We start from the raw sequence: 57,671 nt of genomic DNA on the forward strand, positions 1-57,671 counted from the left end.
GCAGTCGCCCGTAGAGGTCGTCGAGGGCGCGTTCGGCCCGACCGATGCGGGTCTCCACCAGGCGCAGGGCGGCGGCGGCCTCGACCGCGGCGTTGCCCGAGTCGATCAACAGCCTCACCCGGGCCTCGGCCGCGAGCACGGCGCGGTCCGCCTCGAGCAACTCCAGCCGTCGCGACACTCGGTCGGCCAGCTCCAGGCAGGTGGCCGGATCGGGGTTGACCAGGGCGTCGGTGCGCGCGATGTCGTGCTGGCCGAGGAAATGCTCGACGGTCAGCTCGAGCTTGTCGTCGTCGCGCATCAGCTTGGCGACCTCATCGAGGGTCGCCTGGGCCTCTGCGCCCAGAATGGTCAGGCCGGCGGGGAAGGTCACCTCGCGCACCACCGGCTCGCGGTCGGGCTCGCTCCCGCCCAGGCCCAACATCCCGGTCAGGGTGCCGGTGACCCGCAGCGGCGCGCTGGCCACGGCGTCGGCGATGACCCGCGCCAGGGTCGCGGTGGCCTTGGCGGCGAGGACGCTCGTGCTGATGCCGTCGTCCTCGACGGTGAAGTTGAGCGGCAGGCTGATCTCACCGCTGTCATCGCGCAGGAGGAAGATCACCGAGTCGAGCGGCGCCGGGAGCTTGAGCCACTTGGAGATCGGTCCACCGGCGGGCTCGGAGAGGGAGAGGTCGTCGAAGACCACCTTCGAGTCCGTGCGCACGCGCCCGTCGTCGGTGAAGCGCAGGCGCGTGCGGAAGTCGAGCACACCGGCGCCGATCTCGATGCCCGAGCGGCGCGCCCAACCGCGCAGGCCCAGGAGCTCGAAGCCGACGATGTTCATCCGCGCCCAACCGGTGGGGACCGGCGCGAGGGTGATTTGCCCGCTGGCGCCGACTTCTTGGAACAGGGGGCGCATCTCGGTGCGCCGCTCCTCCTTGTTGCCGGTGACCACCGAGGCCAGACCGCTGGCGAGCCCACCCAGCACGCCACCGCGACTGCGGACCGGCGCCGGCAGCTCGACCTCACCGCAACCCAGGTACGCACTGAAGCGGATCGGACGCGGCTCGGTCAGGGCCAGGGTCGTGAACTGATCGACCTCCACGTCGAGCGAGCGCAGCGGGATCACCGCAGGCGGATCGACGGTGCTGTCGAGTAGCTCGGCGTCGAGTCCCGTCAGCAGCAACTGGTCGATGCGAAGCTCGAACGGCGGCTTGACCGCTGCCGGTTTCGCCTCGGCCTCGGAGTTCTGTGCCCCGGAGTCTCGCGTCGCCGAGTCCTGGGCCGCGTCGGCTGCGGCAACGGTCTCGTCGCTCGGCGCGCGCACGGTCTCCTGCGCGTCGACTTCCGCGACGGCCCCTTGTTCGGCTGCGGACCGGTCGTCGCCGGTCTGCGCGCCCGCGACCTGCTCGCCTGCCTGTCGCTCTGGAGCCGTCTGCTCGGTCGAGTCCTGCTGGGCCGTGCTCTGCCCGTCGGCTACGCGTCGATCCGCGCCCTGGTCTGCCACGCCCTGATCGGATGCGACTGCGGCCTCGGCGTTGTCGGTCTCGCTCGCCTCGGACTCGGCGGCTTCGGCGGCCTGCTCGAGCTCCGCCAGGTCGGGCGCCTCGGGAGTCTTGAAGCGCAGGCCCAGCAGCTCGAGGTACTCCGGGGCCAGCTCCGCTCGCACGAACGGCTTGACCACTTCGATCAGACCCACGTGCACGAGCCCGGCCGAAGGCTGCACGCGCTTGAGCTCGACTCGAAGTGCGTCGAGACCCAGGAAACGCTGGTCCGCAACCGTGTCCCGCCAATCGAGGTCGTCCAGGGTCAGCTCGCCGGCGAAGCCGTCGCTCAAGTCGAAGGACAGCACGCTCGCGCGGCGCAGGTCGAGCTCGCCGGAGAGCTGCGCGGTCAGACGACCCTCGCCCAACAGCTCGGTGTCGATGCGCTCGGCGAGGGCCGGGGCGAGGGCGCGCAGGCGCTCGCCTCGGATACCCGTGACCCGCAGCTGCGCTTCGACGCCCGGGCTGACGTTGAAGGGCTCGAGCGAGGTGTCGATCGCGACCTCGGCCTGGTCGACCTGCAAGCGGGCCTCGAGCTGGATCGGCGGCAGGTCCTCGGGAATCGGGCCACACAGTTCGAGCGCACCGGGGCTGCGGACGCTGCCGGTGACCACCAGCGGCTCGGCCCCCTCGCCCAGGGCGGCGCCGCGGTAGGTGACTTGCCCGAGGTTCAGATCGAGGCGCTCCAGTCGAACCGTCGGGAAGACCGTGCCGATCTCGCGCGCGACCGCATCGGCGGCGGGCGGCGACGCTGGCTGCGCGGCGACCTCGACCCCGCCGCCGGTCGCGGCGACTTCGGTGGGCGCGGTCGCGAGCCGGATCCCCGCGACCTCGGTGGCGCCGTCGAGGTCGGTCGCGATGTCGATGTCCACGCCGCCGACGACCAGCTCGTCGAACAGGTAGACCCCGGCCGCGGGATCCACGCGCGAGGCCACGAGGGAGGCCGAACGACTGCCCGCCAGCGGAGCGTCGTCGTCACCGCGTAGCTCGAAGAGGATCAGTTCGGCGCGCAGGGCGAGGCCGCCGTCGTCGGCGCTGGTGATGCCCGCCTGGGCTTGCAGGTCGAGGTCGTAGTGGCTCTGGAGCGTCTCGACGCCAGGCGGGAGGTAGAGGCCGATGCCCGTCGAGTCCAGGCCTCGGCCCTGCAGGTCGAGCTGGACCCTGGTGTCGGTCGGGTCGAGCTCGGCGTCGAGGGCGAGCTCGATACCGGTCAACAGTCCCGGGGCCGCGGCACTCAACCGCGCCTCGAGTGCCGATCCGCCGGGACCGGAGGTGAAGGGCGCGACGGTGGCCTCGAAGCTGAGTTCACCCGGCGCGCCGCCCACGAACTCGTCGACCCAGGTCAAGGCGCCGCCCTCGACCTTCAACCCGTCGAACTTCAGAGTCGGAATCGGCACGGAGTCGAAGGCCCCACCCGGTGTCGCCGTGGCTCGGGTTGCAGCCTCAGTCGTCGTCGCTGAAGCCTCGCCCGCAGGCGAAGCCTGGGCCGCAGCCGCGGGGGAGGTCGCAGTCGAGCTCGAACTGGAGGGCGTTGACGACGGCGATGAGGCCAGCGACGACGACGGTGCCGACTTGGGCGCTGACGACGGAGCGGACGACTGCGACGACTGTGACTGCGACGACGCCGCCACCACGGATGTCGGCAGCGCGGTCGATGGCGCAGACGTCGAGCCCGGCGCAGGCGACGCGACTCCAGCCGGAACTGTGGCGACGGCCGGAGTCTGCTCGATCGCGACCGCGCTGTCCGAGTCCGCGCTGCTCGCGCTGGCCGTTCCATCGCCGCCCGTCGCGGTCGCCGCGGCGCTGCCGACCGCTGCCGGCGGGGCGAAGCGCAGGCCCAGAGCGTGGACGGCGCCCGCTGCGTCTCGACGCACGGTGAGGCGCGGGCCCTGCAGGGCGATCGCGCCGATGTGCGGCACGTCGCCGGTGAAGTCGAGTTGGCCGAACTCGAGGCGGTCGAGGCCCAGGTAGGTCTGCTCGTCGCGTCCGAAGCGCAGGCCGGTGACAGACCCCTGGGCGCGGCCCTGGGCGTCGAGATCCAACTCCACGTGGGCCACGGCGCCGGCGCCGTCGAGTTCGCAGGTGAGGCCCGATTCGGCCAGCAGCGGACCGAGGATGCGCGAATCGACCCCCGCTGCTTCGAGGTCGAAGGAGAGGCCCGTCGCGCCGCCTTCGAGGCGCGCCTGGCCCTTGGCGCCGAGCTGGCTGACCACGCCGTCGACGCCGCCGCTGACGTCGATGACCAGGGTGCGCCGCGGGCCGTCGATGCGGTCGCCGACGGTCAATCGGTCGAGGCGCAGGGACGATCGCAGGACCTGGGTCTCCATCGCGCCCGGAGCGACGATGCCGGCCACGGTCCAGCCGCCGTCGGGGCGCCGCTCGAAGGGCAGGCTGAGATCGGAGACGGAGAGCTGCCCCAGGTGGGCGGGGCCGTCCGCGGGCAGGGTCAGCTCCTCCAGGGTCGCGCTGCGCCATTGGAACAGCGGGCGCTCGCCATCGGCGAAGCGGGCGCCCTCCATCTGCGCGGCGACGATCGTGTCGTCGCCCTGCCAATCGACCGCGGCGGTCAGCGTCAGGGCGCCGTAGCCCGACTCGAGGGTCGAGGACAGCCCGGCGGCGGTCAGGTAGGGCTCCACGGCGACCAGGTCGAGGCCCTCGCCGCCCAGCTCCAGTCGCAGGTCGAAGCCGTCGGGGCGGGGCACCAGGTCACCGGTGGCCGTCGCCTGACCCTGGCCTTCGCGGGCCTCGACCAGGAGTTCCAGCTCGAGCGCCTCGGCCTCGGGGCCGAGGGGCAGGTGCAGTCCACGCAGGCCGAAGCGACGCAGGACGATGCCGAGGTCCACCGGCCTGTCACCGCCGGCGGCTTCGTCGCGCCAGGCGAGGGTCACGTCCTCGATCGCGACGGCCGCATCGACCAGGGCGGGCGGGGGAGCGGAGCCGCCCTCGGTCGAGGGCTCGGGTGTGGTCGGCGCCGCTTCGGTCGCGCCGGCTCCGAGGGCCAGACCGCACACAACCATGCGACCTCGCGCGTCGCGGGCGGCGCGCGCGCTCGCGCCGCGCAGGGTCAGGGTCGGTTGTTCGAGGGCGGCCTGGGACCAGCTCGGGCAGACGAACGAGAGGAGCTCGACCTCGACCTCGGGCTCGAGGTCGGCGCGCACGCGCAGTCCCTCGAGTGCGGCCGAGAGGGCGAGGGGCCCGTCGGGGCCGTCGCCCAGGGGTTCGAGCGACAGGGACAGGTGCGCCTCGGCGTCGATCTGCTCGACCAGGGGCTCGATGCCGGCCAGGGCCATCAGGCGCGCGAGCTGCGCGGGGTGCAGACCCGCGAGGGCCAGGGTCCCGTCGGCGACGGTGTCGCCGGACGCGCCGCGCTCGGCCTTGGCGTCCAGGCGCAAGAGGTCGAGCCAGCCGGGACCGTGGCCGTGCAACGCGATGCTCGTGGGCTGTTCGGGGTCGCCGACGGCAGTGGCGCGCAGGTTCAGGCGCAGCTCGCGATCGATGGTCTCGCCCTCGAACTCGTCGTGCACGCGCAGCACGACGCCCTGGGCCATGAGGGCATCGACGACGACCGGGAGCCGCAGAGGGAAGGGCGCCTTGTTCGGGTCCAGGACGTCCTCGGAGCCGGCGTCGGCGGGCTCGGCAGCCTGCGGATCGGTTTCGGATCTGGTCGCGGCCGGCTCGGGCAGGTTCCAGCGGCCCTCGGCGTCGCGGCGCAGCTCGACGACCAGGCCGTCGACCTCGAGGCGGTGCACGTGCAGGTCGCCTCCGAAGAGCGCCGAGAGGTCGGCGTCGAAGCGCAGTTGGTCCAGTCGCAAGAGCGGCGGCTCGTCGGCGGAGCCGGTCACCCGCAGCTCGAGGCCGCGCAGCTCGAGGGCGCCGTCCGTCAGATCCAGGTCGAGGTCCGCGAGGGCCAGGTCGAAGCCGGCGGTGCGGGCTCCCGCGCGCAGAGCCGGCGACAGGCCCACGGCCAGGACCAGGCGCAGGGCCACGAGAATCAGCGCGAAGATGACCGCGCGGCGCAACCAACGCCTGGGCGCGGGCGGCTTGTCGACGATCTTGGCGCTCACGGCTGTTCCCCCGCCGTCCGGCGCTCGAGGTCCTGCGCCAGGGCCGCGCGCCGCGCATCGCGGTCGGCCAGGGGCTCGAAGCCCTCGGGCGCGCGACCGCGCAGCGACAGCCAACGCATGGCGCGCATGCGGGCGGCGGGATCGGGATCCTCGAGCAGCAGTCGGTTCTCCGACACGAGGCGCTCCCGCAGCCCCGCGATCGTCGTGCTGGCGCGCAGGACTTCAGTCAGCGCGGAGGGCAGGTGTCCCATCTCGCCGGCGTGGCGCAGGAGCAGTGCCTCGAGGGAATCGTCGAGCCCCTCGGCCGACTGGGCGCTGGCCAAGGCCGAGAGCGTGGCGCGCTCGAGCGCCAGCGCCAAGCGCTCACCATCCAACGGCCCGGATCCGACCGTGCCGGCCTCGATCGCGCCGCCGTTCATCGGGCCGGTGGCCTCTTCCCTGGCCGCTGTGCCAATGGCACCGAGCAGCTCGTCGTCGCCGATCAACGCGAGATCGGCCGTCGCGGGCGCGTCGACGGTCTCGGTCAACAGTGCCAGGGCCGAGCGGGTGCTCTCACCGCCGAGCAACCCGACCAGGCTGCCCAGTTCGAGCTCGCTGCGTTGCCGCACGGAGACCTGCGTCGTTCCCAGGGCGCCGTGATCGACGGTCACGGATCCGGACTGCGGCGTGTGGAGCAGCGTCTCGATCACGACCGTGCCGAAGGTCGAACCCTGCGGCATGGGGGCGAAGATCAGCGCGGGGTGGTCCTCGTCGGTGGGTGCGTCGGCGAAGTGCAGGCGATCCTCGGCCGCGCTGGCGTTGGGCGCGAAGAGGGCCCAGGTGGGGGGCTGGCCCTCGGCCACCGAGTACTCGATGCCGGCGAGCACCAGCCCCGATTCCGCGCAGGAGAGCGTCAGGGTCGAGGTGGTGGAGGGCAGCAGCGCGCCCTCGAGCGATCCCAACCAGACGACGTCGGCCAGGATTCCGTCGGTCGCCGCCGGATCGACCTCGGTGTCGCCCATGGTGCTGCCGAGCCGCGCGGCCGCGAGGCCCTGGGGCACGCCGCGGATCGGCTGGGCCAGGCCCGAATCGGTGACCAGGTTGGCCTCGGAAGCCAGGGGCGGGAGCTGGGCCGGCGGCGAACCGGCCAGGAGACCGAAGCGCACGCTCGCGATCCAACTCGCCTGGTCCTGCTCCGGATCCGCGTTCGCGCGCTCCGCTTCGGCCGCGCGCGGTCCGCTGATCGGGGTCCCCAGGTGGCGGTCCAGCGTGATCCGCATCGGTCCGGGCGTCGCCGGACGCGCGAAGGGCGAGGCGCAGCCCACGAGTGCGAGACCCAGCGCCAAGCAAGCGGGGTTCGCGCGCACCCGGGTCGGGGCGCCAGGTTGGGGCTGCATCGTCATGGGGGGGCGGTTGATCGGGCCAGGCTACGGCGCGGACCCTCGAACATGGCGCGGGCGAGGATCGGCTGCGAGATGTGGCGGGGCACGGCGCCGCGCGGCGGGCCACGCTCGGCCGGTCAGCGGCAGCTCAACCTGGGAGGGGTTCCGAGCGCGGCCGATTGCTGCCGTGCAGCATCGCCACTCGGCCTGGTCAATACACCTGACAGGCGCGCAGATTCTCGAGCACGCCGCGGTCCTCGAGTGTGGTGGTGTCCTGGTGCCCGTCGATACCGGCGGCCACGTCGCGCAGCAGTCGCCGCATGATCTTGCCCGAGCGGGTCTTGGGCAACCCGTCGGCGAAGCGCAGGGCATCGGGTTTCGCGAAGGGACCGATCTCCTTGGCGACGTGGGCGCGCAGGGCGTCCGTCACGGCCTTGGGGTCCGCGTCGAACTTCGCCGCCCAGTGGGGCTCGAGGGTGCAGAAGGCGGCGATGCCGGTGCCCTTGATCTCGTGCGGCATGCCCACCACGGCGGCCTCGACCACGGCCGGGTGGCCGACCAGGGCCGACTCGACCTCCATCGTGCCGATGCGGTGGCCGCTCACGTTGATCACGTCGTCGACGCGACCCATGATCCAGAAGAAGCCGTCCTCGTCCTGGCGCGCGCCGTCGCCGGCCACGTAGTAGCCGCGATCGTTGTGCCAATAGGTGTCGACGAAGCGTTGGCGGTCGCCGTGGATGCCACGCAGCATCCCGGGCCAGGGCCGGCGGATCACGAGCAGGCCGCCGCCGCCGGGCTCGACCTCACGGAAGGTGCCCGCGTCGACGATGGCCGCGTCCACGCCGATCATGGGCGTGGTGCAGGAGCCCGGCTTGGTGGCGGTGACGCCCGGCAGGGGCGTGAGCATGTGGCCGCCGGTCTCGGTCTGCCACCAGGTGTCGACGATCGGGCAGCGCTCGCGGCCGATCACGCGGTGGTACCAGGCCCAGGCCTCGGGGTTGATCGGCTCGCCCACGGTGCCGAGCACCTTCAGGCTGGAGAGGTCCTTGCCGGTGACGTGCTTGTCACCCCACTTCATGAAAGCGCGGATGGCCGTGGGCGCGGTGTAGAAGTGCGTGACCTTGTGGCGCTCGATGATCTCCCAGAAGCGCCCCTCGTCGGGCGCGTTGGGCGCGCCCTCGTACATGATCGTCGGGACGCGGTTGGGGAGCAGGCCGTAGAGGATGTAGCTGTGACCGGTGATCCAGCCGATGTCCGCCGTGCACCAGTACACCTGGCCCTCGTCGGGCAGCAGGTTGAAGGTGGCGCGGGCGGTGAAATAGGTCCACACCATGTAGCCGCCGGTGGTGTGGACGATGCCCTTGGGCTTGCCGGTGGAACCGCTGGTGTAGAGCAGGAAGAGCATGTCCTCGGCCGCCATCGGCTCGGGCGCGCGGTCGGGGGCCTGGTCTGCGACCAGGTCGGACCATTCCTTGTCGCGACCCGCGTGCCAGTCGACGTCGTTGCCCACGCGGCGCACGACGACCACGTCGCGCACGGGGTGCCCCTTCGCCTCGAGGGTGGCGCAGGCCTGGTCGACGTTGGCCTTCAGCGGCACCACGCCGCCGCGTCGCCAGGAGCCGTCGCAGGTGACGATCACTTGGCTCGAGGCGTCCTGCACGCGGTCGACGATGGCCTGGGCGCTGAAGCCGCCGAAGATCACCGAATGGGGGGCGCCGATGCGCGCGCAGGCCAGGACCGCGATCGCGAGCTCGGGCACCATGCCCATGTAGATCGTGACCACGTCGCCCTTCTTCACGCCCAGGGCGTCGAGGGCGCGCGCGAAGCGGCAGACCTCCGCGTGGAGCTCGCGGTAGGTGAAGCGCAGCACCTCGGGCTGGCCGCCGGGGGTCGGCTCGCCCTCCCAGATGAGCGCTACCTCGTCGCCGTGTCCCGCTGCGATCTGGCGATCGAGGGCGTTGTGGCAGACGTTGGTGACGCCCCCGTCGAACCACTTCGCGTCGGGGGCTTTCCAGTCGAGCACCCGACTGAACGGCTCGAACCAATCCAGTTCCGAGGCCACCGCGCCCCAGAACCGCTCGGGATCCTCGATCGCGCGCCGGTGCTGCTCGCGGTAGTCCTCCCGGCCGTCCACCACCCAGTGCGACATACCCAGCTCGGCGGCCGGTCGCGGGGGGAAGACGCGGGTCTCGTGGAGGGAGGACTCGATGTTCTGGCGCTCGGGATCGGTCATGGCGGTCGGTGGGGCGGTCGCGGGCGGGAGTCGAGGTCGGTGCGGGGCCGTCTCGGCGCGGGGCGCCGATGTTAGCGGGGCGCAACGTCGCGGTGGGCCCGAGCGGACCCCGCCGCGAGGCGCGCGAGGTCCCGGACCTCGGATCGCAGGGCGTCGCGCTCGATCTGGAGCGCGCGGGCGCCGGCGGGGTCGACGGCCGCGCGCCAATGGGCGGCCCAGCGGGCGCGCCAGGACCACAGTCGAGCCGCGATCGGGGCGCTGGCGAGCAGCCAGAGCCCGGCACAGGCCGCGGCCAGCGGGCCGGCGACGAACCAGGTCGTGGCGGTGACCGCTGCCAACCAGGCCGGGAAGGAGAAGGAAGAGATCAGCAGCAGGGCAGTGACGAACTTGTCGACAGTCGGGCGCTTGGCGTGGGCCAGGACGCGGCTGATGGCCGCCGGCGGGAGCCAGGGCGTGAGGGTCAGCGCGGCCAGCAGGCCGGCGGCGAGGGCGATCGAAGCGCTGACGGGGCGGCTGGTCCGGGGTTGCCAATCCGGCGCTGGGCCGAGGGCGCCCAGGCGAGCGGTGAGCCGCGCGGCGTCGTCCGGCCGGTCGCGGCGCAGGCGGGCCAGGCCCGCGGCCAGCACCTGCAGGCGCTCGGGGAGGCTGCGGTCCTCGGCCGGCAGCAGTTCCTCGGCGATGCCGAGCACCACACGGTCTTCCAGGTCGGCGAGCCCGAGGGTCACGTCGCGCAGGGCACGGTCGATCTGCGCGGTGAGCTCGAGCACGGCTCGTCGCTCGTCGTGGGCGTAGGTCTCGAGGTGCTGCTCGACGCCGAAGGGCTCTCCGACCCACAGGTCCACGCGGCTGCGCCAGTGGTCGCGGCGCTGGTAGACCAGCCCGACCGGCAGGATTCGCACGCCGATCGGTCCGTCTCCGTCGCGCTCCGCACCCAGGGCCATGCGGGCGGCCCCCGTCTTGAGCGGGCGGAGGCTGCCGACCGTCTCGCTCGATCCCTCGGGGAAGATGGAGATCACCTCACCCCGGCGCAGGGTGGCGTGGATCGCCCGGAAGGCGTCCACGTTGCGGGTCATGTCCACCTGGTCCTTCTGGCGATAGACCGGCACGGCGCCGACCCAGCGGGCCAGGCTGCCCACGAAGGGCATCTCGAAGATCGAGTACTTGGCGAGCAGCCGCAGGGGCCGGTCGGTGAGCAGCAGCAACAGGGCCGCGTCCGCCAGGCCGTTGGTGTGGTTCGTCACCAGGATCAGAGGCCCCCGGTCGGGGATCTGACCACCGGCGATCGAAGGACGGTAGAAGCCCCGTGCCAGGGCGCGGGCGTAGGTGGCGGCGAGGCGATACAAGCGAAGGCAGCTGGAGGTGGGCGGCGGCTCGGCGCGGGAGGGTAGCCGGGGTGCCGGGGCGGGGATTATGCGCGCCGGCGGTGTCCCGTGCCGGGGCCCGATCGACGACAGAGCCGGGGGGAGGTCCTCAAGTCGACCCCCGCTCCTCCCGATCCTCATGGGGCGGCCGCACGCCGTCACCCCTCAATCCCGGAGCTCCCCCCGTGTCAAACCCCGAACGATCGCCCAGCAACGGGGCCTCACCTCCGCTCGCCCTGGCGCTCGGCGTCGCCGACGACGATCAGACGGACCTCCGCCGCACCCTCGAGCAGGCCGGCTTCCGGTGGCAGACAACCCCGGAGACGGCTCTGAACCTGGAGCTGGTGCGCGACTGCAGTCCCAAGGTGCTGGTGCTCGGGGACCAGGTCGACGGGGCTAGCTCGCTCCAAGCTCTCCTGCAGGCTGCCGGTGGCTTGGCCGACGAGGTGCGCGACCTGGCGGAGATCGAGCAGCTGGAGCGCCTGGCCCAGGTCGGCCGCTGGCGCTTCGACGCGAACACGGGGCGCCTGGACTGCACGTCCGAGGGTGCGCGACTGCTGGACGGGGCCGAGGACCTGGCCAGCCTGCTCGAGTGCGTGGAGCCCGCCCAGCAGGGGGCGCTCCAGGACTGGTTCTCGCCCGGGCTCGAGTCGGGTGACGTGGTCGAGTTCGCCCTGCACGCCCACAACGGGGCGGTGCGACGGCTGAGACTGGTGCACTACGGAACCTGCCGCATGCACCAAGCGAGCGGCTTCGTCCAAGCCCTCGCGAACCAGCCCACCGGGCCGGACATCGGCGCCGAGTTCCACGATTCGAGGGGCCTGCAGGTCCAGTCCGACTTCGTCGATCAGGTCCATCGCGGGATCGCGCGAGCGAACCGCGGCAAGCGCTCGCTGGCGGTGCTCTTCCTGCACGTGGAGCAGTTGGCGCGCGCGACCCAGACTTGGCTGCCCGCGGATGTACGCGCCCTGCGATCGATCCTGGCCGAGCGACTGCGCAACGCCCTGCGCTCGTCGGACCTGTTCGCCCGGCCCGAGGACGCCGGCGACCTGGCCTCTGCCGGCGACGACGCATTTCTGCTCGCGATCGAAGTCGACCGTGACCAGGACGCAGCGAACGTCGCGCGCCGCCTGTTGGAGGTGACCGAGGGGCGCTTCAGCGTCGGCGAGCACCATGCCCAGCTCCAGTTGGGGATCGGTGTCGCCTTGCACCCCAGCGACTCGTCCTCGCCTCCCCGACTGATCGAGCTCGCCTGCGGCGCCGCCCTCGAGGCCCGCGAGAAGGGCCAGAGCGGCCTCAGCTTCCACGACGCCGCGAAGAACGCCGAAGTCTTTCAGAAGCTCAGCCTCGAGGCCCACCTGCGCCGCGCCGTCGAGCTCGAGCAGTTCGAGGTCTTCTACCAGCCCAAGGTCAACGTCGCCACGGACACGATCGTCGGCATGGAGGCGCTCGTGCGCTGGCGCCACCCCGAGATGGGGCTGGTCTCGCCGCTCGAGTTCATCCCCCTGGCCGAGGAGACGGGCCTGATCCTGCCGATCGGCGAGACCGTCCTGCGACAGGCCTGCATGGTCGCCAAGCGCTGGCAGGACGAGGGCCTCCCGCCGATCCGCATGGCGGTCAACCTGTCGTCGGCTCAGTTCGAACAGCCCGACTTGTACGAAATGGTGCTGCAGGTTCTGGACGAGACAGGCCTCGCGCCCGAGTGGCTCGAGCTGGAGTTGACGGAGTCGATGCTGATGGGCGACGCCGAGGCGGCGGTCGTGATCCTGCGCCGCTTCAAGCGCGCCGGCATCCACATCTCGATCGACGACTTCGGAACGGGCTACTCGTCGTTGAGCTACCTGCGCCGCTTCCCGATCGACTCGCTCAAGATCGACCGCTCGTTCATCCGCGACGTCAACGTCAACGCCGACGACGCCGCCATCGCCACCTCGATCATCCTGATGGGCCGCAGCCTCAAGCTCCGCGTCGTCGCCGAGGGCGTCGAGACGAAGAACCAACTCGCCTTCCTGAAGGTCATGCAGTGCGACGAGGCACAGGGCTACCTCTACAGCCGCCCAGTCCCCGCCGACGAGGCCCGCAAGCTGCTGGACAGAAACTGAGGATCGACGGCTGGGCGCTGGCGGGCCAGAGCTCGTGTGTCGAAGGCCAACGGCGGACAGCCCGCGGCCGAAAACCGAAAGCCGGCGATCGACGGCTGTCGGATGGCGGTGAACGGCTGACCACCGCGAGTTGCAACGCGACTGTTGCCGGGAGACGGGCGGCGGTCCCTTCGGTCGGCGCACGCGCCGCCGTCCAGGCGTCTCGATTGCTTGAAGAACGCCGCAGTGCGGTTCGCAGTCGGGGCTCGAGCTGCCGCTCCGATACGAGCCGTCGATCCTTCCGACGCCCCCGGTCCGTGGGCCGTGCAAGGTGAGCGTTGCTCGATACACCGCTGACCCCGCCCGTGCAGCCCCGCGACCCCCGAGCGAAGACCACCAGCACGCCTCCATGCCAGCGCGACTGCCTGGCGCTCGCGTCCGCATCCGCCCACGAACGAGCCCGCCTGGCGCCGAGTGCACCGACAATCGCACCTCTGCGGCGCCCGCACTTCCTCGCCTCGAGCACAGCCCGAATCGCCGTGGAGGGGTCGTTCGTTCGTAGCGAATAGCCCTGAACGTCGACAGCGCCGATTCTGTTGCGCTAAATCCGCACCTGCGCTGTGCCCCTTGCGCTATGGCGCGCACGGCATCAAGCTCTCGACGAGTTCGCGCTCTTCCCTGCTAGCTCGTCCATGCCGCTCGCCAACGACCTAAACGACCCCCTGGCCCTCGCGCCACTACTCGCTTCCTGGACGACTGGCGACGTGGCCGCTGGGACGGCCGCGATCGACGCCGCTCGCCCTTGGCTCCATCGGCGCCTCGAACGGCTCGGTGCTCGAGCCGGATCACGAACGATCGACGTCGACGATCTCCTACAGGAAAGCTGCGTCGCTGCCCACCGCGGCCTTTCCGGAGCGACCTTCCGAGGGCCCGCCGAGTTCCTGGCCTGGCTCTCGACGATCGCGGTCAACAAGTACCGCGACCGCATGCGTGCGCGCTCCCGCGAACCCATTGACGAGGTTTCTGCCGAGGACGTTCTCGCGATAGGCCCGGAGGGCGAGCGCGTGGCGACGCACGCTGTCGAGTCGCATCTCGAGGCCTGGCGTCGACTTTGTCAGCGGACCGAGGACGTTCCGGATGGGCCCCGGCGTGTGTTGGTGATGCGACGGGGCTTGGGGGTGGAGTGGGATGTGACATCGTTCGTGTCGGGGAGGATGGTGGCGGCGACTCGATCGCTCTACTACCGCAGCAGGTCCACCCTCGGATACTGACCCCCTTCGCTGTGCCAAACTCGTCGGCGCATCTTTGGCACGCCGGCTGCCAGCCCCACTAGGCAAGGCCCGCCAACTCTTCGAAGCGACCGTGAAAGCCGAGTAGCTGATCGATCGAGAGGGGCGCATCGGCGAAGGTGGACGCCATCGCTGCAGTCGTCCTTCGCGAGCCGACGACACGTTCGCGGCACCAGTTGCGCCAGGCGATCCAGATCCAGAGATGGAGCCGCAACCGCCCTCGTCGCTTCGAGTGCGCCCAAGACCGACGGACGAGCCTCGAGACGCCGTCGCGAAGCATGGCCAGGGTCAGATTCGCCGGGAAGAGCGGGTTGCGATTGGTCCGAGGGGATGTCGAGCGTACCCGGACGTGTTTCACCAGGTGATCCCCGAATGCACTTCGCAAGGCACAGGGGTACGTCGCCTTCATGTCAGATACAGCGGTTACCGAAGTCGCCGTACTGAGCCAGTCGGCGGTACGACGCAACGCAGCGCGCACGGTTCGCCGCGATCCGCAACGGCGCGGTTGGCCCTCGGCTGCGCCGTCGCCAGGAACTTGGCTATCGGACGGCAGCTTGCGGCGAGAGCGAGCGCTGGGCCGGCTTGCGAGCGGTCCCACCTCGGTCTCGTGGATGAAGAGGGTCTTCGCGTCGACGACCACGGCTACGGTCACCGGCTGCTCCAGCCGGTCCACCTCGAACGTCTCCAGCTCGTCGAATGCGATCCGGACGGTCTTGGGCCCTCGACCCAGGTCCCGGGCCCTTCGCAGCAGTGCTTGCTGCAGCGCGCGGCAGTGCTCGCCGAGGAGACGCTGATGGCGGGCAACCGTGTCGAGCTTCGACCCAGTCAGTCGAGTCGACTGGCGCATCGTCACCTTGGAGATGAAGTGCTCGAAGTGACGCCACAAGCGATCTGGCCGCTTCAATCGATAGTCGACCCTGAACGTCTGCGCCGAGAATCCGTGGTTGCAGATGGAGCAGTGGAAGCGCGGGACTCGGCGCCCGTCGCAGGCTCGGTCGAAGTAGCCCTTGGAGCGAAACCGGAAGTCGATTGCGCCGGTTTGGCTGGGACAATCCGACCAGGGGCATTGCTGGGGGACGAAGTTCTCGAGAGTCCGGGCGGATTGGTGCGGCTGGGGGTCGAGGCTCAGGGGTTCCATACCCCCAGGACGATCGAGCCCCCTACCGGTTACCTGTCTGCCCGAAACTTGGCACAGCGAACGGGGTCAGAAGCGGGGTCAGGCGGCGGCCTTGGAGGGCCACAGGTCCCCCCGCAACTCACCACTCCCCGGCCCCGGATCCACCCGCAGCACGACCCGCGTCGTCCCATCGAGCCGTCCATCCAGCTCCAACGAAGCACTCAACTCCTTCGCTGCCAACTGTGCCAAGGGCAGGGCGAGCACACGATCGGGGTGCACTTCGTCGTTGCGGAAGGGCATGAATAGCAGCTCACGCTGCTCCTCGTTCAGGGGTGAGCCGTGCAGCTCCACCTCGATGCACAGTTCCGGCGCACCGAAGCTCGGGCTGGTCATCGAGAGGGTCGCGGCGACGCCCCGAGCGTCGGCGCGCTCGATGGACCAAGACAGGATGCACTGCAGGGCGCGCGTGAGCAGGTCGCCGTCCAGCTTGGCGTGGATCGGGATCGGGGAGGCCTGCGTCAGCCGGAGGGGGATCTGGCGCTCCAGGCAATGTGCCCTTGCGCCCTCGGCGATGCCGAGGAGCAGACCCGAGAGGTCGCAGTCCTCGAGGCGAGCACGGCGGTGTCCGGTCTCCAGGGCGGCGAGGTCGGCCAGGTGGTGGAGGCCCTGGGAGATGTTCCGCGCCAGGATGAAGGCCTCGTCGAAGCCGCCGCCGTCCTTCGTCAGGCTCTCGAGGGTTCGCATCAGGGCGTCGGCGGGCACGCCGAAGGCGCGGCCCGCGCCGAGTACGAACTCGGACTGGGATTGGGCGAAGGACTCGGCCACCCGCTTGTCGGCGTCGAGGGCGAGGTTGACCGTTTCGAGCGACTTGGCGTAGGCCTCGATCTGGTCGAGGTGGTCGCGGATGTCGCGCCGCAACTGCCACTTGTTGGTCAGGGTGCTGGCGAGCTGTTGGACCTCGATCGAGTCGAAGGGCTTCTTGAGGATCAGGAAGCGGTCGCTACTGCCCAGTCGATCGACGATCTCGTCGTAGCTGTAGTCGGCGTAGGCCGTGCAGACCACGCCCTGCAGCTCGGGGTCGACCTCCCAGAGCCGCTTGAGTGTATCCACGCCGTCCCAGCCGGGGGGCATGCGGACATCCATGAAGACCATCGCGAAGGGCTTGCCCTCGTCGCCCGCGGCCTGCACCTGGGCCAGGGCGTCTTTGCCCTGCAGCGCGTGGGACAGCTCGTAGGTCGGCTGCAGTCGAGGCGCGATCGAGGCGCTCTCTTGGTCACCCAGGATGCTGGCAGCCAGATCGTCCAACTCGGCCGATGCAGCGGCTGCCTCCCGGCACGGCATCAGGATCTTGGTGAAGTCGTCGTGGATCGCCTGGTTGTCGTCGACGACCAGGATGCGACGGTTTTCGTTGGAGTTGCTCATGATCCCGGGCGCCTCAGGCGGCCTTGGCCCTCTGCAGGGGGAACTCGAGGACGAACTCGGCACCGCAGCCGAGCCCATCGCTGGTCACGGAGAGGTGTCCACCGAGCTCCGTGGCGCTGTTGGCAGCGGAGTGCAGTCCGAACCCGTGCCCATTCTTCTTGGTCGTGAATCCGTGACTGAAGATGCGCTCGACGTGATCCGGCGCGATACCGAGTCCGTTGTCACGCACGGCGAGGCGCAAGGTGCCGGAATCCGTGGTCTTGACCGAGACGGTCAGGCGCGGCGCGTCGACCCCCGCCTCGGCCACGGACTGGCGGGCGTTCTGGATCAGGTTGACGAGGATCTCGAGCAGCTTGTGCCGGTCGACCGAGACGATGGGCAGGTCGTCGTAGTCACGGACGATCTCGAGGTCCCGGGCCACCGCTCCGGACGCCTGGGCCGTGAGCTCGACGGCCTTGTCGATCTGCTGGCCCAAGTCCAAGGACTCGTCCAGGCGGGACTGTCCGGCGTAGGCCTGCTGAGACGCGACCAACTCGCGGATGTGGTCGACCCCCTCGCGGACGTTGACGAGCTCGCCGGCCACGTTCGAGCGCTCGCTCTCCAGCTCCCGCACCAGGGCCTGAAGGAATGGCAGCAGCTTCTGGCCGCGTGGATCGTCGGCGATGAACGTCGCCAGCTGATCGCCCTGACTCTCGAGCAGCACGACGAGCTTGCTGAGCTGGGGCAGCTTGGATCGCCGCAGGCGGTCGTCCGCCAGCTCCACCCCGAGCACCACGGAATTCAACACGTTGCCGACGTTGTGGAGGATGCCCGTCGCGATCTCGGACATGCCCGCCGACCGCGCGGCGGTCACCACTGCCTCGCGCGAAGCCGCCAACTTCTCGAGCATCGAATCGAACTCGCGGGCCAGGGTGCCGATCTCGTCGTCCCGCTCCATGCCGACGCGGGCATGGGCGTCGTCGGACTTGCCGATCGCGACCGCGTGCTGGGTCAGCGTCGCCAGGGGCTCCAGGACCATCCGACCCAGCAAGCGCTGCAGGACCAGCAGCGTGCCCAGGCCGATCGCCACCGCCGAGAGCAGGGCGTACTGGATGGCGTTGCGGCCCCGAGCCGAGATGGTGCGCGGGAGCTTGGCGCGCAGCAGCATCGCGGGGCGATGCTGGATGTCGTCGAGGGTAGCGAAGGCCTCGAGGTGGTCGTTGTCGATGGCGCGCAGGACCGTGCCGGCGGCCGCGGTGACGTCGTCGCGGATTGCCAGCATCTCCGGGGGAAGCTCGGGCGAATCGAGAGCCCAGACGTCGAGTTGGAGTCCGGTGGAGGTGCCGATCGCCTCCATCCGGGCGCCTGGCAGCAGGCTACCCATCAACAATCGACCCAGCAGCTTGGAGTGGCCAGGCTCGAGGACCGGTCGGGAGCTGACTACCATCGGACCGCGCTCCGTCGACATCAGCCCACTGATCGGCTCGAGGTCGCCGCGCGCCGAGGCCAGCAACGGGTGACTTGCGGCGAGACGTCCCCGGGGGAAGCCCCGCAGGCGGCCCTCCATGCCGGGCGCTTCCGGTCGAATGTCGCTCCACAGCACGCCACCCTCACTGTCGATCACGAAGAGCAGGTCGACCCGCTGCGCGTCGAGAGTGCCCTCGTGCAGCAGGACCCGCTCGTAGGTGTCGTCACTGCGGGCGATGTAGTCGTCCAGGGCGGGGTTGCTGGCCAGACCCGCCGCGAGGCGGTTCAGGTTCTGGACCTCGTTCTCGATCGCGACGACCGTGCGCTTCAAGTCGCGCTCGGCGTGCTCGTGCTCGAGGTCCTCGAAGCTGGGGGTGAGGATCATCCTCTGCACGCCGTGGTCGGCCGCCGCATAGAGGGCGACGAGCACGAGCAAGGTGCGGATGATCTTGAGGCGCAGGGACATCGGGCGGCGTGGGGGGGAGAGCGCGATCCGCGCCCCGCGCCTCGCCGGGTGGCTCGCCGCTGGGGTCGCATCGCGTCAGTTGCCGGAGCCCGCGTCGGGGGCTCGATGGGAAGATCGATTGGAGAGGTGGTTCGCCTTGAGCGAAAGGGGCCGGATGGAGAGCGGGCTCGATGCGGTAGGCGCAGGAGGTGTGGGCAGATAGGCGCCGCCGTGGGAGCGCCTGGGGCTGCGCGGACGGATCAGGCCGCTACGCTTTCCTCGGTGACCGACGATTCGGTCGCGAGAGGCTCCGCCTCGCCCTCACGCAGGGGGCGTGTGGCCTCGTTGACCAGCTTGCAGAGCGTCTGCAGCTCGTCGCCCTGGCGCAGAGCGCAGTCGGCGGGTTTCTCGCCGCGGGCGACCTGCTCCAGGTAACGCTCCAAGCGGTAGACGGGGCCGGCGATGCGGAAGGTGACGAGCACGCCGACCGAGAATGTCAGTGGCAGCAGCACCAGTACCGAGAAGGCCAGCACGCCCATCAGCTCACCCCGCATCTCGCTCAGGACCAGCAAGGCGTCGTTGGGCAGGCGCATGGCGAGGTCGCTGTACATCTGCATGAAGAGCAGGAACTGCAGCAGCAAGCTGGTGAGAGCGACGCCGCCGAAGATGGCGGTCAGCCGGAGCTGGAGTTTGGGCTGGATCAGCTTGATCCGGCGCTTGTGTCGGGTTGTCGACATGGGTGGGTGCGGGTCAGGGCTCGAGGGCGGTCATTGACAGTGCGGTGCGCCAGGCCTCGATGTCCGCAGGCAAGTCGAGGCTCGTGATGTGGCGCAGTGCCTCGAGGGCGCGGGTGCGGACGAGTTCGCGATCGTCGAGCAGCAGCTCGATCAAGCTCTCGCGGGCAATGGGTGAATCCAGAGCCGTCAAGGCCAGGCAGGAGTAGCCCAGCAAGACGTCGTCGTCGCTGCGCCGCAGGACGTGGAGCACCTCCTGCGCCAAGTCGTGACGGCGGTAGCGACGGCCCGCGATCTCGCGCAGGGCTTCGCAGGTCTCGCTGCGACCTCCACCGCGCAGGGCAGCGCGGATCGCAGGCCACTCTTCGGCCCACCAACGCTCGTTGGCGCGCAGCCAGGTGAGCCAACGGAAGTAGTCGTCCTCGAGGGGCAGGCCGCTGACGTGCTGGAGGCTCCAGTGCACGTTGCCACGAACGGCCGCGGACGGCGACTCGAGCAGGTGTACCAGGGTGTCGAGGGCCAGCGGATCCTCGAGGCGACCCGCTGTCAGGGCCGCTTCGCCGAGGCGCCTGTCGTCGTGCTCCAGGTCGAGGAGACGGCGAACCTGACTGCGTACGCGCTCGGAGATCTCGAGCGGATCGAGCGAGCCGATGCGGCCGATGGACGAGAGGATCAGCGGGTCGAGCTCGGGCGCCAGATCCAGGAGGTCCGCCAGGACCTCGACCGAATCGAGCCGGGCCACCGCCGAGATGCCACGCACCAGCGCCTCCCGCAGGGGCATCGAGGCCCGCAGGTAGGTCGAGGCGATGCCCCGCAGGGACGAGGCGCTGCGACGGTGCATGCGCTCCGCGCAGGCCTGGACCGCGCGCGTGACCGGACCGGCGCGTTCGCAGGGCCCCGCCAGCGCGATCAGCAGGTTGACCTCCGCCGACAGCCCGAAGCGCGAGAGGGCGCCGATGCGCGCGCATCGCGCGGTGCCGGTGATCTCGGGCTCGGGCTCGAGCGCCCGGTGGACGTCGGGTCGCGGGAGTTCGGCCAGGACCTCGCTCAAGAGCTCGAACTCGGCGCCTTCGGGCTGCCCCGAGACAGGGTTCGAGGCCAGCCTGTCCAGTCGCGCCAGCACCGTGGGCAGGATCGACTTGCCGAGGGCCACCAGCTCCCGGTGGGCGTCGTCGGTGGCCGAGGCCGTGGTTTGCAGGGCTCGGTCGATGAGCTCGTCGGCCGACTTGGATTGAGCTGCACTGGGCAGGGCAAGGGCGATGAGGGCCAAGAGCGTGCCGGCTGCGGCGCGAGCCATGGCCCTGCCGGTCCGATCCACGGTCGGTCCGCGGAGCGCATCCAAACCGAAGCTCGATGCGAGTGCGAGCAACCTGGAGTGCCCCGAGTCGTGCCTGGCGACTCGCCTTGATCTGGACTGCCGCATCAGTCTCAAAGTCCGAGCGCCCTTGCGGCCTTCTTGACCGCGCTTCTTTCAAGGGCAACCGACGCGGCTGTGGCGTCGTCGAAGGTCTCGACGACCGTGTCAACCAGGCTCCAGTCGAAGGCCGCTTGGTCGCCGTAGTACTTCTTCACCTTGCCCTTGGTGTCGACGTAGACGATGCCCCAGTTGGCGTCCTGGCGCGCCTCGGTCGGCGTCGGCAAGGGCGCGCCATAGGCAGCTTCGCGGTCGCGCATGACGTCCGCGCCGAAAGCCGTCCGGATCGTCTCGGGTGCCTCGACCAGGTGCCAAGCGATGCCGTGCAGCTCCGCTTCGCCCTCACGCAGCAAGGCGTTGTCGAACAGCACCGATGCGTCCTGCCCGACGGTGAGCTGATTGGCCGCGACGGCGCCTGTGTACTGGGCCTGGTTCGCGATCCGCAGGTCGGCCTCGGGTGCGTAGAGTTGCCCGAAGAAGCTGCTGACCGAGTCCAGGTCCAGGGCGCGGTCGAGGGCGCCGTCCCCGTCGAGGTCCACCTGCCCGTCGCCCAGGTAGATGATCGAGAGGCCGGTGGGGTCCTGGGTCAGGTTCTCGAGGGTGGTGCCGGCGCCGACCAGCAGGGTGTCACGGACCCAGATCTCCACGGGGCCTTCGGAGGAGTCGATCTCGAGGCGCGCCCCGTCCTCGAGGACCAGGCTGTCCACGACAAGCCGTGTTCCCGCGGCGAGGGTCAGAACACCGCTCTCGCCGAGCAGCAGGCTGGCGATCGAGCCGCTCTCGCCCGACAGCGTCCTGTGCTCGGTTCCCATCACTTCCAGGTCGCCCAAGGACGCGAGCTCCGGCACGACGAGCGCCGGTCGAAGCATGGGTGTGACCCTCGGAGCGGTCGATCCGCTGACCTCGACCCCCGTCCCGATCTCCACGTTCGAGTCCACGCCCGGAGTCACGTCGCCGGTGATGACCGTGGTGTCCGGCAGGGCCGATTGGAGGTAGACCGGGCCGTTGCTGCCCAGGGTCAGTTCGAGTTCGACCGGCGTGGACGCCGCGACCGAGTTGCTGGTGGCGGCGTTGCCGTTGCTGTTGCTGTTGCCGTTGCCGTTGCCGTTGCCGTTGCCGTTCCCGTTCCCCCTTCCATTCGAGGTCAACGACGAGAGCGGGTCGAGGATCGTCGTGATCACCTCGGTACCCGGGTCTAGGTCGAGCAGGGCGGCCGGAACCTCGGAGTCGTAGGCCCCGATCGAAGCCCCGCTCTCGACGATCAGCGTGCTGTGCCCGAAGATCCCGAGCGCGGCGATCGACGTCGCTTCGGCCTTGATGGCCTGGGCCACGCAGGCCCTCGCCCGCCCGGACAGACCGACGCTGGTCAACTGCCCCAGCCCCGACTCGTCGAACTCGCAGGTGACGAAGAAGCCCCCGTCGCCGAAGGCCGCGGGCACCTTGTCGCTACCGATGTTGCCGGTGCCGCCCTCGCGCAGGAAGCGCAGCCCCTCGGCCAGGCCGGCCTCGGCGATGTAGAAGGCGCGCTGGTGGTCGACGGTGGCGGAGCGCTCCTTCATCGAGTTGACGCTGCCCTGGACCAGCGCCATGCAGAGGGCCGAGATGACCATCGTGATGGCCAGTACGGCTACCAGCGCAGACCCTCGGCGTGAGCAGGGGGATTCGGTGCGGCGTCGAATGCGGGTCTGCGTCATGGCTCAGTTCCTGAATGCGACGCGGGTCTCGTTGTAGACCTCGAAGCGCTTCCCGACACTGTTGACCCGCGCCAGGCTGAGCTGGATCAGGACGCTGCGATTGTCGTCGGCGAGGTGAAAGGCCAGTCCGTACTCGTCGATCAGGCCGTTGTCGTTGTCATCCTCGACGTTCTCGAGGGTCTCGCCGATGGCGGCCTCGGCGACGTACTTGCCCCACACCACCCGTGTCTCGCCCTCCTCCTCCGGGTTGCGGTACCAGAGCACCTGGAAGCCCTCGGCGTCCAGGGCGATGCGCTCGGGGTCGCCCCAAACGGGCTCGCCGTCCTCGACCCCGGTTGCGACCACGAAGTTGATCGTGGGGCTGTGCATCGGCGCCGGGTTCATGGGGTTCATGAGCGCCTGGTCGGCGCCCATCAGCGCCAGGGAGATGCGTTCCAGGGTCTGGTTCGCGATCAGCGCGAGTTGGGCCCGGTCGTCGCTCCGCTGCCGACCGTTCTGGCTGGTGCGCACGAGCATCGATGCATTGACGGCCACGATGGCGAACAGGCTCAACGCCAACATCAGCTCGAGCAGACTGAAGCCGCCCCGGGATCGGCTGTGGTGCCTCACTGCGACACCATCGCGGTCTGGAACCGCAGCTGCCGATTGCCGACGCTGCCGTTCCACTGGATCACGAGCTCGATCGGCAGGATGGTGTAGTTGTCGGAGTGGTCGGCGCTGTCGACGACTCCGTCGCCGTCGAGGTCGCGGGGCAGTCCCAGGCGGGTGTATTGGCAGTCTTCGGCGAGGCGGCCGTCCTGCTCCGGGAAGTGGATCCGACCGACGAAGCCGTCGGCGTCGCCCTCTTGGGGATCGAGCCCGGCCACGGCGAAGCTCGCACCCGGCGCCGTACCGTTCCCACCCGGGTCGTCGGTCGGGTCGCTGTTGTAGGTGGCGAAGATCGCCTCGAAGTCGACTGTCCGAATGGTCTCGAACTGAAAGCGCGCCGCCTCGGCGGCCAGGGCCTCTTCGCTGAGCATCGGGCCCACGCGCGAGGTCGAGCTCATCGTGCTGGACAGGAGGCCCACGGCGACGGTCAGGATGACCATGACGACGGTGACCTCGAGCAGGCTGAAGCCTGATCGACGATGGGGGCCGGGATCTGGGTGCGAGCGGAGCATGGGGGGGCGCTCGAGGCGTGATGGCAATGGTCTGAGGCGCGACGTTCCAGCGGCTTCGACAGCAACGTCCCCGGGCCTTGAGGCCAATGGCTCGAAGGGTTGCTTCGCGCATTGGCTGGAACTTCTTTCCTGGTTTGCAGCCGCTACATTGGGCCGCGACGCGCGTGACGCCTGTGCGACCTCGGCCACAACCGGACCCAACTTCGATGAGCGACAGGATCGACGACTCCCAATCCCCCGGCCGCGGCGCTGGAGACTCCACTGGCACGGGGGGAGCAGGCCGGCGACGGCTGCTCCAACTCGGCCTGGCCGGCGGCGCGGCGGCACTGTCGGGCTGCGGTGGCGGCGGGGGCACGGGACCGGCGGTCCACACGTCCCAGCGCGTGCGCTGGCGCCTGGCCTCGAGCTTTCCCAGCTCCCTGGACGCCATGTTCGGCTCGGCCGAGCTGCTCGCGCGGCGTGTGGCGGCCATGTCGGGCGGCAACTTCGAGCTGCGCTGCTACGAGGCCGGCGAGATCGTCCCGGCGCTCAACGTGCTCGACGCGGTGCAGTCCGGCTCGGTGCAGGTAGGCCAGACCGCGAGCTACTACTACATCGGCAAGAACCCGGCCCTGGCCTTCGACACCTGCGTGCCCTTCGGGCTCACGCCCCGCCAGCAGCAGGCTTGGCTGCGCCAGGCCGGCGGGCTCGAGCTGACGCGAGAGCTCTACGCCGACTTCGGCGCGGTCAACTTCCCGGCCGGCAGCACCGGCGTGCAGATGGGGGGCTGGTTCCGCGAGCCCGTGGGCGGCCCGGAGGACCTGCGCGGCCTGAAGATGCGGATCCCCGGCCTGGGGGGTGAGGTGATGAACGCCCTCGGCGTGCTGGTCCAGAACATCGGCGGCGCCGAGATCTACTCCGCCCTCGAGAACAAGACCATCGACGCCACCGAGTGGGTCGGCCCCTACGACGACGAGAAGTTGGGCTTCTATCAGGTGGCCAAGAACTACCTCTACCCGGGTTGGTGGGAGCCGGGCCCGGAGTTGTCCTTCGTCGTCAATGCCAAGGCCTGGGCGGCCCTGCCGGCGGAGTACCGCGAGATGTTCGAAGTCGCGACGAACGAGGCCGCGATCGCGATGACGGTCAAGTACGACGCCGAGAACCCCGCGGCGCTCGAGCGGCTGATCGGCCATGGCGTCCAGGTCGAGCCCTTCGAGGATTCGCTGATGCAGGCGGCGCGCGCGGCCTCGGAGGACCTCTTGTCGAGCGCCGCGGCGTCGGATGCGGGCTACGCGCGGATCCTCGAGCACTGGCGCGCCTTCCGCACCTCGGCCTTCCGTTGGTTCGGCACCGCCGAGTTCGCCTACGCGCGGACCGCCTTCGGCGGCGGCCGTTGAGCATGGCCAGCTACGCGACCTGGCTCGAGTCCTCGATCGACGGCACGCGCCTGGAACTCGATCGTCTGCAGTCCATGCACGCGGGGCGGCCGCTGCTCGTGCGCTACGACCTCGAGCGCGCGCGGCGCGAGGTCCGGCGTGAGGTCCTGGCGGGGCGCGAACGCGACCTGTGGCGTTACGGGGAGCTGCTGCCCGTGCAGCGGCGGGAGAACATCGTCTCCCTCGGCGAGCAGGCCACGCCGCTCTTGGCCTGTCCGCGCCTGGGGGCGCAGCTCGGCCTCGAGCACCTGACGATCAAGGACGAGTCGCACCTGCCCACGGGCTCCTTCAAGAGCCGCGGCATGGCCCTGGCGGTCAGTCGCGCGAAGGAACTCGGGGTCACCCGTCTGGCCCTGCCCACCGCGGGCAACGCCGGTGGTGCGGCCGCGGCCTACGCGGCGCGCGCCGGGCTCGAGTGCTACGTGTTCATGCCGAAGGACACGCCCCTGGTGAACCGCCTCGAGGCCGGGCTGCATGGCGCCAAGGCCTTCCTGGTGGACGGCTTGATCGACGACTGCGGCAAGGTCGTGCGCGAGGGCGCCGAAGCCATGGGTTGGTTCGACCTGTCGACCCTCAAGGAGCCCTACCGCCTCGAGGGCAAGAAGACCATGGGGCTGGAGCTGTGCGAACAGCTCGACTGGACCCTGCCCGACGTGATCCTTTACCCGACCGGCGGCGGCACCGGCCTGGTCGGCATGTGGAAGGCCTTCGACGAGCTGGCCCGGCTCGGCTGGCTCGAGGGCGAGTGGGCCGACGGCCGCCGCCCGCGCCTGTTCGCCTGCCAGTCCGCCGGCTGCGCGCCTATCGTGCGCGCCTTCGACGCCGGCGAGCGCCACGCGCTGCGCTTCGAGAACGCCGCCACGGTCGCCAGTGGCCTGCGCGTCCCCGCTGCCGTGGGGGACTTCCTGATCCTCGACGCCGTGCGCGCGAGTGGCGGGCAGGCCCGCGCCGTGGCCGAGGAGCGCCTGTTGCCCTGGATGTTCCGCGCCAGCTCCGCCGAGGGCCTGGGCATCTGCCCCGAGACCGCCGCGTGCTTCGCGGTGCTCGAGGACCTCGTGAACGAGGGAGTCGTCAGCCCCGAATCGCGGGTCGTCGTGTGGAATACCGGGGCCGCCCAGAAATACGTCGAAGCCCTCGAGGCGCCCCTGCCCGAGCTGCCGGCGCTGGGCGACATCGATTGGGCTGCCCTCTGACAGTCGGGCCCTCGGCGCCCTTCTGCACCTGCCGACCCATGCTCGCCCTCACCCTGTTGACCGCCCTGGTCCCCCTCGCCCAAGCAACTCCCGCCGCCCGCGAGCTGCCGGAAATTCGGGGCCTGACGACCGTGCGCGGCGGCGTCGCGTTCCACCGCCCTCCCGCCGCACGACTTCCCGAGGGCTCCATCGGCGGTCGACCCCAGGAAGAGCTGGTCCTTTACTGGCCCTGCCACCAGCTCCTGGTCGAGGCCGACTTGGGCGTCCCCGAGCAGGCCCGCGCCGTCGATCGCTTGGTGGGCAAGGTGGCGCGCCTCGACCTGCGCGTGAGGGTGTTGGTGGTGGACCTGGGCGAGCGCTCCCTGGACGAGCTGGACTGGCTCGTCTGGCGCGAGGGCTGGTTGACCGAGCCCCTGGCCTTCACCACCGGTCTGGAGCCCGGCTTCGTGGCCGGCACCCCGGGCTGGCGGCTGTTCTCGGGGATCGAACCGGACTTGGGCAACGCGTTCGCGACGACCGTCGCGCCCGGCTGGGAGGAGCCCGCGCCCGCCCTGGAGGGCTTCTCCCTGGAGGATGCCGCGGCGATCCCGCGATTGGTGGAGGACCACCTCGAGGTGCTCGACGACGGCTACGAGGGGCGCCTGGGACGCAAGCTGGCCCGGGCCCTGGCGAAATTGGAGGTCGCCGACTTCATGGACGAGGTGAAGGCGGAGACCGATCGACTCCAGCGGGATGTCGACGGGGGAGACCTCGGCGCCGCGCTCCACGGTGCCGCGCGATCGCTGGCCACGACGGCCCTCAGGACCGGACTGGTCACGGTCCTCACGGAGAAGCTGCTCGAGATCGAGCTGCTGCTCCGCATGGGTCAGCCGGAGGATGGCTTCGAGGTGCTGGAGTGGACCAAGCGCTCCTTCGGCGATTTGGCCGAGGGCCTCGAGCCCTCGAAGGACATGGCCGAGGCCTACTCCGGCGCAGGCCGCAAGCACGGCAAGACCCTCGAACGCGTCCTGCGTCTCGGCGCCAGGACCGACCCGGCCGAGGTGCGCCAGGAGCTGGTCGAGCTCCTGTCCCAGGCGGACCTACCCCCGCCCGTCGCCGCCCGCGCGCAGCACTACGTGGACCTGATCGACCGCTTTGCAGCGTCCCCCGGGCCGGCGACCGGTGGGGGCGAGGGAAGCGACTGACGGCGGCGGATCCTCGCAGCTCGCATTGCGGCGCAGCCGACTACGGCAACACCGCCGGCGCCCGCTCGATGCGGATCGCCGCGCCGTCGCGCAGCTCGCCGCCCTCGAGGATCGCGGCGCGCACGCCGCCGCGGCGACGCAGGAGGGTCAGGCTGTCCAGCTCCAGGAGGCGGTCGAGATGGGCGCAGGGCGGGCAGGTGCCCGTGACGCGCACGAGCACCGTGCCGATGCGCAGGTGGGCGCCGACCAGGGCGCGCAGGTAGAGGCCGCTGACCACCAGGTTGCGCCGCAGGTCGCCGGGCGCGAGGTCGCGACCGCTCGCCGCGCGTAGGTGCTCGACGGCCTCGGCCGTGACGAGGGTCAAGTCGCGTCCGTTCGGGTTCGGCACCGGGGTGAAGGTGCCGGCCCCGTTCGCATAGCGATCGCCCTCGAGTCCGCGGCCGGGGATGGCTCGCGCGATCTCGACTTGCCGAGGCTGTGCGGTCGCGCGGGCCGCGATCCAGATCGACTCGAGGCGCGCGCCCATGGCCTTCTCACTCACCCCCCGAGATCAGCGCGGTGACCAGCTCGGGGAAGGCGATCACCAGACCCAAGGCCACCAACTGGATGGCGATGAACGGCACCGCACCGCGGTAGATGGCCGAGGTGGGGATCTCCTTGGGCGCCACGCCACGCAGGTAGAACAGGGAGAAGCCGAAGGGCGGGGTCAGGAACGAGGTCTGCAGGTTCATGGCGATCATCACGCCGAACCACACCATCTGATCGTCCTCGATCCCCAGGGCCCGCGCGGCGGGCGCGATCAGGGGCAGGATGATGAAGGCGATCTCGAAGAAGTCGATGAAGAAGCCGAGTAGGAAGATCGCCACGTTGGCGACGATCAACAGTCCCACCACGCCACCCGGCAGGCCGGTCAACAGGTCCTCGATCCACACGTCGCCGTAGACGCCGCGGAAGACCAGCGAGAAGGCCGTCGAGCCGATCAACAGGAACACGACCATGGTCGTGAGCCGCATGGTCTCGCGCGCCGTTCCGCGCAGGGCGGCGAGGGTGAAGCGGCCGCTGACCGCCGCCAGGAGGCACGCGCCGAGGGCGCCGAGGGCCCCGGCCTCGGTGGGGGTGGCGATGCCTGCGAAGATGCTGCCGAGCACCACCAGAATCAGGGTCAAAGGCGGCAACAGCACGCGGACCACGTCCAGGCCCAGGGAGCCGGCGGCCTCGGCGCGCTCGGCGGCGGGGATCGCGGGGGCCAGCTCCGGCCTAAGGAAGGCCACCGCGACCACGTACAGGGCGAAGAAGCCCGCCAGCATCAGCCCCGGCACCAGGGCCCCGACGAACAGGTCTCCGACCGACAGGCCGAGCTGGTCGCCGAGCACCACCAGCACCACGCTCGGCGGCACGATCTGACCCAGGGTGCCGGAAGCGCAGATCACGCCGGTGGAGAAGCTCGGCGCGTAGCCGTAGCGGGTCATGATCGGCAGGGAGATCATGCCCATGGCGACCACCGATGCGCCCACCACGCCGGTCGCCGCCGCCAGCAGCACGCCGACGAAGACCACCGCCAGGGCCAGGCCTCCACGCATGGGGCCGAACAGGAGGCCGACGGTGCGTAGCAGGTCCTCCGCCAGCTTGGACCGCTCCAACATCGTCCCCATCAAGATGAAGAAGGGCACGGCCAGCAGCACCTGGTTGCCCATCACCCCGAACACCCGTTCGGGGAAGGCGAGCATGAAGGTCCACTCGAAGTAGCCGGTGGCGACGCCGATGGCGGCGAACAGGAGCGACGTGCCGCCCAGGGAGAAGGCCACCGGGTAGCCGCTGAAGATCAGCAGGAACACGACCCCGAACATCAGCGGGCCCAGCCAGTCACCGCCCATCAGCGTCCGCCCTCCACGCCGCCCGGTTCGGTGGCCGTGGGGTCGAGCTCTTCGAGGCCGACCTCCTGCGGGCTGCGGCCGGCCAGGACCGCGACGCGCTTGACCGCCTCCGAGAGGCCCTGCAGCAGCAGCAGGGCGAAGGCCAACAGCACCACGGCCTTGATCGGCCAACGCGGCAGCCCGCCCGGGTCGGGGGAGACCTCGCCCACGGCGATCGACTCGCGCACCGCCGGCCACGAGGCCCACAGGGCGAAGACGCAGAAGGGCACCAGGAACAGCAGCGTGCCGACCAGGTCGATCCAGGCCTTGCCGCGGACTCCCAAGCGGCCGTAGAGCACGTCGACCCGCACGTGGGCACCCGAGCGCAGGGCCCAGGGGGCGCCGAGCAGGAAGACCAGGCTGAACAGGTACCACTGCAGCTCGATCCAGGCGTTGGAGCTGAGCTGCAGGTCGACGAAGCGTCCGGTGTAGCGGGCCAGGGCGTTGAAGGCGCCGACGGCCACCATCAGGGCGGTCAGCCAGGCCACGAAGCCGCCGACACGCCGATTGAGGGCGTCGACGAGGCCGGCGGCTGAGAGGAGTCCGTCCATCGGGGCGCGGAGACTAACGCAGGCCCGCCGCCAGGCGGGACCGGCTATCTTTGGAGGCCGTCACCGCCCACTCCAACCCGCGCGCCAGGGGGCGCACGCAGACATGATCAAACTCGCCGTTTCCGGCCTCGGACTGGCCTCGCTGCTCGGCATCGCCATGCCCGCGGCGCCGGCTGTCGTCCTCGCGCCGGCCACCGTCTTCATGGATTCGACGCTCCAGGAGGCCGGGGCCTGGCAAACCCTCGTACAGGCCTACGACGCGGCCGTCGAGCAGTGGCAGGCCAAGTACGACGAGGCCGGGGACCTGAAGGTCCGGCGGGCCCTGCGCCAAGAGCACCCGGCCATTGCCTATTGGGGGCGGGTCGGTGCCCTGGCCGACGCGGGCGAAGGGCGAGCCCTGGTCTGGCAGCTCGAGAACGCCGGACTTGCCGGACACACCGGCGCCGAGGGCCGCCGCGTGAAGGCCGAGGTCTACGGGCGCCTGTTCCCCGAGCACGTGGCCGCCGAGTGGTTCGAAGCTGTGGTCGCGCACTTGGCCAGCGACCGCCGCGCGGTCGGCGACGAGCTGTTCGAGCGGTACCTGCGCTCGACCATCGACTCCGACGCACTGCCCGAGGCGAAGGCGCGCGCGCTCGTCACGCTCGGCTCCTGGTTGCTCGAGTCGGACGACGCGGCAACGGCCGAGGGCGGCTGGCCGCTGCTGGAGCGCGCCGCGAGCGAGTTCGGCGCGACCGAGGCCGGCGCCGAGGCCGGCGACCTGATCTACGTCCGGCGCAACCTGATCGTCGGCGCGATCGCGCCCGACTTCGAAGGCACGACGATCGACGGCACGACCTTCCACCTCGCCGACCATCGCGGCAAGGTCGTCGTGCTCGATTTCTTCGGCTTCTGGTGAGGCCCTTGCCGCGGTGAGATGCCTCACCTGGCGGAGCTCGTGCAGCTCCACAAGGACCGTGACTTCGCGCTGATCGGGATCAATGCCTTCGACGACGAGGAGGCTTTCCACAAGGGCGTCGAGGAGTTCGGCGTGAACTGGACCGTGGCCTACCAGGCTGACTCCAAGGCGCCGATCTGCGACCTGTTCCGGGTCCAGGCCTACCCGACGATCTTCGTGCTCGACCCGGAGGGCCGCATTGCCGCCACGGGCCTGCGCGGGGAGTCCCTGGCAGCGAAGGTCGCGGAGATGCTCGACGCCCACGAGCAGCCGGCCGACTGAGCGCGACCCGTCACGGATTGCCGCCGACCCGACGCGAACGAGTCTTCCCTCGGATGGGGGAGGGCTCGTTTTCGCATTTGCGAAGCGCTAGCTTGCTCGGCCCCCCCCAACGGCGGCCACGAGCGGTGGCCGAGGAGCCATCACCGAAACCATGACCCTGCCCACCGACGACGGTCTGCTGTTGCTCCACAACCCCGCCTGTTCCAAGAGCCGCGCACTCGAGCAGGCGTTGCGAGAGCGTGGTGTCGCGTTCACGACTCGGCTCTACCTGGACCAGCCGCTGGATGAGGTCGAGTTGGCCGATCTGATCCGTCGGCTCGGCGTGCAGGCGCGCGACATCGTGCGATCGGGCGAGCCGCAGTACGCGGATGCCGGCCTGCACCCACGTTCCGAGACCGCGGCGATCCTCGACGCGGTGGCCTGCTATCCGCAGTTGCTCCAGCGGCCCGTGCTGCTGCGGGGCGAGCGGGCGGCGATCGGACGTCCCCTCGAAGCGGCCCTCGAGCTGCTCTGAGGTCGCCCCGCGCCCGCGCGACCGCCCGGGCCGCAGTTGACTGGATATTCACGCCGCACCTCCACGGCGCCGGCGGCCCCCTCCGGGATCCCCGCCTGCCCGTCCAGGTCGCTGCCAGCCTTGGACTTAGGCGCGAGCGAGCGACGGGCGGTCGAAGCGCTCCGGCGATCCGCCTCGGCCGAGCCTGGCGGGGCGCCGATCGGGCTCGCCGTGGCCGTGCTCTAATGCCGCGTCCGCGAAGGCCAGGACGAACTCGCATTCGAGCGTCCGGCCCCTCGATCGAGCCCTCCGCGCCACGGCCGGCGCGGAGAGTCGATCCGCTACCCAACCCCCTCAGAAGCCATGAACACCAAGACCCTGCCCGTCCTCTGCGGCGTGGCCGCCGCGCTCGCGCTCGCCGGGACGGCGAACGCGCAGTCCTTCGGCAACGCCTGCGCCGGCAACACCGGTAACACCCCGACCGTCGGCATCACCGGCCTCGTCGTCCAAGGCAACAACTTCACCGTCGACCTGACCGGCGCCCCGAGCACCACGGGTCTGATGTACGTCGGCGGCTCGAACGTCCTCGGCCTCGGCCTGCCCCTGCCCCTCGACCTGGGCCTGTTCTCGCCCGGGCTCACCGGCTGCGAGCTGAACGTCAGCACCGACATCTCGATCGGCTACGCCCTCGACGTCACCGGCGCCGCGAGCTTCACCTTCGACGCCACCGGCATCCCGGCCGGGATCCCGCTCTACCTTCAGAACTGGAACTGGGACTTCGACCTGGTGACCTTTGCCAACCTCGGCGGTTGGTCGGCCGGCTTCGAGTTCGAGGTCGTGCCCCCCAGCGGCGTCGCTGCCGGCGACCTGGTCATCAGCGAGTACATCAAGGACCCCTCCTTCTCGGCCGACGCCGGGGGTGAGTGGATCGAGCTGTACAACACGACCGCCAGCGACATCGACATCCGCAACTTCGTCCTGTCGGACAACGACTTCGACAGCACCGTGCTGATCAGCGCCACGCCGATCATCGTGCCCGCCGGCGGTTACGCCGTGCTCGGTAACGACGCCGATCCGGCCAACAACGGCGGCATCACCCTCGACTTCCAGTACGCCAGTGACAACGGCCAGTACTTCCTGGCCAACGGCGCCGACGAGATCGTCCTGACCACCTACGACGGCATCGAGGTCGACCGCATCGAGTACGACTCGGGCGCCCTGTGGTCCGACGCCGCGGGTCTCTCCTTCGCCCTCAACGACGGCGCGCTCGACGCGACCCTCAACGACGACCCGGCTAACTGGGCCGAGTCGGCCTGCTACATCGGCGGCGCCCCGTTCAACACGGACCTCGCCACCCCCGGCACGAACAACGCCTCCTGCGCCATTCCCACCCTGCCCGCGGGCACCGGTGAACTCGTCATCTCCGAGTTCTCCCAGAACCCGGCCGCCGTCGCCGACAGCGCCGGCGAGTACTTCGAGGTCCACAACCCCGGTGGCGTGGACGTGGACATGAACGGCTGGACCATCTGCACCGTGGACGTCTGCGAGACCCTGGCGGTCTCGACGGTCGTCCCCGCGGGCGGCTACCTGGTCTTCGCGGTCAACGGCGACCCGCTGCTGAACGGCGGCCTGCCGAGCAGCACCGTGGCCATGACCGCCGGTCAGTTCCTGACCAACTCCACCGGCAGCATCCAAGTGGTGGACGCGGCCAACCAAGTGGTCGGGATCATCGTCTACGACGACGGCGCGACCTACCCGGACGGCAACGGCGCCTCGGCGTCGCTGGACCCGACCAAGCTGACCGCCGCGGACTCGCAGGTCGGCGCCAACTGGTGCCTGTCGACCAGCCCCTACGGCGACGGCGACCTGGGTACCCCGGCGGCCGCCAACGATAGCTGCGGCCTCTAGTCGCCGCTGACTCGAGTCGCACGGTGGGGTCACCGCGGGAGTGAGGCCACAGGGCCAAGCACTCGCTGGGCCCACCACCACGACTGACGGGGGGCGCCGCTCGATCATCGAGCGGTGCCCCCCGGTGCGTTCGGGGGCCGTTCCCGACCCTGGCTCTGGGGCGCGATCGGGGGCAGCAGGTCGCGCGGCACTCAGGCCGATCCAGATGGGCCGAGCGTCTCGCCCGCAGCCCCTTCTGAAGCCCAGTGACCATGCGCCCCGCCAATACCCTGCGACCCTCGACCCAAGCCCTGATCGCCGCCCTCGCCGCCTGTGGAGTCTCCGCTCCTGCCGCCGCCCAGACCTTCGGCACCGGCTGCGCCGGAGCCAGCGGCAAGACGCCCACGATCGAGGCCGACGAGCTGATCGTCGACGGGAGCGACTTCGGCGTCGAGATCACCGGCGGGCCGAACCTGTTCGGCTACCTGCTGGTGGGCGCGAACAACACCACCTGGAACGGCTTGGACTTGCCCCTCGACCTGGGGGCCTTCGCCTTTGGTGACTGTGACTTGCTCGTGTCAGTGAACATCGTCGTGCCCATCACCACCGATGGTCTCGGCCAGTCGAGCCTGACCCTGCCCGGCTTCGGTGGGTTCATCGACGTCTACCTGCAGGTCGTCCTGGCCGACGTCGACCTGGTCGACTTCGATCCGCCTGCGGCCTTCAGCGCCGGTTTGACCATCACCGGCGTCCCGGCCAGCCTGCTCCAGCCCGGCGACCTGGTGATCACCGAAGTGATGAAGGACCCGTCCTTCGTCACCGATGGCTTCGGTGAGTGGTTCGAGGTCTTCAACACCACCGACGCCGACATCGACGTCAACCACTGGACGATCACGGACGGAGGGACGGACTCGATCCTGCTGGACGCCGGCGCGCCGCTGATCGTCCCCGCGCACTCCTTCGCGGTCCTCGGCAACAACGCCGACCCGGCCGTCAACGGCGGGATCGACATGCTGGTGGACTACTCGCTCTACGGGACGCTCAATTTCTCCAACGCGGCCGACTCGCTGGTCCTGACCACGCCCGACCAGATCGTCGTCGACGCGATTGTCTGGGACGATGGCGTGGAATGGCCCGATGAGCCCGGACAGTCCATGCAGCTCGTCGAGGGGGTCTTCGAGTTCGACCTCAACGACGACGGCGGCAATTGGGAGGTCACCGAGTGCTTCATCGGGGGCACGCCCTTCAATACCGACCGCGGCACCCCCGGAACGCCAGCGGGCGACTGCGCGAACCCGACCCTGCCCTTCGGGACGGGTGAGATCATCTTCTCGGAGATCATGCAGAACCCCTCGAGCGTTGCGGACACGGTGGGGGAGTGGTTCGAGGTCTACAACACCACCGGCGCCGCGATCGACCTGGACGGTTGGACCTTCGCCCAGGGCGGTGGGAGCTTCGTCGTTGCCGGTAGCTTCAGCGTGCCCGCCGGGGGCTATCGCGTGCTCGCGCGCATCGGCGACTCGCTGGTGAACGGCGGCCTACCCCTCGACGTCTACGACTACGACGACACCTTGTTCCTGCCCAACGGCAGCCAGACCCTGACGATCCTCGACGCGTCCGGCGCCACGTCCTGCCTGCTGCAGTACGACAACGGGCTGACCTACCCCGACCCCTCGGGGGCGTCGATGTCCCTGGACCCCACGCACCTGGACGTGGCCAGCGCCGTGGACGGATCGTTCTGGTGCGAGGCGATCAGCCTCTACGGCGACGGGGACCTCGGGACCCCGGGCGTTGCGAACGACTCCTGCGGTCCCTGAGGCTCGCGGGTCACAGGGCCGATCCACGCCGAGTGGGTCCTCCGCGCCTCTTCCTGGCTAGACTGAGAAACGATGACCGACGCCGACGTCCGACCCAGCACGGAGCTCGCCGCTCAGGCTTCAGAAGCCGCCCACGCCATGGCGCGTGAGTGCCTGGGGACGCGGGTCCGCGTCCTGTCGCGGACGATCACGCGCATCTTCGACGAGCACTTCCGGCCCTTCGACGCGACCGGGGCCCAGCTCTGGCTCCTGGGAGCGATGGGCTTCTTCGGTGCCAAGTCACCGTCGGAGCTGGCCCGCGCCCTGTCGATGGACAAGTCGACCCTCTCCCGCAACATCCAGCGCCTGGCGGAGCGGGGCTGGGTCGTGATCGACGACCAGGACTCCGGCCGTGGCCAGTTGGTGAGCCTGAGCGTGACCGGGGCCGAGCTGCTGGTGAAGATCCAGCCCGCCTGGGCGGCCGCCCAGGCCGAGGTGCGGACCATCCTCGGGGGCGACGAAGCCGACGTGCTGCGGCAGCTCGGCAACCGCCTCTGGCGCGATCAAGAGGGCTAGGGCCTCGGTCGGGGCTTGGGGCCGAGGCGCCGGGCTAGCGCCCTTGGCCGCGGACCGCTCGTCTCGGGCCGGGCCAGGGACGGAGCCCGAGCGATCGGTACCCGCAGCCCCTGCGGGCCCGCTGACCCCCTTCCCTGTGCCAAATCGCCGCGGTGGGGTTGCTTCTGCAATGGGGCGATCTATCCTCCCGTCGCCATCGAGGTGTATCTGCAACCTCGCGGCGACCCGAGACCGATCGACCCACCATGTCCACCCCACCCCTCCTGCGCGCCATCCAGCTCGGCCTGGGCGCCCTGGGTCGCATCAGCCCCTCCGGCGCGGCCCACCTGGGCGCGGCCCTGGCCTTCCGGCCCCTGCGTCTGCCGCCCAGGCCGTGGGAGCAGGCGGCCCTCGAGGGCGCGAGCGAGGTACGGCTCCCCGGGCCCCGCGGGGTCACCACGGGGCTGCGCTGGGATCCCGCCGGGGCCAGCCGCGGAACGGTGCTGATGCTGCACGGCTGGCAGGGTCGCGCCTCCCAGTTCGCCCGCCTCGGCCCGCTCCTGGCCAACCAGGGCCTGAGCGCCGTGGCAGTGGAAGCGCCGGGGCACGGCGGCAGCCCCCGCGGCGACGGAGGCCCCGCCGAGTGGGTCGCCACGCTGCGACTGGCCGCCGCCGCCCTGGGTCCGCTCCACGCCCTGGTGGGCCATTCCCTGGGCAGCGTCGCGGCGCTGATCGCCATCGACGGCGGCCTCGAGGTGCCGCGACTGGCGCTCTTCGCGCCGCCCGCCGAGGTCAGGCCGCGGATGGAGTCGGCTGCCGATCGACTGGGTTTCACGGGCGCTCTGCGCGCGCGGTTCGTGGACCTGACGGTGGGCCGCATCGTGAGCGGCGGTGGCCACGCCGACCTCGCCGAAAGCGTGGCGCGCACAGTCCCGCCTTCGATCGTGGTCCACGCCCCCGACGACGAGGACGTGCCCTTCGAGGAGGGCCGCCGCCTCGCGGCCGCCATGCCGGAGTCACGGTTCGTGACCACCGACGCCGTGGGTCACTTTCGCATCCTGCGCGATCCTGCCACCCTCGAGCGGGTGGTGCGTTTCCTGGCGTCGACCTCCGTCGAGCAACCCGAGCCCACCGCCGAACTGGAGCACCACAGATGACCGAACGACCTGCCGCGATCGCGCGACCGGAGCCCTCCGCCTCGGGCCCGCACTTCACCGCCGTCGACTTGGGCGCCCTTGACGACCTGTCGGGCTTCGAGACGCCGCACCCCCTCTTGGGGCGTGCGACCCGCGGGCGCGTGTTCCTACAGCAGGCCCTGGGCGCCACCGGGATCGAGCTGTCCTTCAACGCCATGCCGCCCCGAGCCGCCGTGCCCTTCACCCACGCGCACCGCGAGAACGAGGAGCTGTACCTATTCCTGGGCGGCGAGGGCGAGATGCTCGTGGACGGTCAGGTCCTGCCCGTACGCGAGGGCAGCTGCGTGCGCTGCGCGCCCCAGGCGCTGCGGGCCTGGCGCAACGTGGGCGCGGGTGTGTTGTCCTTCGCCGTGCTCCAGGTGCGCGCCGACGCAGGCGTTGCCAGCGAGATCGAGGACGGCGTGGCGGGCGAGAGCCCCGCGCCCTGGCCCGCCGACTGAATGGCGGCGCGGATCGCGTGCCCCGTCCGGGCGACGCGATCCGCGCAGTCGAGTTCGCTGGTCGCGACCCGCGACCGATCCGGACCGACCGATCCGGACTACTGTCCTGGATCAGAAATTCGGCGTCACTTCCCGGGCTCCGATCGCCGCTGGCGTCGCCAGCGCCTCCTCCGAGTATCGCAGCGGATACGCGTCGTCGGCGCGCCTAGCCAGCATCGATCGGACCTCCGGGAAGTGACGCCGAATTTCTGATCCAGGACACTACGGCAGCTCGAACAAGAGCAGCTCCGCTTCCCCGTCCGCGTGGGCCTCGATCCGATCGAGGCCTTCGCCGAAGAGCGCGTCGCCGGCGCGCACCGCGTGGCCGTTGACCGTCGCCGCGCCCTTGGCCACCTGCACCCAGGTGCGCGCTCCGCCCAGCTCGCGGCTCGCCTCGCCGCCGGCCGCCAGCCGCGTTACGAAGACCCGCGCCTGCTGGAGGATCGTCAGCGAGCCGTCGCTGCCGTCCGGGGAAGCGACCAGGCGCCAGCCCGAGTCGAGCTCGCCCGAGAAGTCGCGCTCCTGGTAGCTCGGCGCTCCGCCGAACTGGTCCGGCTCGAGCCAGATCTGCAAGAGGTGCAGCTCGCTGTCCTGGTTGTGGTTGAACTCGCTGTGGAGCACGCCCTTGCCGGCGCTCATGGCCTGCATCATCCCCGGCCGCAGCACGCTGCCGGAACCCATCGAGTCCTTGTGCTCGATCGCTCCGTCCAGGGGCCACGTCAGGATCTCCATCTCCCGATGGCCGTGGGTCGGGAAGCCCGCCGAGGCCCGCACGCGATCCTCGTTGATCACGCGCAGGGGACCGAAGCCCATCCAATCGGGGTCGTGGTACTCGGCGAAGGAGAACGAGTGCCGCGCGTCGAGCCAGCTCGCGCCGCCCCTCCCGCGCTCGTCGGCGCGGCGCACCTGCAGTCGAGTATCCGGAGTCGTGAAGCCAGTCGTTTGGGGGGTCATGGGTGTTTCTCCGTGGGGCGGTAGTCCCCGGTCAGAACGGTTCCGCAGGACGCTCGATAGGCCGCACCCGCGACCCTAGTGTCCTGGATCGGAAATTCGGCGTCACTGCCCGGAGGTCCGATCGATGCTGGCTAGGCGCGCCGACGACGCGTATCCGCTGCGATATTCGGAGGAGGCGCTGGTGACGCCAGCGGCGATCGGAGCCCGGGAAGTGACGCCGAATTTCTGATCCAGGACACTAGCCAGACCTGCGCCGTCGTCGGTGAGTACGAATCCGGGGCCGCCCGTGACCGCCCCGCGGCGCCCGCAGAGGCAAACCGCCCCCCGAGTGCGACTTGCGGACGCGCCGCGCGGGAGCGTTGACGTCGTCAGTTAGCGGGGCTCCCCGGGGCTTCGCGCTCGGAGCCGATCGATAAGGGCCGCGAGTGCGGAGCGCTCCTCGCGCTCCAGCGCCAGGGCGGCGAAGCGCTCCCGATAGAGCAGGTCGACCGAGTGGTCCACGGCCTCCGCCTCATCGAAGCCGTTGGCGGTGAGCCGACGTGCGTGCTCCCGTGGCGTCGAGCCGGCGGATCGCGGGTGTCCGAGCCGGCTGAGGTGGGCGAGGAGGATTCGGTACCAGTCCTCGGGCGTGGTGACCTCCGCTTCGCCCTCCTCGGCTCTACGAGCGCCCCGTGCTGTCGACCGTGCCCGCCACAGGAGTCGAGCCACCAGGATCAGCAACGCGACCAGCGCCACGGCCGCTGCCAGGCCCGCCGCTCCGATCGACGCCAGCACCGCGCCCGGCAGGGCGCCCAGCCGCTCGATCACGTCACCGAAGTTGCCCCCCTCGCGCCAGGCGGCGAAGTCGTCGCCGATGGCGGCGAGCCAATCGCCGACCCCCGGCTCGCGCTGCTCCCCCGCGCGTGCGGCGTCGACCTCGGCCGGGGGCGTCGGGTCGAAGCTGACCCAACCGAGCCCTTCGAACTGCACCTCGAACCAAGCGTGGGCGTCGTTGTCGCGGCCGATGTAGCTGCCCCGATCGGGGTCGAACTCGTCCAGGTGGTAGCCGGTGACCAACCGCGCGGGCACGTCGACCAGCCGCAGGAAGAGCGTCGCGGTGGTGGCGAAGGCCGTGCAGAAGCCCTCGCGTCGCCGCACGAAATCGACCAGGCCGTCGAGACCCTCCAGCTCGGAGCCGATGAACGAATAGCGGTAGCCGCGCCGGAAGTGGGCCAGGACCCGCCGCACCTTCTCACCGTCGGTGCGGGCATCGCCGACCACGCCCAGGGCACGGGCGCGCAGGTACTCGAGGGCCGCGGACTCGGCCGGCAGTTGTCGCGCGTGGCGGTCGCTGCCAGCGGCGGGGCCGCCGGGCTGCAGAGCCTGGAGCGGGTCCGCCGGACGGGCCGAGCGCATCAGGTAGGTCAGGACTTCCTCCGCCGCACCCGCCGTCGTCAACAGACCGCGCGGGTGGTAGCGCACCTGCGGCAGCTTGACCGCGACCAGGGGATCCACGTGCATCAAGGGCGCGCGAGCGCCGGAACCCACGGCGATCGGCACGGCCCGCACCAGGATCTCGCGGTCGAACGCCCGCTCTGGCCGCAGCTCGACCCAATCGTCCTCACGGCCGTCGTCGTCGTCACGCACCAGTTCGGCGCCCACGGTGGAACGGATCCCCTCGTCGGTGAAGGTGTCCAGGTGCAGCGCGGCGAGGTGCAGGGACGGCGCGACCTGCGACGGCGGCTGGCCCTCCTTCGACACCCAGACCTCCACCACGACGTCCTCGCCGAGGTCGCCCAGTGACCCGCCGTAGCCGACGCGCTCGCTCAGCCGGCGCGCTGCGCGCGTGCGTGTCTCGACGCCGCCGGTCGACGCGCTCGCCCCCGCAGCAAGTCGGCTCCGCGCGGAGTCCACGGGGTCGCCGACGACCCAATCGGCGACCTGGCCGCCGAGCCCACGCAGCAGCAGCGTCGCGAACAAGACGATCGAGCCGAGGGCCGCGGCCGAGGCGACGTGCCGCCAAACCTGTGTCCGCGACTCGGTCCCGGATGAGCGGGCCCCGCGCGGGAGCCGGCGCGGCAGCCGCCGCGTGGCGCGGGAGTCCACCAGGGCCAAGCCGATCAGGGCCGCGAGTCCGGTGAACAGCAACAACAGCCCGGTCGCGGGCCCTGGCGCGATCTGCACGGCGAACCAAGCCTGGGTGGCGGCCACGGCCATGGCGAAGGCGGCCAGGGCGTCGCGGTCGGCGATTCGCAGCAGGGTCACCTGCAACCAGATCAGGATCGCGGGGAGGAACGCCAGGGGCGTGCCGACGGCTCCGACCAGCGCCGACAGGACGAGGACCTGGACCACGGTCCAGCCGACCTGTCGCCAGGGTCCAGGGGCTCTGCTCGCGCCTCCCGGGCGCCCATCCAGCTCGGTGGGCAGGTGCGCGCGCCAGGCCAGGACCACGTGCAGGCCCAACCACAGGGCCGCCGCTCCGGCGTCGCGCGCCGAATCGCACTGGGCCAGCAGGCCCAGCGTTCCGGCCATGCAGCTCCCGATGCTGGCCGCGGCCACCATGCCTGCGGCGACCCGCTCGAGACCCTCGTTGCGTTGGACGGACGGGGTCATGGATCAGGTGCGCGCGGCCGCCGCGATGGTGTCGTGGGGACTCTCGAACCAAAGGTCCACGTCGCGGGCCTCGGCATCCAGCACCGCGTCGAACTCGCCGTCGGGCCGATCGCCTGAACAGATCAGCACCCGCCGCTCCCGTCGGCGCGGATCGCTCGCCAGGTGCCGGACCTGACCCAGCTCTCGTTCCTGTCGCGGTTGCACCCGTGCCAGGGCGTCGAGCATGCTTTCGAATGCCATGGGGCCGCGCCGGCCGTCGATCGACAGGTCCCCGTCGACGTCGACGTCGAGCACCGTCAAGCGCACGCGCAGGCCCCCGCGCAGGAGGGAACGGGCGAGGGTCGCAGTCAGCGACACGGCCTCTTCGAAGGTGCGATGCAAGCGCACCGTGCGCCGACTGCGCACGCCGGGCCAAAGGTAGAGGTGTACGGGTGGGAGCGCGTCGCCCACCAACTCGCGCACCACCCGCCGCCCGGTGCGCGCCGACAGGCGCCAGTGCACCAGTCGCGTGCCCTCGCCCTCGCGCCAGGGTCGTAGACCGTGGAACTCGTCCCAACCGCGCCGGGCGCCGCCGGCTTCCGCCCCCGGTGCCAGGGCGGCGAGCAACTGGGCGGCGCCGGGCCCGAGCCGCCCCAGCCGCGGTCGGCTGAGGTGATCCACGACTTGGCGATAGTGTTGGCGTCGCTCGATCAACCCGAAGGGATAGGTCGAGCGCAGCGTCGCGCGATGGACCCGAATGTGCCCACGCGGTTGCATGCGGTGGGGGCAGGCCAGCACGCAGATCCCGCCCGCCGGGAGCTGGGCGACGAGGCCGCGGGGCGAGGCGTGGTCGATGCGTTCGTGCAGCACGATCACGTCGCGCAGGGTCGCGCCCCCGGCGCAAACAGCCGTCTCGAGCACCACGCGCGCCGTGGCCGTCTCGCGCAGGAAGCCGCGCACCGCGACGCTGGCGCCGCGCAGGTTGCGCCAACTCGCGGCGGCCGCCACGAGCAGGAGCGCCCCTGCGGCGGCGGGCACCGTGGCCACGGCTCCGCCGATGACGAGGCTCGGCAGGAACCCCGCGATCGCCACGATTGCGAGGGCGCGACCGGCCGTGGTCAAGCGCGCTTGGGTCGATTCGAGCTCGACGTTCGCGAGGGCGTCGACGGCCTGGGTTGCGAGCGTGCCCATGGTCTCGGCGGGGCGGATCAGCGCGGCGGCGCCGGGATCTCTTCCAGGAGTTCCGCGACCAAGCGCGCCCCGTCGGCGTGGTCCCCGGCGATCGGAGAGGGCACCACGCGGTGACCCAGCACCGCCGGTGCGAGGCGCTTGATGTCGTCGGGCACGACGAAGTCACGCCCCGCCACCAGGGCCGCGGCGCGGCTGGCGCGGGCCAGGCCGATCGACGAGCGCGGGCTGGCACCCAAGAGGAAGCGCGAGTCCTCGCGCGAGCGCGTGACCAGGTCGAGCACGTAGTCGATCAGAGCGTCGTCGAGCCGCACGCGGTCGACCGACGCGCGCAGGGCGTTCAGTGCGTCCAGATCGAGCACGGCGCCCAGGTCCTCGACGGCGTCGCAGGCGCGAGGGTCGGAGAGCAGGATGCGCTCCGCCTCGCGGCCCGGATAGCCCAGGCGCAAGCGGATCAGGAAGCGATCGAGTTGCGATTCGGGCAGGGGGTACGTGCCCTCGAACTCGAGCGGGTTCTGGGTCGCGACCACGAAGAAGGGCGAGGGCAGCGGGCGCGTTTCGCCGTCGATCGAGACGGCGCCCGTGTTCATGCACTCGAGCAGGCCCGACTGGGTTCGCGGTGTCGCGCGGTTGAGCTCGTCGGCCAGCACCACGTGGGCGAAGATCGGCCCTCGCTGGAACTGGAAGGCGCCGGCGCGCTCGGACCAGACCGAGCAGCCGAGCACGTCCGCCGGCAGGAGGTCGGCGGTGAACTGCACGCGCCGGAAGCTGGCGTCGACGGACTTGGCCAGGGCCCGGGCGAGGGTGCTCTTGGCGGTGCCGGGCACGTCCTCGATCAAGAGGTGCCCGCCGGCGACCAGGGCGGTGACGGCCAGCTCCACGGCCTCGCGCTTGCCGCGCACCGCACGCTCGACGTTGGCCACGACGCGCGCGATCGAATCGCGGTCGGCCGTCGAACTCGTCCCCGACGCGGCGCGCGCCGTCCCCCGCTCGTCCGCCTCTTGGACCATCGGCCGAGGGTAACCCGGATCGGCGGTGCGGTAACGCCCCCGCCCGAACGAGAGCGCGCCGCCCGAGGTCTGTCTCGGACGGCGCGCATCAGCTTCTCAGGGGGAATGTTCGGTCAGCTCGCGAGGCGTGGGGCCTGCGCCGCGGCGGCCGCGTCGGCGCAGCGCAGCGGAGCACCGGGGGCGGACTGGCGCGGGCCGAGCTGGCGCGCGAGGGCGATGGCGTCGCCCACGTTTCGGGGCAGCTCGGGATCGATCAGGGCCGCGAGCACCCGCTCGCGCGTCAGGTTCGCCCGCAGTTGGATCCGCAGGGACGCGTCGGCGACGAGCGCGCTGGCCACCTCGACGTACTCGGCCAGGCTCTTCGCGATCAGGCCCTCGGGCAGGCCCAGGCGACGCAGGATCGCCGCGCCGACTCGGTTGCGAGCGCAGTCGCCCTCGATCGTGACCACCGGCATGCCGGCGCAGAGGGCTTCAACCAGCGCGCCCAACCCGCCGTAGGGGTAGGTGTCGAGGTAGAGGTCGCCTTCGACCAACAGGTCGGTGAGCTCCTGGCGATCGATGAACGGCACCAGCAGCGCGTCGCTGCCCTCCTCGAAGTGCGCGGCCAGGTGCGGCTCGATGCGGTGGGCACTGGAGTCGTCCACGCTGGGGAAGAAGTGCAGGATGGCGCGGCCGCCGGAGCGCTTCAGGATCTCGTTCCAGGCGTCGAGCACCGGACCGCAGAGCTTGTCGTGGGTCGCGGTCGACATGAGCAGCACCTGCTCGGCGTCGAGCGCCCTCTCGCGCGGCTCGCGCGGGGTGGGCGGGGCGGTGATGTCGAGCCCGAGGCCGGGCACCGTGATCACCTGCTCGCTGAATTCCGAGCCGTCACCGACGAGGTCCTCGCCGACGACGATGTAGTCCATCTGACTCGAGCCGCTGGTCATGCCGTCGGCGCCGAGGCTGATCTGCACCCGCGCCAGGCGTTGGCCGGCGAGCCAGCGGTTGGCGATGCCGAGGGAGACGTGGGGGTAGACCAGGGCGTCGAGGTTCTCGGCGCGGATCGCGGCGGCGCTGGCCGCCAGCCCCTGGAAGCTGCTCGCAGCGGGCAGCCCGAGCACGTCGGTCGACTCCGAGCGCCAACCGTCGGGGAGGTTCTTGTACGAGCGCTCCACGTCCTCCGAGGCGATCACGCCGCGCGCGCCGGCGCCACGCAGGCTCTCGGTGACGCGGCCGGTGCGGCGATCGATCTTGCCACCGGCACCGGCGGCTTCGAGCATCACGGCGACGTCCGCGCCGTGGCTCGACGATCCATTCGGCGCGAAGCCGGCGGCGGCGAGGGCCGGACCGATCACGCTGCGATCGAGCGCCTCTACGAAGGCCCGCGGCGAGGACTCGTCGAGGGCCGCGCGGTAGGCCAGGGAGGTGAAGCCGATCTGGGCGCCGATCGGGGGCGCGTCGCAGCCGTGGACGCGAGCGAAGGCGTCGCGGGCGATGCGTTGGTTCTCGAGCGCGGACGCGTCGAGTTGGTGTTCGGGGCTCGCGAGGTACGAGGCCAAGAGCCAACTGGCCAGGAAGCCGCGCAGCTCCGGCGCGCAGGCCTGGTGCAGCCCCGCGTAGTCGATGGGGGAGTTGGCGTCGGTCAACAGGCACACGTGCGCCAAGCTGCGGGCCTGGCGATCGAGGGGTGCCTGGGCGAACAGGGCCGGATCGAGGGCGCTGCCCGGGGTGTCGACCACGGCCGAGCCCGCCAGTCGCAAGAGCGCGGCGTTGCCGGCCAGGCCGGGGACGGCCAGGCCATTCGGGCCCTCGAGCAGCAGCTCGCGCCAGGCGCCCGCGGCACTCTCGCCGAACCAGAACTGGAGCACCGCGCTGGTGGCGACCTCGAGGGTCGTGCGCAGCGCGCGCCGTGCCGACTCGTCGCCGAGGTTCAGCACTGCCCGCAGTCCGGGTGCATAGAGTTCGCGCAGGGCATCGAGCCCGCTGGCGCGGTCACCGGCGATCCAAGCCTTCTGAAGTCGGCTGGCCGCCAGGGCCCGGTCCATCGCGTCGCGCTTGGGGTCCATCGTCATCGAAGAGTCCATCGGGGGGTGTTGCTCCGGTTTGGAGCGCTCCGACGGTCCCTTCGACGAGCACCCGGGGATCCTTGAGGGGGCGGGAAACGCTTTCCCGCGCCTGGGTAGACGTGCGTCAGGTGCCGGGCACAAAACCGCCGCCTGACGAACGCCTACCCAGGCAAGAGCCCGTTCCCTCAGGAGAACTGGGTCAGCCCGGGCATCGGCACCGGAGCCACCGCCAGGTCGCCGAACTCGTAGGCCGGCGGCGAGAGGTCCTCGGTCGAGTTCAGGGCCTGCTCGAAGGTGATCTTCTTGCCGGTGTAGGTCGACATGCGGCCCATGATCGCGGACAGGGTCGACTCGGCCACGCGCTTGGCCTCGTTCAGCGGCTCGCCCGCGCGGATGCTCGCGATCAGGTCGGCGTGCTCCTGCTGGTAGGGGCTGATGCCGTCGCCGTCATAGCGCCAGTTGGTCGCGCCGCGGATCGTCCCACCCGGATCGGCGACGCCCTTGGTGCCCACGACGCGCTCGCCGACGCGACTGGCCGTGTTGTCGATCTGCCGGCAGGAGCTCTGGATCAGCACGCCGCCGGGGTACTCGAACTCGATGCTGAAGTGATCGAAGATCTGGCCGTAGGCCGGGTCGGTGCGCACCTGACGACCGCCCAAGCCGACGCAACTCACCGGCGTCGAGCCCAGGGCCCAGTTCATCACGTCGATGTTGTGGATGTGCTGCTCGCAGATGTGGTCGCCCGAGAGCCAGGTGAAGTACAGCCAGTTGCGCAGCTGCCACTCCATGTCGCTCCACTCCGCCTGGCGCGGGTGCATCCACAGGGAGCCCTGGTTCCACCAGCACTGGCCGCCGACGATGTCGCCGATCTCGCCGTCGTGGATGCGCTGCATCGTCGCCAGGTAGCTGGCCTGGTGGCGGCGTTGTGTGCCGGAGACGATCGCCAGGCCCTTGAGCTTGGCCATCTCGCCCGACTCGATCACCGAGCGCACGCCGGGACCGTCCACGGCCACGGGCTTCTCCATGAAGACGTGCAGCCCGCGCTCGACCGCTGCGCGCAGCATCCGTGGGCGGAAGTGGGGCGGCGTGGCCAGGATGACCACGTCCACGCCGGCGTCCATGACCCGCTCGAAGGCGTCCCAACCCGTGAAGCAGCGCTCGTCCGCGATCGCGTTGCCGTGCTCGGCCAGACGAGCCTTGGCGTCGTTCACGCGCTGCTCGAACAGGTCACCGAGGGCGTAGACCTCGACGCCCTCGGACGAGTTGATGCAGTCGAAGGCGGCGCCCGTGCCGCGCCCGCCGCAGCCGACCACGCCCACCCGCAGGGTCTCGCGCGGCGCGGCAAAGGCGAAGTGCGACAGGGGCAGGGTCGCCGCGCCTGCGGCGGTGGACTTGAGGAGCGTGCGACGGTGGATCGGGGAGCGCGTCATGGGGTCTGCTCGTCGGTTCGGGGGGAAGGTGCGGTGTCGTCGGCCGGGGCCGGCGGCGGGGGCTTCACGCACACCAGGCGCATGCCGACGAACGGTCCGTCGGACAGCCACCAGGTGCTCTTGGGCTGTTGAGGGTCGGTGCGGTTCCAGGCCGGGGTCTGGAACTGGCGCAGACCGGGCGCGACCTCGCTGGCGAAGTCGTTGAACGAGCCGCCGCGCAGGACGAAGCCACCCTCGGCGGTCGTGCACCACTCCCCGACGTTGCCGAGCATGTCGTAGAAGCCCCAGGCGTTGGGCGCCTTGGAGGCCACCGGGTGGGTGCGATCGAGGGCGTCGTCGAAGGTCCAGGCCACCGACTGCAAGCCCGCGGCCAGGGGGTCGCCGCCGGCCAGGCAGGCGCGCTCCCACTCGGCCTCGGTCGGCAGCCGGTACTCGCCCCCGGCGACCTCGGCCAGCCAGACGGGGTACTTGGTCGCCGCCGGCGCGGTCATGCCGATCACCGGATGCCCCTCGTAGCCGAAGCCACGGTCGACGGCGCCGTAGGGCTTGGTCGGGCGCGAGGCCACGTCGACCTGGGGGCGGCGCTCCTCGGGCACGTCGAAGCGGAACAGCCACGGCCCGTAGCAGTCCCAGGTGAGCTCGGTGCGAGCGAGCCAGACCGTGGCGTCACCCGGCTTGGCCGGCGGCAGGGGCAGGAACTCGATGCTGGCGCCGTTGCTGCCGGGAACGACCACCGTGAAGGGTTCCGGCTCCTCGTCGAGGGCCACGGGGACGGGCCGGGCGGTGGTCGCCTGGGGACCGGCACTGGCGTCGATGGTCGGACTCGCGCAGCCGGCGACGGACATCAGGCCGGCGACGAACAGGGCGGGGAGCGAGGGGCGGTTGCGGATCACGTGCGGCGATGGGATGACGGCGTTGGGGCGCGTGGGGGGGCCGAATCTAACGACCCTGGGGCCGGCGTGGGTCCGCAAGCTCGGCCCGACAGCAGTGTTGTTCGGGCCGGGCCCCCGTGGGAGGCTCTTCGGTCCATGTCCGGGAAGCGGATCTACATCGCCTACACCGGCGGCACCATCGGAATGCGCGAGGGCCCCCAGGGCTTCGCGCCCGCCGCGGGTTTCTTCGAGGCGCAGATGCGGCAGATGCCCGAGCTGCTCGCGCCGCAGATGCCAGCCTTCGACGTGGTCGAGTACTCGCCGCTGCTCGATTCGGCGGACATGTCGCCGGACGACTGGCTGCGGATCGCGCGGGACGTCCAGGCTCACTACGACGACTACGACGGCTTCGTGGTGGTGCACGGCACGGACACGATGGCGTACACCGCCTCGGCCCTGTCTTTCATGCTCGAGGGCCTGGCCAAACCGGTGGTGTTGACCGGCTCGCAGATCCCCCTGTGCGAGACCCGCAACGACGCGCGCAACAACCTGATCACGGCGCTCGAGGTCGCGGCCAACCACGCGGTGCCGGAGGTGACCCTGTGCTTCGGCGATGCGTTGATGCGCGGCTGCCGCGCGCGCAAGGTCGACGCCAGCGGCCTGGCGGCGTTCGCCTCGCCCAACTTCCCGCCCCTCGGGCACATCGGCAGCCGAATCGAGATCGATCAGTCGCGCGTGCGGCGGCCGGAGTCAGGGGCGACGTTGCGGGTGCAGGCCATCGGCGGCCCTCACGTGGGCGCCCTGCGCTTGTTCCCGGGCCTGCGGGCCAGCGTGCTGGAGAACATGCTCTCGGCGCCGCTCGAGGGACTGGTGCTCGAGGCGTTCGGCGTCGGCAACGGACCCAAGCACGACCAGCAGTTCCTCGACGTGCTGCGGGCCGGTTGCGAGCGCGGGATCGTGGTCGTCGTCGTGACCCAATGCCTGCGCGGGAGGGTCGACCTATCGGGTTACGCGACCGGGGAGGCCCTGGCCTCGGCGGGCGTCGTCAGCGGCGTGGACATGACGCCCGAAGCCGCCCTCGCGAAGCTGCACTACCTGCTCAACCGCGGCCTGGAGCTGGACGAGGTGCGCCGGCTGATCGGCGTCGACCTGCGCGGTGAGTTGAGCGCAGGCTGAGCGCGGGCTCGCGAGGGTAGCGTTGGGTAGGCGGCGGTCTTGTGCCTGGCACCGTACGAACGTGGCACCGTACGAACGCCTACCCAACCGCACCGCGAATCAGAAGTCGTCCGCGTGCCGGTAGGCCTGGATCAAGGCCTGCTCACCCTCCGCGCCGCCGCGGCTGATGCCGTGCTCCATTCCCAACACGCCCGTGTACCCGCGCGCGTGGATCTCCTTGAAGACGATGCGGTAGTTGATCTCGCCCGTGCCCGGCTCGTTGCGGCCGGGGTTGTCGCCGATCTGGAAGTAGGCGATCTCGTCCCAGGCCTTCCTGATGTTCGGGATCAGGTTCCCCTCGGTGATCTGCTGGTGGTAGATGTCGAACAGCGTCTTCACCGCCGGCGAGCCCACTGCCTTGCAGAGCATGTAGGCCTGGGAGATCTTCGAGAGCAGCATCCCCGGGTGGTCGGACCAGGGGTTGAGGGGCTCCATCACCATTACCAGACCGTGGGGCTCGAAGATCTCGGCGCCGCGCTTGAGCATCTCGATCGCGTTGGCGTGCTGGAAGTCGCGCTCGAGCCGCGGCTCCAGGTCGCCGAGCACGATCGTCATCCACGTGGCGTTGACCCTGGCTGCGCACTCCACGGACACCTGCAGGTCGGCCAGGAAGCTCTCCACGTGTTCCGGCGAGGCGGTCGAGAAGCTGCGCTTGCCGAAGGCGGTGCCGAAGTTGGCGACGAACACGCCCATCTGCATGCCGCGGTCGGCCAGGGCGCGGGCGATGCGCTCCTGCTCGGCCACGTCGCGACCGGCCATGCCGTTGTCCTCCCAGGCGCGGAAGCCCTGGTCGTGGGCGAAGGCGATCTGATCGACCACGTCGCCGCCGGCGAGGTTCTGGAACATCCCCCCGTGGGGGGCATAGGCCAGCTTGAAGGGCGCGTCGGCCGAGGTCAGGCGCGGGCCCGCGTGGATCGCGGGCGCGGCAGCGAGGGAGGCACCGGCGAGGGGCGCTGCGGCGGCGGCGGCGGCGAGGAAGTCGCGACGCTTCATGGGGAGTGGGGTCAAGGCGTGGCGGCGAGTGCGCGGGGACGCGCGGGGTGGGTCAATCTAACGGCGCGCGGCGCAGCTCGCGCGGCCGGGTCAGAAGCATCAGCGCCAGGGTGGCCACCGCGGTACCAGCGAAGCCGCGCAAGAGGCCGGTGAGGCTAGCTGCGCCCAAGTGGGCCAGGCCACCGGTCGAGCCAGCGGCCAGGGCCAGGGCGCCGGAGTAGACCAGGCGACCCACGAGGCTCTGGAACGAGAGCCAAGTCGCCCGCACCGACCCGTCCACGCGCGGATGGACGATCGCGCGCACGACCGGTTGGGAGAGGGCCTGGGGCACGCTGCGCAGGACGAGCACGAACGCGAGCACCGGGTGCACGGCCACGGCCAGGGTCGAGATGACCAGGCACTGGAGGGCCTCGGCCGCGAGCAGGGTGCCCGCATCGCCGAGCCTGGCGCGCAACCGAAGCACGAAGCGGCTGGCGAGGGCGGCCACCAGCATCGTCGTACCCAGCGCCAGGCCCGCGAGCAGCGGCGCGCTCATGGAGACGTCCGCTCCCTCGCGCGCGGCCACTGCCGCCAGGTAGGGCTGCAGGAACTCGAAGGGCACGTGGTTGAAGACCATCGACGCGACCGCGAAGGCCAGGATCCAACGCAGGGCCGGTTGGCGCAGGTGCCCGAGCATCAGGCCCCAGGTGGAGAGGTGCAGCTCGCGCTCCGCGGCACGGCGCACGAGGCGCGGCGGCTCGCGCAAGCCCAGCGCCAGGACCAGCGCGACCACCGACGCCACGCCGGTCATGGCGTGGGGCAGACGCAGGTCGATGCTGGCCAGAACCCCGCCGGACAGGGCGGCCAGCCCCAGGGCCACGAGGCCGATGCGCTGGATACGTGCCTCCTGAGCCGCCAACTCGTGCTCGCGCCGCGCAGCTCGCAGGCTCTCGAACAGCAGTGACGTGTCGGTCCCCGAAACGAAGGCGTTGGCCCCGGCCAGGCAGGCCTGCCCCACGGCGAAGACCGCGAAGGAGTCCGCGCCGGCTACGGCGAAGCAGCCAACGGCCTGCATCGCCGCCCCCACCACGAGGGTGATCCGTCGTCCGACCCGGTCGGAGAGGTAGCCCGAAGGCACCTCCAGGGCGACGCTGGCCGCGTAGTAGATCGAGGCCAGGACCAGCACCCGGTCCACCGGCAGTCGACTCTCGAACAACAGGAAGAAGCTCGGCAGCCAGAACAGCGCGTTGCGCGAGCCCTCGAACCAGGCGAGCCGCGCGAGGTTGCCCTCGAAGCCGCCCGAGGAGTCTCGACGGCCCATGGTTTCCCTCGCCTCGGTTCCGTCGTACTGGGCCATCGGGGCGCAGATTCTGCCCGATATACGTAACCTCGCGAGGCCCCGTTCGTCCCCCCTGGTGGGCGGGCGGGGGCCCGCGGTGGTTCTCGAGCGTCCGCGTGCCGCTTTGGAACGCAGCGAAGCACCGATCGAAGCGAGTTTTCACCAACGCTCCGCGGCTGGCGGCATGCCCCGGGTGCGATGAGCGACACCCACACGATCCCGATCGAAGCCCTGCTCGAGCAGGGGGCCTGGCTGCGCCGCGCTGCCCGTGACCTCGTTCGCGATGGCGGCGAAGCCGAGGACCTGGTGCAGGAAACTTGGCTCGCCGCCCTGCGTCGTCCGCCCGGGGCGGATCGACCGGCGCGGCCGTGGTTGGCGACGGTGCTCCGCAATGCCGGGCGACAGCGTGCCCGCCGAGCCGGACGGCTGCAGGCCCGCGAGACCGCGGTTGCGCAGCGGAGCGGCGAAGCCACGGAGTCCACCGATGACCTGGCCGCGCGGGCCGAGCTGTGCGAGCGCATCGCGGCCCTGGTGCGTGCGCTGCCGGCGCCCGAGCGCGACGTGGTCGTGCTGCACTACGTCGAAGGTCACCGATTGGCCGAGGTGGCGCGGCGACTGGGTCTGCCGCCCGGGACGGTTCGCTGGCGCCATGGACAGGCCCTCGAGCGGCTGCGTGGGAAGCTCGACGCCGATCATCACGGCGACCGTGGAACCTGGGTCCGGGCGCTCGCTCCCTTGGCGGCGGGACCGATTCGACTGGCGACCATCGCGGGGTTGCCGCTGTGGTTGGCCGCGGGCCTCATGGCACTGACGGTCGCATCGACGGCGGCGATGCTGGCGACCGGGACTGTGCAGGGAGACGACCCGGAGCTGCCAATGCCCTCCGCTCACGCCCTGGTCGCCACGGACACGGCCTCGACGTCGACCGCGCTTCTCGCCGCCGGCGGCGGCGTGGCCGCGCGTCGTCCGATCGGAGACGAGGTTGCAGCCGTATCCGCGACGACGCGGCCGGCGATCGTGGCCGGGGGGCCGTCGTCGTCCAGCTTGACCGTGGCCCACTTGCGGGTGGTCGATCAGCGCGACCGGCCGATTGCGGGCGCCACGGTCGAGGCGCGGGCGACGCTCCTGTCGATCGATCCGGCCTCCCTGGAGCCGGCCGCGCGCGCCGAGTTCGAGCGGCTCAACGCCGGTCATCGGGCGACGACGGATGCGGCCGGCGAGGCGACTCTCACCTCGACCTTGATCCAGCGACCGACGGAGGTCCGCATCGTCGCGCGCAATGGCGACGCGGCCTTCGGCTCCATCGAGGCGACCCTCGAGCCGGGAGTCGAGGTCGACCTGGGCTCGATCGTGGTCGAGCCCGGTGTGCCGATCCGCGGGTCTGTCGTCGGCCTGGGTGAGGCGGGGGCCGCGGGGGTGACAGTTGTGTTGACCGCCGTCACGGCCGACGGCGCTGAGGATCGCGCCGTCGAGCGTCGAGTGGAGCTCGATCGAGCGGACCAGCTCAGCGGCGCGGGCGCGTTCGAGCTCTGGGCGCCGCCCCTGGCCCTCGTCCAGGTCTGGGCCCGGCGCGGAACGGGCACTTGGGGCTGTTCGCCGACAATCGGCGTCGGCGAGGTGGGCCTCGCCATCGAGCAAGTGGTCGTTGCCCTCCCCGAGCCCGGCGCCGACCTGGGCTGGCGGTTCCAGGTCGTCGACGGCGCTGGCGAGCCGATCGAAGCTGCCGAGGTTCGCATCGAGATCGATGGGGTCGCCTGGACGACGTCGGTCGACACCGAGGGTCGGGTGGACTTCGTGCAGGTGCCCCGCGAACGCCCCGCGACGTCGGTGCGTGTGACCGAGGTCCGCGGCGAGTTCGCTTCGATCGAGTGGACCGGCCTCGCAGCCAGCGCCGACCTGCGGCGGGTCGTGATGGAGCCGCTGGCACGACAGCCGTTGACGATTCGGCTCTCGGATCCAGAAGGCGCGCCCGTGTCGGGCGAGGTCTCGGTGGGCCTGCCCGGGGCGATCGGTCTCGCAGGCGTTTCGAAGGTCGAGGGGACCCAGACGATCGAGATACCGGGCGACGACTGGGGCCCGATGATGCTGCGGATCCGCGCCTTCGGCTACGCCACGCAGAACGTCGGCGAGGTGCTCGCCAGCGACATCGCGAATCCGCTGGAGGTCGTGCTCGAGCCGCTCCCGATCGTGCGCGGTCGCGTGCTCGACCAGGGCGAGCCCGTCGAGGGGGTGCGAGTCGATCTGAGGGCGGCGACGGACCCAGGCTGGCTGACATTGGACGCCGGCTTCCCGCTGCTGTACCCGATCGAAAGCAGCGCGATGACGGACGAGCAGGGCCGCTTCGTCCTGGTCCCCGAAGCGCCAGGAGACTTCGTGGTCCAGGCGGTCCCTGCTGGCAGGCCGCCGGTGGCGCGCCGTCTCGACGGGCTGGAGGAGCGCTGGAAGGTCGAGGGCCTCGACCTACATCTCGAGTCGGGCGCAACCCTCGAAGGCCGGGTCGTCGATGAGACCGGACAGGCGCTGCGAGGCGTTGTGGTGGGCGTCGCCAGAGCGGACTTCGGGGGCTGGACGGGCCGTACCGATCGTGATGGTCGCTACCGGATCGAGGGCTTGCCCGCCGGGGCCTACGCCGTGGTGGTGCTCGATCGCGAACCCGGTCGTTCCAGCTCGACTTGGCCCACGACGACCGAGTTGGCTACGCCCGAGCTGCAGCTGGAGTCGGGGGAGCGGCGGATCTTGGACCTGCGAGCCCCGTCGCGCCGCCAGCGCGAAGTTCGCGGCGTGGTGAGCGTCGCAGGATGGCCCAGCTCCGCCCTGTCGGTGTCCATGGCCGCGGATCGCGAGGCCTACCCCTATGGCGACTACTGGAGCAATCGCGCGCAGGTCGACGTGGATGGGACCTTCGAGCTCGTCGCCCCACGGGCCGGCGTGTTCAAGGTCACCGTGTCCTCGGCCGACGGGGCCCTGGGACTGACCCGGTCGCTGCGTATCGACACCGAGCCGCGGGGCGATCTCGAGCTCTTCGTCGAGCCAGTTGCCGCGCGCCTCGACGTCGTCGCTGCCGAGGACGCGAGGGGGCTGCGCCTGTTCGGCGATGCGGGCGGGGGCTGGAGTTGGAGATTGTCGACCACGGCCCAGCAGATCGTCGCCAGCGGCGGGAGCCTGTCCTTCGCCGCTCTGCCGGGATCGGCGCTCCTCGAGAGCTGGGTCGACGGCGAGTCGACCGAGCGGGAAGTCGCCATCGCGGAAGACGGCTCGACTGTGATCGTCGCGAACTGACTGACGCAGGTTGATCGCCGAGAGCTCTACGACGACAACTCGCTGTTGGCCCGCTCGGTCGAATGCGCGACAGGGACTTCAGAGCTTGGCCTCGAGGGCCTTGCACACGGCTCGCAGGACCTCGAGGCGCGCGTGGTGCTTGTCGTTGGCGGCGATCAGGTGCCAGGGTGCGTGCTTGGCGTCCGTTCGCAGCAGCATCTCGTCGACGGCGGCGACGTACTCGTCCCAACGCCCGCGATTGCGGTAGTCGTCGTCGGTGATCTTGTACTTCTTGTAGGGCGTGTGCTCCCGTGCCTCGAAGCGGCGCAGTTGCTCGTCGGTGTCGATCTGCAGCCAGAACTTCGCGACGACCGTGCCGTGCTCGGTCATCTGGGCCTCGAAATCGCGCAGCTCCCCGAAGGCGCGGGTCCATTCTGCCTGCGTGGCGAAGCCCTCCACGCGCTCCACCAGCACCCGGCCGTACCAGGAGCGATCGAAGATGGCGATCTCGCCCGCTCGCGGCATCTGTCGCCAGAAGCACCAGAGGTAGGGGTGCGCGCGCTCGACCTCGGTCGGCGCGGAGATCGGCGTGACCCGATAGAGGGCGGCCGAGACGCCGCGCACCAGCCGGCGGATCGCACCACCCTTGCCGGCGGCGTCCATGCCCTCGAAGACCAGCACCGTCGAGACGCCCTTGTCGCGGGCCTCACGGGCAAGGTCCGAGAGCCGCCTCTGGAGCCTCGGCAGCTCCTTCTCGTACTCGGCCGGATCGGCGGTGACACCCATGTCCAACTGACGCAGGGGCGAGGCGGGCTCCGACGCATGGGCCTCGAGCGGCGGGTCGAAGGGTGCGGGCACGGCGCCGGCCAAGCGACCGGCGAGCCGGTCGCGCAGGTGTTCGAAGACGACCATGTCGCGGTGGCGCTTGTCGGTGCTCTCGACCACGAGCCAGGGCGCCCAGTCGCTCTCGGTGCCCTCGATCAGATGCTCGCCGTACTTCTCGATCTTCCCGTGGTGCTCGAGGATCGTCCGGTCGTACTCCCGGGCGCGCCAGCCGTGGGTGTTCTTGTCGGCACGGTCGAGTTGCTTCTCCAAGGCCTTGGTCGAGCTGTGCAGCCAGACCTTGACGATCGACATGCCACTGGCCGTCAGCACGCACTCGAAGGCGCGAGCGTGCTCGCAGCGCCGCGCGAAGCGCCGCTTGCCACCCTTGGTCAAGATCCGCTCGGCCACGGCGTGGTACGCCCATCCGCCCAGGTGGATCCCGATCCGACCCTTGGGCGGCAACGCGCGCCAGTAGCGCCAGAAGAGCGGTCGACCCAGTTCCTCCTCGCGTTCGTCGAGGAAGGCCTCGGTGTCGAGGCCGCGCGGGTCGAACCACTCGTGCATGCGATCGGTCAGTTCTTCGCAGGCGCGACGATCGTCGCCCATGATCAGGATCAGCACGGCGAAGTCGGCCGAGCGCAGATCGAACTGCAGGTTGAGGAGTTCGACGCGCAGGTCCGGCGTGCGCTGGTCGAACTCCTCGCGAGAGAGCTCGGCGCCGGTCTCGAAGTTGTCGAAGTTCACGGCGCCAGCATACGGGCTGCGCGGATTCGACGGCTTCGGTGTAACCCGCGCCGTTGCTGTTCGTCACCCCTGGTGGGCGGGCGGGGGCCCGCGGTGGTTCTTGGGGCGCTCACCCGAGGCTTTCGAACGTCGCACGGGCAGCGCCGAAGCCCCGCAGGAGCCCCGCAGGAGCCCCCGAATTGGCCCGCGAACGGACCAGGTGCGTCCCCGCCTCAGGGCAGGTCGATCCCGAAATCACCCAGGATTCGAACCGTGGCAATCAAGGGCAGGCCGGTGATCGCGCTGTGGTCGTCGCAGGCGATCTGCTCGAACAGCGCGATGCCGCGCTGCTCCAGCTTGTAGGCGCCGGCGCAGTCAACAGGGTCGTCGACGGCAACGTAGCGCTCGATCGCCGCGCGGGTGAGGGCACGCATGGTCAGCGTCGCCACGTCAGTCCAGGCGCGGCGCTCGCCTCCGCGCTGGATCGCGACGGCGGTGACCAACCGGTGGGTGCGGCCCGCCAGGCGTTCGAGTTGGGCGGCGGCCCGCGCGGGGCTGCCGGGCTTCGAGAGGACCTCGGAGTCCAGGGCGCAGACCTGATCGGAGCCGATCACCACGGCCTCGGGGTACAGCTCGGCCACCGACGCCGCCTTGGCCCGGGCCAGTGTCTGGGCCAGCTCGCGCGGCTCGAGGCCGCGGGACTTGTAGGCGTCCTCGTCCACGTCGGGCGCGACACAGTCGAACTCGAGACCCAGGCGCTCGAGCAGGGCGCGGCGGTAGGGCGAGGTGCTGGCGAGGATGATTTGCACGGGCGGGCAGGATAGCGGTGCGCAAGGGGTGGCGTGGCGCGGCGGCTCTGGCGAACATCGCCCGCGCCATGAACCCCGCGCCCCGTCGTCTGACCGTCGCCCTGACCCTCGCCTGCTCCTTACTGAACGCGGGGTCGTCCAACGCCCAATCGGAGCCCCCGTCGCAGGGCCTCGCCGAGCTCTATCCCAGCGATCTGGAGCCGACCCAGCCGCCTGTTCCGATGGGCTGGAGCACCGGTCCGCAGCACGTCCACCGTGTTGCCGGCTTCCGCTTCGAGCGCGGCGAGCGCCTGGTGGTCGAGACCGGCCCGGGCCTGGTCACCGTCGGCGTCCACCCGGACGGTCCCCTGTGGGCGGTGCTCGAGCCGGACGAGCCCGGCGCGATCGCGGGCGAGCTGCCCGGCGCCGGAGAGCACGTGCGCTCGATCTTCATGCGCTTCCACCCGGCGGAGCTGGGCGCACTGGTCGCGGGCGAGGCACTCCCCGCCGGCGACGACGACTGGCGCTTTCGCTCCGCCGTACGCCTGGCGATGGCCAAGCAGGCCAACTCTTGGGCGATGCAGGGCATGCCCGTGGTTCCGGCGCGGGGAACCGTGGTCCTCGACTGCGAGACCCTGGAGGGGCCGCGACGCTTCTACATGGTCCAGGGCGGCGGCGACGTCGAGTACCTGCCCGCCTTCGACACCATGGCCCTGCCGGTCGCCGCGCCGGTCGATCCCGCCGATGCGGCGGCGGCGTTCGACGAGCTGTGGGTGGCCTTCGACCGCGAGTACGCGATGTTCGGGCTGCGCGACGTGGACTGGAGCGCCCAGCGCGAGCGCTTTCGACCGATCGCAGCGCAGTGCGAGACCGTCTGGGAGCTGGGCTGTGTGCTGAGCGCCCTCGTCGCGCCCCTCGAGGATCGCCACGCTTGGGTCAAGGTCGGCGGCGAGCTGGTGCCGCACGAGCTGCCGGCCCTGCGCTACAACGCGAACTTCAAGGCGGTCATGGCGGCGCTCGAGCCGATGACCCAGCCGCGGCGCGGGATCAACTGGAGCCGGACCGCGGACGACTTCGGCTATGTGAGTGTCTCGGCCCTGGACACGGCCGACCTGGTCGAGCACTTCGACCGCGCACTCGAGGAGTTGGGCGACACCCACGGCTTGGTACTCGACCTGCGCTTCAACAGCGGCGGCGACGAGACCCTGGCCCAGGCCATGGCCGGCCGCTTCGTCACCGAGCCGACGACCTACGCGACCCAG

General features: G+C 70.8%; 41 protein-coding genes and 1 pseudogene (2 of these 42 only partly in view). 16 read left to right on the top strand and 26 right to left on the bottom strand.

Translation table 11 applies throughout. The features are described from left to right. The 4 genes from Pla133_RS02780 to Pla133_RS02795 form a co-directional block, all read right to left on the bottom strand. Positions 1-5,584, bottom strand: partial view of a DUF748 domain-containing protein gene (locus tag Pla133_RS02780; protein WP_145062193.1) — the 5' portion only. 206 nt of this gene lie to the left of the window's left edge; only the first 5,584 of its 5,790 coding nucleotides appear in the window; its start codon is at positions 5,582-5,584; the stop codon falls past the left edge of the window. Continuing rightward, positions 5,581-6,960, bottom strand: coding sequence for a hypothetical protein (locus tag Pla133_RS02785; protein WP_145062195.1), 1,380 nt, complete (start codon positions 6,958-6,960; stop codon positions 5,581-5,583). Before Pla133_RS02785 ends, Pla133_RS02780 begins: the two co-directional genes overlap by 4 nt. A 196-nt stretch (positions 6,961-7,156) precedes the next feature. After that, entirely contained in the window at positions 7,157-9,178 is a 2,022-nt protein-coding gene (gene acs / locus Pla133_RS02790) for an acetate--CoA ligase (protein WP_145062197.1), read from the bottom strand. Between the two features lie 71 nt (positions 9,179-9,249). Further along, positions 9,250-10,521 carry a 1-acyl-sn-glycerol-3-phosphate acyltransferase gene (locus Pla133_RS02795; protein ID WP_419192063.1) on the bottom strand — a complete coding sequence of 424 codons (1,272 nt, stop codon included), beginning with the start codon at positions 10,519-10,521 and terminating at the stop codon, positions 9,250-9,252. A gap of 203 nt (positions 10,522-10,724) precedes the next feature. Between Pla133_RS02795 and Pla133_RS02800 the strand changes: the two genes are divergently transcribed. Then, entirely contained in the window at positions 10,725-12,641 is a 1,917-nt protein-coding gene (locus Pla133_RS02800; protein ID WP_145062201.1) for a putative bifunctional diguanylate cyclase/phosphodiesterase, read from the top strand. 671 nt (positions 12,642-13,312) lie between these two features. Beyond that, on the top strand, positions 13,313-13,891 hold the full coding sequence (locus Pla133_RS02805) for an RNA polymerase sigma factor (RefSeq protein WP_145062203.1): 579 nt from the start codon (positions 13,313-13,315) through the stop codon (positions 13,889-13,891). Between the two features lie 58 nt (positions 13,892-13,949). Here the strand turns inward: Pla133_RS02805 and Pla133_RS02810 are convergent, their stop codons facing one another. The 8 genes from Pla133_RS02810 to Pla133_RS25865 form a co-directional block, all read right to left on the bottom strand. Next, on the bottom strand, positions 13,950-15,047 hold the full coding sequence (locus Pla133_RS02810; RefSeq protein WP_145062205.1) for a hypothetical protein: 1,098 nt from the start codon (positions 15,045-15,047) through the stop codon (positions 13,950-13,952). Positions 15,048-15,125: 78 nt separating this feature from the next. Continuing rightward, complete coding sequence (locus Pla133_RS02815) at positions 15,126-16,448, bottom strand: hypothetical protein (RefSeq protein ID WP_419192064.1); 1,323 nt, start codon at positions 16,446-16,448, stop codon at positions 15,126-15,128. Positions 16,449-16,461: 13 nt separating this feature from the next. Then, the gene (locus Pla133_RS02820; protein ID WP_145062209.1) at positions 16,462-18,360 is read right to left on the bottom strand and encodes an ATP-binding protein; all 1,899 of its coding nucleotides are present in this window, start codon (positions 18,358-18,360) and stop codon (positions 16,462-16,464) included. 239 nt (positions 18,361-18,599) lie between these two features. Beyond that, positions 18,600-19,076, bottom strand: coding sequence for a hypothetical protein (locus Pla133_RS02825; protein ID WP_145062211.1), 477 nt, complete (start codon positions 19,074-19,076; stop codon positions 18,600-18,602). Positions 19,077-19,089: 13 nt separating this feature from the next. After that, a complete protein-coding gene (locus Pla133_RS02830; protein WP_145062213.1) occupies positions 19,090-20,370 on the bottom strand; it encodes a hypothetical protein in 1,281 nt (426 codons plus the stop codon). Positions 20,371-20,501: 131 nt separating this feature from the next. Continuing rightward, positions 20,502-22,181 carry a pilus assembly PilX family protein gene (locus Pla133_RS02835; protein WP_145062215.1) on the bottom strand — a complete coding sequence of 560 codons (1,680 nt, stop codon included), beginning with the start codon at positions 22,179-22,181 and terminating at the stop codon, positions 20,502-20,504. Positions 22,182-22,184: 3 nt separating this feature from the next. Next, entirely contained in the window at positions 22,185-22,790 is a 606-nt protein-coding gene (locus tag Pla133_RS25860; RefSeq protein ID WP_419192065.1) for a prepilin-type N-terminal cleavage/methylation domain-containing protein, read from the bottom strand. Further along, positions 22,787-23,341: a type IV pilus modification PilV family protein gene (locus tag Pla133_RS25865; protein WP_419192066.1), complete on the bottom strand. Its 555-nt coding sequence runs from the start codon at positions 23,339-23,341 to the stop codon at positions 22,787-22,789. The genes Pla133_RS25860 and Pla133_RS25865 overlap by 4 nt, the downstream gene beginning before the upstream one ends. Before the next feature lie 206 nt (positions 23,342-23,547). On the opposite strand from Pla133_RS25865, the gene dctP reads away from it, so the two are divergent. From dctP to Pla133_RS02855, 3 genes are read left to right on the top strand one after another with little or no spacing between them, the layout of a single operon-like run. Beyond that, positions 23,548-24,717: a TRAP transporter substrate-binding protein DctP gene (gene dctP, locus Pla133_RS02845; RefSeq protein WP_145062217.1), complete on the top strand. Its 1,170-nt coding sequence runs from the start codon at positions 23,548-23,550 to the stop codon at positions 24,715-24,717. 2 nt (positions 24,718-24,719) lie between these two features. Beyond that, positions 24,720-25,949 (top strand): threonine synthase, encoded by a 1,230-nt coding sequence (locus Pla133_RS02850; RefSeq protein WP_145062219.1) that lies wholly within the window; start codon positions 24,720-24,722, stop codon positions 25,947-25,949. Positions 25,950-25,987: 38 nt separating this feature from the next. Then, positions 25,988-27,133, top strand: a complete 1,146-nt coding sequence (locus tag Pla133_RS02855; protein WP_145062221.1) for a hypothetical protein — start codon at positions 25,988-25,990, stop codon at positions 27,131-27,133. 40 nt (positions 27,134-27,173) lie between these two features. Here the strand turns inward: Pla133_RS02855 and Pla133_RS02860 are convergent, their stop codons facing one another. The 3 genes from Pla133_RS02860 to Pla133_RS02870 are packed head-to-tail and all read right to left on the bottom strand — an operon-like array spanning position 27,174 to position 29,597. Then, positions 27,174-27,674 carry an MOSC domain-containing protein gene (locus Pla133_RS02860; protein WP_145062223.1) on the bottom strand — a complete coding sequence of 167 codons (501 nt, stop codon included), beginning with the start codon at positions 27,672-27,674 and terminating at the stop codon, positions 27,174-27,176. Next, the gene (locus Pla133_RS02865) at positions 27,667-29,007 is read right to left on the bottom strand and encodes a TRAP transporter large permease (protein WP_145062225.1); all 1,341 of its coding nucleotides are present in this window, start codon (positions 29,005-29,007) and stop codon (positions 27,667-27,669) included. The genes Pla133_RS02860 and Pla133_RS02865 overlap by 8 nt, the downstream gene beginning before the upstream one ends. Then, positions 29,007-29,597 carry a TRAP transporter small permease subunit gene (locus tag Pla133_RS02870; RefSeq protein WP_145062227.1) on the bottom strand — a complete coding sequence of 197 codons (591 nt, stop codon included), beginning with the start codon at positions 29,595-29,597 and terminating at the stop codon, positions 29,007-29,009. The genes Pla133_RS02865 and Pla133_RS02870 overlap by 1 nt, the downstream gene beginning before the upstream one ends. Before the next feature lie 103 nt (positions 29,598-29,700). Here Pla133_RS02870 and Pla133_RS02875 point away from each other — a divergent pair, with 103 nt between their 5' ends. The 8 genes and pseudogenes from Pla133_RS02875 (at position 29,701) to Pla133_RS02910 (ending at position 37,180) form a co-directional block, all read left to right on the top strand. After that, entirely contained in the window at positions 29,701-30,492 is a 792-nt protein-coding gene (locus Pla133_RS02875; RefSeq protein WP_145062229.1) for a peroxiredoxin family protein, read from the top strand. Between the two features lie 12 nt (positions 30,493-30,504). Then, positions 30,505-30,813 (top strand): annotated as a pseudogene (locus Pla133_RS02880) (peroxiredoxin family protein); the annotation flags it as partial. A gap of 151 nt (positions 30,814-30,964) precedes the next feature. Continuing rightward, positions 30,965-31,327, top strand: a complete 363-nt coding sequence (locus tag Pla133_RS02885) for an ArsC/Spx/MgsR family protein (RefSeq protein WP_145062232.1) — start codon at positions 30,965-30,967, stop codon at positions 31,325-31,327. 342 nt (positions 31,328-31,669) lie between these two features. Continuing rightward, complete coding sequence (locus Pla133_RS02890; RefSeq protein ID WP_145062234.1) at positions 31,670-33,214, top strand: lamin tail domain-containing protein; 1,545 nt, start codon at positions 31,670-31,672, stop codon at positions 33,212-33,214. A gap of 251 nt (positions 33,215-33,465) precedes the next feature. Continuing rightward, positions 33,466-35,010: a lamin tail domain-containing protein gene (locus tag Pla133_RS02895; protein WP_145062235.1), complete on the top strand. Its 1,545-nt coding sequence runs from the start codon at positions 33,466-33,468 to the stop codon at positions 35,008-35,010. A 72-nt stretch (positions 35,011-35,082) separates the two neighbouring features. Further along, positions 35,083-35,565 carry a MarR family winged helix-turn-helix transcriptional regulator gene (locus tag Pla133_RS02900; protein ID WP_145062237.1) on the top strand — a complete coding sequence of 161 codons (483 nt, stop codon included), beginning with the start codon at positions 35,083-35,085 and terminating at the stop codon, positions 35,563-35,565. 245 nt (positions 35,566-35,810) lie between these two features. Then, on the top strand, positions 35,811-36,701 hold the full coding sequence (locus Pla133_RS02905) for an alpha/beta hydrolase (RefSeq protein ID WP_145062252.1): 891 nt from the start codon (positions 35,811-35,813) through the stop codon (positions 36,699-36,701). Then, the gene (locus Pla133_RS02910; protein WP_145062255.1) at positions 36,698-37,180 is read left to right on the top strand and encodes a cupin domain-containing protein; all 483 of its coding nucleotides are present in this window, start codon (positions 36,698-36,700) and stop codon (positions 37,178-37,180) included. Before Pla133_RS02905 ends, Pla133_RS02910 begins: the two co-directional genes overlap by 4 nt. Before the next feature lie 261 nt (positions 37,181-37,441). Here Pla133_RS02910 and Pla133_RS02915 read toward each other — a convergent pair whose 3' ends face one another. The 7 genes from Pla133_RS02915 to Pla133_RS02945 all read right to left on the bottom strand — a co-directional run bounded on the left by Pla133_RS02915 (position 37,442) and on the right by Pla133_RS02945 (position 47,310). Further along, positions 37,442-38,173, bottom strand: coding sequence for a pirin family protein (locus Pla133_RS02915; RefSeq protein WP_145062257.1), 732 nt, complete (start codon positions 38,171-38,173; stop codon positions 37,442-37,444). 372 nt (positions 38,174-38,545) lie between these two features. Then, on the bottom strand, positions 38,546-40,765 hold the full coding sequence (locus Pla133_RS02920; protein WP_145062259.1) for a transglutaminase domain-containing protein: 2,220 nt from the start codon (positions 40,763-40,765) through the stop codon (positions 38,546-38,548). A 3-nt stretch (positions 40,766-40,768) separates the two neighbouring features. Then, the gene (locus Pla133_RS02925; RefSeq protein ID WP_145062261.1) at positions 40,769-41,935 is read right to left on the bottom strand and encodes a DUF58 domain-containing protein; all 1,167 of its coding nucleotides are present in this window, start codon (positions 41,933-41,935) and stop codon (positions 40,769-40,771) included. A gap of 17 nt (positions 41,936-41,952) precedes the next feature. Beyond that, a complete protein-coding gene (locus Pla133_RS02930; RefSeq protein WP_145062263.1) occupies positions 41,953-42,942 on the bottom strand; it encodes an AAA family ATPase in 990 nt (329 codons plus the stop codon). A 113-nt stretch (positions 42,943-43,055) separates the two neighbouring features. Next, the gene (locus Pla133_RS02935) at positions 43,056-45,005 is read right to left on the bottom strand and encodes an O-linked N-acetylglucosamine transferase family protein (RefSeq protein WP_145062266.1); all 1,950 of its coding nucleotides are present in this window, start codon (positions 45,003-45,005) and stop codon (positions 43,056-43,058) included. A 167-nt stretch (positions 45,006-45,172) separates the two neighbouring features. Then, complete coding sequence (locus Pla133_RS02940) at positions 45,173-46,417, bottom strand: Gfo/Idh/MocA family protein (RefSeq protein ID WP_145062268.1); 1,245 nt, start codon at positions 46,415-46,417, stop codon at positions 45,173-45,175. Next, the gene (locus Pla133_RS02945) at positions 46,414-47,310 is read right to left on the bottom strand and encodes a formylglycine-generating enzyme family protein (RefSeq protein WP_145062270.1); all 897 of its coding nucleotides are present in this window, start codon (positions 47,308-47,310) and stop codon (positions 46,414-46,416) included. The genes Pla133_RS02940 and Pla133_RS02945 overlap by 4 nt, the downstream gene beginning before the upstream one ends. A gap of 135 nt (positions 47,311-47,445) precedes the next feature. Here Pla133_RS02945 and ansA point away from each other — a divergent pair, with 135 nt between their 5' ends. Beyond that, entirely contained in the window at positions 47,446-48,465 is a 1,020-nt protein-coding gene (ansA, locus tag Pla133_RS02950) for an asparaginase (RefSeq protein ID WP_145062272.1), read from the top strand. Positions 48,466-48,564: 99 nt separating this feature from the next. Here the strand turns inward: ansA and Pla133_RS02955 are convergent, their stop codons facing one another. Beyond that, complete coding sequence (locus Pla133_RS02955; protein WP_145062275.1) at positions 48,565-49,497, bottom strand: hydroxypyruvate isomerase family protein; 933 nt, start codon at positions 49,495-49,497, stop codon at positions 48,565-48,567. 52 nt (positions 49,498-49,549) lie between these two features. Beyond that, positions 49,550-50,797, bottom strand: a complete 1,248-nt coding sequence (locus tag Pla133_RS02960) for an MFS transporter (RefSeq protein ID WP_419192067.1) — start codon at positions 50,795-50,797, stop codon at positions 49,550-49,552. Positions 50,798-51,013: 216 nt separating this feature from the next. Between Pla133_RS02960 and Pla133_RS02965 the strand changes: the two genes are divergently transcribed. Further along, a complete protein-coding gene (locus Pla133_RS02965) occupies positions 51,014-54,094 on the top strand; it encodes a sigma-70 family RNA polymerase sigma factor (RefSeq protein WP_145062279.1) in 3,081 nt (1,026 codons plus the stop codon). Between the two features lie 78 nt (positions 54,095-54,172). Here the strand turns inward: Pla133_RS02965 and pap are convergent, their stop codons facing one another. Then, positions 54,173-55,642 (bottom strand): polyphosphate:AMP phosphotransferase, encoded by a 1,470-nt coding sequence (gene pap / locus Pla133_RS02970; RefSeq protein ID WP_145062281.1) that lies wholly within the window; start codon positions 55,640-55,642, stop codon positions 54,173-54,175. A 212-nt stretch (positions 55,643-55,854) separates the two neighbouring features. Beyond that, positions 55,855-56,430 carry a Maf family protein gene (locus tag Pla133_RS02975; protein ID WP_145062283.1) on the bottom strand — a complete coding sequence of 192 codons (576 nt, stop codon included), beginning with the start codon at positions 56,428-56,430 and terminating at the stop codon, positions 55,855-55,857. A 68-nt stretch (positions 56,431-56,498) separates the two neighbouring features. Between Pla133_RS02975 and Pla133_RS02980 the strand changes: the two genes are divergently transcribed. Then, positions 56,499-57,671, top strand: the 5' portion of a protein-coding gene (locus tag Pla133_RS02980; RefSeq protein WP_145062285.1) for a S41 family peptidase. It continues 423 nt past the right edge of the window; only the first 1,173 of its 1,596 coding nucleotides appear in the window; the start codon lies at positions 56,499-56,501; its stop codon lies beyond the right edge, outside the window.

This window comes from Engelhardtia mirabilis (genome assembly GCF_007748095.1).
Classification (GTDB): domain Bacteria; phylum Planctomycetota; class UBA1135; order UBA1135.

Bases quoted from the DNA above. Each gene is read 5' to 3' on its own strand.
- Pla133_RS02785 (WP_145062195.1), bottom strand. From the start codon at position 6,960: ATGCAGCCCCAACCTGGCGCCCCGACCCGGGTGCGCGCGAACCCCGCT.
- acs (WP_145062197.1), bottom strand. From the start codon at position 9,178: ATGACCGATCCCGAGCGCCAGAACATCGAGTCCTCCCTCCACGAGACC.
- Pla133_RS02805 (WP_145062203.1), top strand. From the start codon at position 13,313: ATGCCGCTCGCCAACGACCTAAACGACCCCCTGGCCCTCGCGCCACTA.
- Pla133_RS02810 (WP_145062205.1), bottom strand. From the start codon at position 15,047: ATGGAACCCCTGAGCCTCGACCCCCAGCCGCACCAATCCGCCCGGACT.
- Pla133_RS02815 (WP_419192064.1), bottom strand. From the start codon at position 16,448: ATGAGCAACTCCAACGAAAACCGTCGCATCCTGGTCGTCGACGACAAC.
- Pla133_RS02820 (WP_145062209.1), bottom strand. From the start codon at position 18,360: ATGTCCCTGCGCCTCAAGATCATCCGCACCTTGCTCGTGCTCGTCGCC.
- Pla133_RS02825 (WP_145062211.1), bottom strand. From the start codon at position 19,076: ATGTCGACAACCCGACACAAGCGCCGGATCAAGCTGATCCAGCCCAAA.
- Pla133_RS02830 (WP_145062213.1), bottom strand. From the start codon at position 20,370: ATGGCTCGCGCCGCAGCCGGCACGCTCTTGGCCCTCATCGCCCTTGCC.
- Pla133_RS02835 (WP_145062215.1), bottom strand. From the start codon at position 22,181: ATGACGCAGACCCGCATTCGACGCCGCACCGAATCCCCCTGCTCACGC.
- Pla133_RS25865 (WP_419192066.1), bottom strand. From the start codon at position 23,341: ATGCTCCGCTCGCACCCAGATCCCGGCCCCCATCGTCGATCAGGCTTC.
- dctP (WP_145062217.1), top strand. From the start codon at position 23,548: ATGAGCGACAGGATCGACGACTCCCAATCCCCCGGCCGCGGCGCTGGA.
- Pla133_RS02850 (WP_145062219.1), top strand. From the start codon at position 24,720: ATGGCCAGCTACGCGACCTGGCTCGAGTCCTCGATCGACGGCACGCGC.
- Pla133_RS02855 (WP_145062221.1), top strand. From the start codon at position 25,988: ATGCTCGCCCTCACCCTGTTGACCGCCCTGGTCCCCCTCGCCCAAGCA.
- Pla133_RS02865 (WP_145062225.1), bottom strand. From the start codon at position 29,007: ATGGGCGGTGACTGGCTGGGCCCGCTGATGTTCGGGGTCGTGTTCCTG.
- Pla133_RS02870 (WP_145062227.1), bottom strand. From the start codon at position 29,597: ATGGACGGACTCCTCTCAGCCGCCGGCCTCGTCGACGCCCTCAATCGG.
- Pla133_RS02875 (WP_145062229.1), top strand. From the start codon at position 29,701: ATGATCAAACTCGCCGTTTCCGGCCTCGGACTGGCCTCGCTGCTCGGC.
- Pla133_RS02885 (WP_145062232.1), top strand. From the start codon at position 30,965: ATGACCCTGCCCACCGACGACGGTCTGCTGTTGCTCCACAACCCCGCC.
- Pla133_RS02890 (WP_145062234.1), top strand. From the start codon at position 31,670: ATGAACACCAAGACCCTGCCCGTCCTCTGCGGCGTGGCCGCCGCGCTC.
- Pla133_RS02895 (WP_145062235.1), top strand. From the start codon at position 33,466: ATGCGCCCCGCCAATACCCTGCGACCCTCGACCCAAGCCCTGATCGCC.
- Pla133_RS02900 (WP_145062237.1), top strand. From the start codon at position 35,083: ATGACCGACGCCGACGTCCGACCCAGCACGGAGCTCGCCGCTCAGGCT.
- Pla133_RS02905 (WP_145062252.1), top strand. From the start codon at position 35,811: ATGTCCACCCCACCCCTCCTGCGCGCCATCCAGCTCGGCCTGGGCGCC.
- Pla133_RS02910 (WP_145062255.1), top strand. From the start codon at position 36,698: ATGACCGAACGACCTGCCGCGATCGCGCGACCGGAGCCCTCCGCCTCG.
- Pla133_RS02915 (WP_145062257.1), bottom strand. From the start codon at position 38,173: ATGACCCCCCAAACGACTGGCTTCACGACTCCGGATACTCGACTGCAG.
- Pla133_RS02920 (WP_145062259.1), bottom strand. From the start codon at position 40,765: ATGACCCCGTCCGTCCAACGCAACGAGGGTCTCGAGCGGGTCGCCGCA.
- Pla133_RS02925 (WP_145062261.1), bottom strand. From the start codon at position 41,935: ATGGGCACGCTCGCAACCCAGGCCGTCGACGCCCTCGCGAACGTCGAG.
- Pla133_RS02930 (WP_145062263.1), bottom strand. From the start codon at position 42,942: ATGGTCCAAGAGGCGGACGAGCGGGGGACGGCGCGCGCCGCGTCGGGG.
- Pla133_RS02935 (WP_145062266.1), bottom strand. From the start codon at position 45,005: ATGGACTCTTCGATGACGATGGACCCCAAGCGCGACGCGATGGACCGG.
- Pla133_RS02940 (WP_145062268.1), bottom strand. From the start codon at position 46,417: ATGACGCGCTCCCCGATCCACCGTCGCACGCTCCTCAAGTCCACCGCC.
- ansA (WP_145062272.1), top strand. From the start codon at position 47,446: ATGTCCGGGAAGCGGATCTACATCGCCTACACCGGCGGCACCATCGGA.
- Pla133_RS02955 (WP_145062275.1), bottom strand. From the start codon at position 49,497: ATGAAGCGTCGCGACTTCCTCGCCGCCGCCGCCGCCGCAGCGCCCCTC.
- Pla133_RS02960 (WP_419192067.1), bottom strand. From the start codon at position 50,797: ATGGGCCGTCGAGACTCCTCGGGCGGCTTCGAGGGCAACCTCGCGCGG.
- Pla133_RS02965 (WP_145062279.1), top strand. From the start codon at position 51,014: ATGAGCGACACCCACACGATCCCGATCGAAGCCCTGCTCGAGCAGGGG.